This window comes from Candidatus Pantoea bituminis, assembly GCF_018842675.1.
GTDB lineage: Bacteria > Pseudomonadota > Gammaproteobacteria > Enterobacterales > Enterobacteriaceae > Pantoea > Pantoea phytostimulans.
This window is the reverse complement of sequence record NZ_JAGTWO010000004.1, coordinates 2,880,195-2,937,865: the sequence shown is the minus strand read 5'-3', so window position 1 is coordinate 2,937,865 and position 57,671 is coordinate 2,880,195. Positions and strand designations below refer to the sequence as shown.

Here is a 57,671-nt window from a genome sequence, read left to right as displayed (position 1 = left end):
CAGACGATTGACGTCAATCGCCACATCGAGCTGAGCGAGCAGGGCGCGAGCCCGTCGACGAATCTCACCCCAGCGATAAGCGTGTCCCGGCTCCGCCAGCTGATCTAACAGAATGTTCTCCGCCACGCTTAACTGCGGCACTAGCGCGACATCAACTTCCTGTTGCACCAAGTGAATACCGAGCTGTTTGGCATCACGCGGACTGCGAATCGACACCGGCTGACCATCCAGCAAAATTTCACCACTGTAATGGCTATGTGCGCCAGACAACACCGCCATTAACGTCGATTTTCCTGCGCCGTTGGCACCCGTCAGCGCATGAACGGAATGGCCTTCACTGACAAAATCCACCTGCGTCAACGCGGCGAATCCGCCGAAGGCGATGGAGATGTTACGCATCTCAAGGCGGTTTAACGCGCGCATTGAAGGAGGACTCCATAAGAAATAACTGGCCGCATTTTTTCCTGAAGTATCAGGCGCAGCAACAGTCGAAAGCGCATAAGCTAGCACAAAATCTTATTAGCCATCCAGACATCTGGACATAATGGCGGCTATAACTGGTTGGGCGTTGTAAGCTGGTGATTTAAGGTGGGGAGTCGCATTAACGCAGCGTTTTATGCTGCTTCTGACGCGCAGGCATAAAAAACCAGGTCGTAGCCTGGTTGATTATTTTGTAACGAAATTACTTTTCTGGAATCACATTCAACAAGGTTGTCAGCAATTTCCAGTACAGGCCCACGCTTTCGATATGAACCTGTTCGTCTGGCGAGTGCGGCCCGGTGATGGTTGGCCCAATAGAAACCATATCCATGTTTGGATAGGGCTTCTTGAACAAACCACATTCCAGACCTGCATGAATCACCTGAATATTTGGCGTCTTGTCGAACAGCGCAATGTAGGTTTGACGGGTCAGCGCCATGATCGGCGAATCTGCGTCTGGCTGCCAGCCCGGATAGCCGCCTTTTGGCATCGTCTGCGCACCAGCCAATTTGCCAAGCGAGGTCAGCATCTGCACCACGTAATCGCGACCGGTATCGATCAATGAACGGATCAGGCAGTTGATTTCAGCTTTATCAGCGTCCATCGTCACTACACCAATGTTCAGTGAGGTTTCAACCACGCCAATGGCCACGTCAGAGTTGCGAATCACACCGTTTGGTGTGCTGTTCAACAAGTTCAGGAAGCGATCACGGCTGTCAGCGGTCAGCGCCTGTCCTTGATGCGCCAGCGGCTCGGTAACCAATGCAATGTTCTTCTCTTTTACGCCATGTTCGTTCTGCAGTGCAGAAAGAAAATGCGCAGCGGCCGCTTTCAAGGCATCAACCTTGTGGCTTTCAATGGCCAGCGTGGCGAAAGCTTCACGTGGGATGGCGTTACGCAAGGTGCCGCCGGTGAATTCCACCAGACGCACATCCAGCTCTGACGCATGCGAAGCCAGAAAACGCGCCAGCAGTTTGTTGGCATTGCCCAGACCTAAGTGAATGTCGGCACCGGAGTGACCGCCTTTCAGGCCCTTAAGCGTCATTTTCAGGGTTTCGAAATCTGCGGGAACTGCTTCACGCGTCAGCGGCAGCGTAGTAATGAAATCAATACCCCCGCGCAGCCCATGTAGATCTCACCCTCTTCTTCAGAGTCGGTGTTGATCAGGATGTCCGCTTGCAACCAGTTCGGTTGCAGGCCAAATGCGCCATCCATGCCGGTTTCTTCGGTCATGGTCAGCAGCACTTCCAGCGGGCCGTGAGTCAGCGTGTTATCTGCCAATACCGCCAGCGCTGATGCCATACCAATGCCATTATCCGCACCCAGCGTGGTACCGCGCGCTTTCACCCATTCGCCATCAACATAGGGTTGAATCGGATCTTTGGTGAAGTCGTGAACGGTGTCGTTGTTTTTCTGCGGCACCATATCAAGGTGCGCCTGCAGCGCGACCGGCTTGCGATTTTCCAGCCCAGCGGTGGCGGGTTTGCGAATCAGGATGTTGCCGACTGCGTCGCGTTCACACCAGAAACCTTGTTCTTTAGCCCAGCCAACGATGTAGGAGGCGAGTGCTTCCTCATGGAAAGAAGGGTGCGGAATCGAGCAGATCTTAGCGAAAATATCCCACAGCGGCTGTGGCGAAAGTTGAGACAATTCAGACACGACAAGTCTCCTGTGTCAGTGCGCCGGATGTACCAGAGGGCGCGAGTTTCCAGTGAAAGATCGCCGTCAGAGAATCTGACGAGATGGACCCGAGAATATCACTGTTTATAGTTGGGTGTGCAATCAGACGCACTAAAAACCGGCAACCAGTGCGCGGGTGCTGGTTTTTAGCGCGTCATATCCTTATAATCTCGCGCAACCTTTTCCCCGTTGCATATTTTTTAAGCCAATCCTGTTGGCTGGGAACCTATTTATTATGAGCGAAAAATACGTCGTTACCTGGGACATGCTGCAGATTCATGCCCGTAAACTGGCTCAGCGCCTGCTTCCTGTTGAACAGTGGACAGGCATTATCGCGGTCAGCCGTGGTGGTCTGGTACCGGCTTCGCTGCTGGCGCGTGAATTGGGTATTCGCTACGTCGATACCGTCTGTATTTCAAGCTACGACCACGATCATCAGCGCGAAATGAAAGTTCTGAAGCGTGCTGAAGGTGATGGTGAAGGCTTTATCATCATTGACGATTTGGTTGATACCGGCGGCACCGCTCAGGCGATTCGCGACATGTATCCCAAAGCGCGTTTCTGCACCATCTTTGCTAAACCTGCCGGTCGTGAACTGGTGGACGACTATATTGTCGACATCCCACAAAATACCTGGATTGAGCAGCCGTGGGACATGGGCGTGGTTTATGTGCCGCCGATTGTCAAAGGCTGATTGATTTACCACAAACAACGCCCGGTTTTCCGGGCGTTGTGCTTTCTGCGCCTCGCACCTTGTTATGCCGTGCAGTACACTTAGCCATCGCCGCGTTTACCGCAGGAGAAAGTTGTATGCCGAGCAAAAATCTAAGCGAAGAGCTGTTCAAGCCACGCTTCAAACACCCCGAAACCTCTTCACTGGTTCGCCGTCAACATCACGCCACGCGTGCTGTGCATTCCACCCTTGATGGTAACAGTCAGCGCGGCTGGTATCGCATGCTCAATAAACTGATGTGGACATGGCGCGGCCTGACGCCGCAAGAGATCAGCGAAGTGCTGGCGCGTATCGCCATCAGCAACGTCGAGCACACGAATGAGAGCTTGCTGGATACGGTGATTGGCTATCGCAGTGGCAACTGGAATTACGAGTGGTGTAAACAGGCTGCACAGTGGCAGCAAAAAGCGCAGGAAACTGAGGATGACGATCAGCTGGCGGGTAAACACTGGCTGCACGCTGCACATCTCTATAGCCTTGCCGCCTATCCTTATATAAAGGGTGATGAATTAGCCGATCAGGCCCAAGTCCTGGCCAATCGCGCTTACGAAGAAGCGACGCAACGGCTGCCCGGTGAACTGAAGGCGCTGACATTTCCAATAAGTGGTGGCAGCCCGGTGAACGGCTTTCTGCACATGCCGCCTGGTGTTCAGGCACCGTATCCGACTGTGCTGTTTTGTGGTGCGCTGGATTCACTGCAAAGCGATCACTACCGCCTGTTTCATGATTATCTCGCCCCACGTGGCATTGCGATGTTGACCATTGATGTGCCATCGGTGGGGTATTCGGTGAAATGGACGCTGAATCAGGACACCAGCTTTTTGCACCAGCAAGTGCTGCGCGAGCTGCAAAACGTGCCTTGGGTTGATCATACCCGCGTAGCGGCTTTTGGATATCGCTTTGGTGCCAATGTGGCGGTGCGGCTGGCGTATCTCGAAGCATCGCGGTTGCGTGCGGTAGCGTGTCTTGGGCCCATAGTGCACAGTTTATTTACGCAGCCGGCGCTGCAAAATGAAGTACCAGACATGTACATGGATATGCTCGCCAGTCGCCTGGGGATGTCATCCACATCTGATAGCGCGCTGCGCACTGAACTGAACCGCTATTCGCTGAAAACCCAAGGCTTACTGGGCCGACGCACACCGACGCCAATGCTGGCAGGTTACTGGTCAAAAGATCTCTTCAGCCCAGAAGAGGAGGCAAAATTGATCGCGAATTCATCTTCTGATGGAAAAGCGATGTTGATTCCCGTCACGCCGATGATGGCCAGCTTTGATCGCGCGCTTAATGAAATTTGCGACTGGCTGGAGAAGCGGTTAAAAAGGTAACTGGCAAAATTTACAGTATTTGCTACAACTACTAGCGGTCAAAACTAATGGAGATTTAGCATGACGTTACCGAGTGGTCATCCCCGCAGTCGCCTGCTTAAGCGTTTTACCGAGCTGGGACCGTACATCCGCGAAGGAAAATGCGAAGAAACGCGTTTCTTTTTCGACTGCCTGGCTGCCTGCGTCAATGTGAAACCGGCACCGGAACTGCGTGAATTTTGGGGCTGGTGGATGGAATTAGAAGCCCATGCCGATCACTTTACCTATGTCTATCATATCGGCCTGTTCGATAAAGAAGGTGACTGGTCTGTGACGACGATTAAAGGCAAAGAAAACACACAACGAGTGGAAGAAACCTTGCGTAATTTCCACACTCGCCTGAAAGCGATGTTGAAAGACCACGAGTTGGGTCTGGAACCGGCCAGCGGTTTTGATGAGAAACCCGTGAAATTAAGTGCCTGATGCGGGATGAATGCGAGAAGGGCGAGCTGAACAGCTCGCCCTTTTTTTATGCCATTTTCACACTACGCGGGGTGCATAACAGCCCAAGGCATCGGCTTCGACAAAAGCTTAGAATTGGTAAGTCACACCCACGGCAACGATGTCGTCATTGTTGATGGAGAGCGCGTTGTCGTCATCCAGTTGGTTGATTTTATAATCAACAAAAGCTGACATGTTTTTATTGAAATAGTAGGTTGCGCCCACATCGATATATTTCACTAAATCGACATCACCGATGCCGTTTTCAATCTCTTTGCCTTTGGTTTGCACGTAACCAATGGAAGGACGCAGGCCGAAATCAAACTGATACTGCGCCACCAATTCAATGTTTTGCGCTTTGTTTGCGGCACCCGCAACCGATAAACCGGTATTACGGTTCGTTCCGCTAATGGGCGTCATGTTACGGGTTTCGGTGTAAATAGCGGCGAGGTAAACGCTGTTGGCATCATATTTAACGCCAGCGCCCCATGAATCTGCTTTATCACCACTGCCGTAAGCGCGGGCTTGCTGTTGGTTAGTGCGGTCGGATGAGGTGATGGCACTCATTAAGCTCACGCCACTGTCGCCCAGCGAATAACCCAACGAAGCCCCATAGCCGTCGCCATTCTGGCGAGCCGTATCTGTTGCACTACCGCGCGCGTTCGCGCTACCAGCATCATTTTTACCCTGATATTGCAGGGCGAAGCGCAGACCATCAACCAGACCAAAGAAGTTGTTGTTACGGTAAGTCGCTACGCCAGTGGCGCGTTGAGTCAGGAAGTTATCGGAACGCGCGGTTCCGTCACCCCCAAATTCGGGGAACACATCGGTCCAGGCTTCAACGTCATAGAGCACGCCATAGTTGCGGCCATAATCAACCGAGCCGTAATCAGCGAATTTCAGACCAGCAAAACCCAGTCGTGTTTTGTTGCCGCTGTTGGCATCGCTGCCTTCTGAGTTATTAACGTTGTATTGGTATTCCCACTGGCCATAACCGGTCATCAGATCGTTGATCTGCGTTTGTCCTTTAAAACCGATACGCACATAGGACTTATCGCCGTTTGAGCTGTCGTTATCGCTCATATAGTGTTCGGCTTTAACCTTGCCGTAGAAATCCAGTTTGTTACCTGACTTATTAAAAACCTCAGCGGCCTGTGCGGTAAAAGAGAGAGCCAGAGCAGAGACGATCAGTGCCAGTGTACTTTTCTTCATTTTGCTATCAATCCCGGTTATTAAAATTTTCTTGCTGTGAAAGGTTTTGTAAAACAGGGACTTTTTACCGATAAGTGATGAAAGTTTTATGACACTTTTCCGGTTTTCTTGTTAATCACGAACAAGTGGTCTACGCCATTGCCCGGGGATATTTGTGCTTTTCCCCCACTGGCTGTTGGCTTCCTCAACGACTCCTGTTAAAACGTCCTTTCGCATAAATTTTTCACTACGGCAGGAAATATGAGTGGTAGTCAGACCCTCGTGGTCAAATTGGGAACCAGCGTTCTTACCGGCGGATCGCGCCGGTTGAATCGAGCGCACATGGTGGAATTGGTTCGTCAGTGTGCGCAGCAGCATGCAGCGGGCCACCGCATTGTGATTGTCACTTCTGGCGCGATGGCTGCCGGACGTGAACATCTTGGTTATCCCGACCTGCCGCCTACCATCGCCTCAAAGCAGCTGCTGGCTGCGGTGGGGCAGAGCCGTTTGATTCAACTGTGGGAACAGCTGTTCTCTATTTATGGCATCCATATTGGTCAGATGTTGCTGACTCGCGCGGACATGGAAGATCGTGAGCGTTTTCTTAATGCTCGCGATATGTTGCGCGCACTGCTGGATAACCATATCGTGCCGGTCATCAATGAAAACGACGCGGTCGCCACCACAGAAATCAAAGTGGGCGATAACGATAATTTGTCTGCGCTGGCGGCGATGCTGGGCGGCGCAGATAAACTGCTGCTGTTGACCGATCAAGAAGGATTGTTCACGGCCGATCCGCGCAATAATCCGCAGGCTGAATTGATCAGCGATGTGCATGTTATTGATGATGCGCTGCGTTCGCTGGCCGGTGGCAGCGTGTCGGGGTTAGGAACGGGCGGAATGTCGACCAAGCTTCAGGCTGCTGACGTTGCCTGTCGCGCGGGGATTGATGTAATCATCGCCGCTGGCAGCCGCAGCGGTGTCATCGCTGACGTGATAGATGGCAAGCCGGTCGGTACCCTGTTCCATGCCCAACAATCCCCGCTGGAAAACCGTAAGCGCTGGATCTTTGGTGCGCCGCCTGCTGGTGAAATCACCGTGGATGATGGTGCTCTCTCCGCTATTCTTGAGCGCGGCAGTTCGCTATTGCCTAAGGGCATTCGTGACATTCAGGGTAACTTTTCACGTGGCGAAGTGATCCGCATTCGCAGCCTGCAGGGGCGCGATATCGCACATGGCGTTTCGCGCTACAACAGCGATGCGATACGTATGATTGCCGGACATCACAGCCAGCAGATCAGTGAAATTCTGGGTTATGAATATGGCCCGGTGGCGGTTCACCGCGACGATATGATTGTCAGTTAAGGAGCGGACAATGCTAGAAGAAATGGGAAAAGCGGCGCGTGCCGCAGCTTATAAGCTGGCCGATCTGTCGACCGCTGAAAAAATCAGGTGCTGATGACCATCGCGGATCGTCTGGAAGCGGAAAGCGCTGACATTCTGACAGCCAATGAATCTGATCTGGCCGATGCTCGCCAGAATGGCATGAGCGCCGCGCTGCTTGATCGCCTGACGCTTAATCCTCAGCGTCTGAACAGCATTGCAAATGATGTACGCCAGGTGTGCCAGCTAGCCGATCCGGTAGGGCAGCTGATGGATGGCGGTCAACTTGACAGCGGCTTGCGCATTGAACGTCGCCGCGTGCCGTTAGGCGTGGTGGGCGTGATATATGAAGCGCGTCCGAACGTGACGGTAGATGTGGCCAGCCTCTGTTTAAAAACCGGCAATGCAGCGATTCTGCGCGGCGGGAAAGAAACCTGGCGTACTAATGCTGCCACGGTTCGCGTAATCCAAAACGCGTTGCAGCAGCACGGTTTACCGGCTGCAGCAGTCCAGGCGATCGAAAATCCTGATCGTGAGTTGGTTAATCAGCTGCTGAAGCTGGATCGCTATGTAGACATGCTGATTCCACGCGGCGGAGCAGGCTTGCATAAACTGTGTCGTGAAAACTCCACTATCCCGGTGATTACGGGCGGCATTGGCGTTTGCCATATTTATATTGATGAAACCATGGAGATTGAGCCAGCGCTTGACGTGATTGTTAATGCCAAAAAGCAGCGGCCAAGCGCCTGTAATTCACTGGAAACGCTGTTGGTGGATCGCGCGATTGCCGATCGCTTCTTGCCTGCTTTCACTGCCCGCATGGCGCAAGAAGATATCCCACTGCACGCTGATGAAAACGTGTTTGCGCAATTACAGCAAGGTCCCGCGCGCGTCACAATGATTCAGCCAGGCAATTATGATGATGAATGGTTGTCGCTGGATTTAAACGTCAAGCTGGTGGCTGATATGGATGAAGCGATTGATCACATCCGCACTCACGGCACGCAGCACTCCGACGCCATTCTGACGCGCAGTACTAAAAACGCGACACGCTTTGTGAAGCAGGTGGATTCCTCAGCGGTGTACGTTAACGCCAGCACCCGATTCACCGATGGCGGACAGTTTGGACTTGGCGCAGAAGTTGCGGTTAGCACACAGAAACTGCACGCTCGCGGACCGATGGGTTTAGAAGCATTAACCACCTATAAATGGATTGCCTGGGGCGACGACACGCTGCGTGCCTAACATCCATTTTTCTTAACAAAACGGGAGTCTTTTCAGGCTCCCGTTTTTTTTATGCCTTCATTTTCGATCCAGCTATTTGTAGAGCTTTAGTGACTAAAAATTATTTTATCGATTAAGCGCGTCCAGTGAGGGATGAACAGCGGATGAATTTTACGCAATTCCTTACGGAACATTCTTGAAAGCCCCGGTGATAGCGGCTGTTAAGTGATATTTTTTGGCGCGCTCAAAGGTGAAGGAGATAATGATAATTAGAAATGCTTGAGAAACCGGTTAGGTAGTAAACGGACGGTAATATAAAATGAACTGGTAGCAATAATGAAAATAACATCCAGTACCTCTTCAATGGCTGATTATTAACTGATGGTTAAAAAAGAAAGTACGAGACAAGCTTTCACCGCCAGGCTCATCGCCGCTTGCGAAAGCGCTGGCATTGTCGGACACGGACGAAACAAACAGGTTGCTAAGGCGTTAAAAGAGCAGGGCTGTCAAATATCAACGCCGGGGGTGTGGAAGTGGTTTAACGCGCAGTCAGTGCCGGATAACGGCAATTTGCTGGCACTCAGCCGTCTGCTTGGGGTCAGGGTTGAGTGGTTACAGTTTGGCATGGAACAGGCGCCTGAACCGCCGTCGTTAAGCGCGTGGGCTAGCCATAAAAATGTTTTCCGAGTAGACAGCCTCGATATTGGTCAAAAAACGGCGGCAGGTATTCAGGCCCGGGATGAATTTGTCGAGACAATTCACGCGATCGAATACGGTCAGGATGAGGCGCGGGTGTTATTCAATGGACGCCCAGCTGAGAATATTCGGCTGATCGCTGTTAATAACGACTCAATGGCGGATACCTTTGCCCCGCGCGATCAGCTGTTTGTTGATATCAGCGTGCGCAGGTTCGACGGTGATGGAATCTACATTTTTACGTTGGATGACCAGCTGTACCTGAAAAGGCTTCAGCTACAGCATCGCAAAATTGCTGTTATTTCAGACAATAAGCGCTACGAGACTTGGTATCTCAACCGTGACGAAGTCGAAAGCCTAAAAGTGTTGGCAAAAGTCATCATGAGTCAGGCAAGGCAATATCAAATTTTGGGCTAGCCAGACTCTCAAACCCGCTTTTCCAATAAGACGTCGAAAAAAATAATCGACATAAATTCAAAAATTTAACCAATAGTAAATAAAAAATTAACTGTCAGTGTTTGATAAAGCATAAGAACCTGTTAATAATTTGAGCATGGACGAACGAAGTTGTTTTCTCAGGGATGAGCCGCTCTTAAACAATTGAGGCGCTGCACAAGCGCGAATCATACCACCCAAAAGTCAGTGAACTTTGGGATGGGGTGGATGCGCAAAATGCAGCGTCGTCAGATGCCGTCTGTTTCCCTTATCTTGCCTTCCACCTGACTGTTTATTCAGTCAGGTGGTAAGCGTGTGAGCGTTAACAGCGGTATTCGGGCCCGTTCGGTACGCCGAAAGCTCGCGCCTGCCACCCCATCGCCAAAGACTCATTCACAGGAGGAGTTATGGCGATTATCCACTATGGCAAAAGCGTTTTTACGGGCAATGCACGCACTCGTCGCCATCGGCGACGCCAACCTCTCAGCCGTCTGAAGCAGAGTATCGACCAGGCGCTGAATTACGAACCTGAAACCCTTTCCCTTCGACGCGCAGAACAGATATGTCAGCGTCAGGTTACACCTCGCGTGGACCGCGCAATCACTGCGCCGCGTTCGCAAAATCAAGAAACACCTTCTTTTGATAATTGCTGCCTGCCGCACGTTCATCTCTACGCCGTCCGCTGAGCAGTAAAAATCTCATCCTTTGAACACCCGGCTCCTGCCATTTTCCAGTTTTCGCTGGACGCAATTTTTTCCCCACTCTTCAGTTCCTCTGCAGCTTCAGCACTATCTGCTGCTGCGCTTACTTTGGTACTGATCAGTGGTTGTTATGTGTTTAGTTTCGCAGGGCCTGAGTTGCCTGTGCCGTCATTGAGGAGTTTTTATGAGTCAGATTATTGCAGTGCTGAATTTTGAGGAAGGCTACGTGGATACCCCTTATTTCGACACGCTCGGTTTTCCGACTGTTGCCGGGGAATTCGCATCGGGCCAAAAGGTGCGTCACTCAGTAACTATGCGTTTCGTGTGCCGCGCCGCGTAGGTGATGTGTGGAAGCAGTGCATCCTGGAAAACAAAATTCAGGAAATGCAGGCACGTGAGCCGATCAAGCGCGCTTTAGCAAATTGCAACGAGGCGCGAACAGATGTGTTGCTAAGCATGGCGTATCAATTGGGGGTAGATGGCGTCAGTCAGTTCAAAAATATGCTTAACGCCATTGCTGAAGAGAACTTTGCTGAGGCGGCTAACGCCATGCTTACCAGCTTGTGGGCACGTCAAACTCCAGGACGCGCACGTCGTCATGCTGAAGTGATGCGTACCGGCACTTATGACGTCTACAGGGGGCTGCTATGAAATGGTTACTTTTTCTTATCGCCGTGCTCTCAGTCATCATCATCGTCTTGCTTTTACAACGTTTTACCACCCTTCAGTTTGTTTCACATGCACGGCTGTTATTTAAAACCTGGTCGGTTTGGCTGGCTTCGCTTGGCTCAATGCTCAGTGCCTGGGTGCAATCTTTTCCGTCATCGGCGCTGGATGCATGGAACACCTTGCCGGAAGACGTTAAGTCGATTCTTCCCCATAACTATCTCGGTCTTATCGGCGCTTTCATGGTGGCGATGGGGTTATTGCGCAATTTGTTCGTCAAAAAACATTGCTGAATGAGAAGCGTCAGGTGGAGGGGATCAAATCATGACTTTTCTTTCCACATTGCTGGGCGGCGGTTGGCACTGGTTAGCTGCGCTGGGCGCGATTATCGCTGCGCTAGGTGCCAGCTATTTTGGCGGTAAGAAAATCGGCAAGGTGCAGCAAAAAGCAAAATCCGATGTCGACAGCGCGCATAAAGAAGCCGAGCGCGTGGCAGATATTGCCCATCAACAACAACAGAACCGTGAGGAGGCGAACCGTGTGGAAACTGAAAACAGTAACCTTGATGACGCTGCTGCTCGCGACAAGTTGCAGCAGTCGAAATACAACCAACCCTGAGCCGGTGGCCATCACCGACTCTGCCTGCGTGCTTTTTTCCCCATTCATACCCACGGTGACGATGCTCAGAAAATAGACATCCGAACCGTACGCGCCATCAACACCCACAACGACATGTGGGACACCTTATGCGGCCAAGCGGCCAAATCGAAGTAACTCGCTGATAAACAGCGTTTAATCTAAAACATCCTGAGGAGGATACCATGATCGAAGTTAACTCTTTTGCAGAACTGCGTACCACGGCTCCGACCAAATCTGGTGATGTAGCGATTTTAAAACGTTACTACGACAAAGACTCCACTTTCCGTGGCGGCGGCGATTTCGTCGGCTTTACCGGCACCACCACATTGAAAGATGATGGCGGCACGGTGGCGGTGGGAAGCGGTTTCTACTGGAAGCGTGCAATCAACGATCCTACGGAAGTGAACATTCTACACTTTGGTGCCAAAGGCGATGGGACAACGGATGATACCGACGCCTTTAACCGTATGTTGACCTGGACGCAGACATACAACACCAACATAAAGGATCTCCCGGTTCGTTTTCCTGGTGGTAAATTTTTAATTTCGCCCATTGATCTCAGTGCCGCAGAAATTGCCTTTTTTGGCTTGTTGGGTGATGACCTGGAGTTGGGATCACTTCCGCGCACGACCATTGTTTCAAATAAAAGTGCCAGTCCAGTGTTCAAGGTAAAGGCGCGCCGCACAGCCATCAAAGGCATTACCTGGAATGGTCAGGCCAGCGCAGATATTACTACCAACAAAAGCACCATCACCGCCGAGATGTGCAGCAACGTGCAACCGTTCTTCGAAAATACCTGTATAGAAGGAGAGACGGTCAATATCAGCTGTTTCCGCGCGCAGGGTACCGGCGGCACCGTCATCAAAATTCTCGATACGCTCGACAGCAAGTTTGACCAGATCTATTCGCTGAATACCTATTCGCGCGTTTTTGATGTGGGCTGGTCAAACTCGCCGAACGGTGTTTGGGATCACTCAACCGCGATTGAATTAAGCAACGCCAATTTCCAGACCGGTTATGGTGACGCCACGCTGTATATGCCGCGCGTCACGCAGGGGATTATGCGCAATGTGTGGATTGAACATACGCGTAACCCGGGCGATCTCTCTGATGGTGGCTGGACGATCGATACGTTAAACATTGAGGACTGTAGCTCTGCTTTCAACCTCAACAATGCGCGTGTTGTGATGCGTCAGATTAACCTGCAATCCGGTGCAAAAATCAGTAATGACCTGGTCGCCGGTAAATGGTTATCCACCTTTGAATATGGTTTCCGCCGCGACGAAAGCTTCGGCAGCTATATGACGGGTTCGCTGCGTGCAGGGTATTTCAGTGGCTATAAAGTCACGAATAACACCGCGACGGATAACTGGTATCGACTCGGCCAGTTCTTTTTCCCCAACGCAAATCAGCAATGGGTGATAGAGCTGATTGGTAAAGCGGATGCCACTACGCCTTCAGGCACTGCAGGATCGCCGGTGAATCTCTCCGGTACCGGTAAAACCTGGATTAATTTGCAACGACTGGAAACCGTGTGGGCTGATGCTTGCCACATGGGGCAGCCAGCAGTGCAGGATATCCGCTATGGCCGGGTTGGAACAACGTATGCAGTGGTATGGGTGAAGCTGAAAGCCAACAGCGGTGACACCATGTTTAACCTCAAAAATACGGGGCCGACGCGCTTTGATACGGGCTCCTGCTCGCTGTTCCAGTCTGATCTTTCTGTAGTGACCGATACCACTACAATGGGCACGTTGAAACCGGCGGCACGCTTCGGTTTGCATAATGGATTGGCCGGTATTGGTGCCAATGAGAAAGGTGTACTTACGCTCGCGACGACCGCGGGTACACCGACGAATAAAACGACGCCAACGGGCTTTGTGTTGGTCAATATCAACGGCGTTGACCGCAAGGTCGCTTACTACGATTGATGATCGGCACGTTTTTGGCGAGGCTGCGGCCTCGCCTTTTTGCTTTGTGCGCTTGATGTGGCCTGAGAGGGAAATCCCAAACACTAACGAAAGGACTTTCGTCGTGTAGAACAAGGCTTTCCAGGCAAAATCCCTTGCAAATGGCGATAAAAACGGCACTCGCGCTGTTTCGGTCTTGACTCAATTTGTGATTTTTTCTAACGTAACGCCCCGCAGTATCCCACCACAATGCCGGTATAGCTCAGTTGGTAGAGCAGCGCACTCGTAACGCGAAGGTCGCAGGTTCGATTCCTGTTTCCGGCACCACGTTTTATCCTTCCGTATTGATCATGCAATATTGGATTGTCGATACATATCCCTTCGTTATTTATTTTTTTCGCTTTCATAAGTTATTATTTAGTGGGTTGACGGAATCATTAGACGTTATTCATTACACATTCAATTTTTCATGGGTTTAATTATTTTCTTATTTTGGTGGGGATATTTATTTTAATGTCGACATCATAATCGCCTATTTATTGTAATTTAATTTTCGTATTGGTGATTTTTGCAACATGCTATTTAATAAGGAGTTTTTCCTTTAAATGAATCCGGTCTTGTTAATGTGAGAGTGAGGAAGAAATATCCTGCCGATCCGCCTCTGGTGCAGTCATTTATTAGGGGCTTTCGCTTTCTTTAATAATGTAAATGACAAGGATGTTGGGTTTGAAATATCACTAGCTAAAGGTTGATGGTGTGCTACAGGTAAGGCGGATTGGGAGTTAAATAGCACTGCGTATAGAGAATGACATGAGCTATTCATTATTTTTTAAAGTGCAGGATAATAATTTGTTGCCTGTTTACGCTTATGGAAATCAAAAAAGAGCAGATCACATCTCTTTTAGTCAAACTAGCTAAGGTGGGTTTTTATCTGACAGCGCCAAGCACCACAGTAAAGAGGGTGAGCAGTAGATTAAGCCCATCATAAATGCGCCAGATCGCTAAGCCACATCACCAATCCCTCCAAAAGATCAGGCGAAGCGTAATGCATTACCTTTCTTCTATACCGTCACTGAAACCTGTATGACAAAAACGCTGAACTGTGCTCGGCAGCCTGAGTTTTATTGCCTTTTTTATCGAGTCGTTTGAGAGAAACCTCTTTTTTTGCCGCCGAATTGACTCTTTTTATGAGGTTGCGATTCACGCCTCGGTTTTTCAGACAATAGATTTAAGTTAAGAAAGCGCTTGCATCACTTCGCTCAATATGAGCTAATGCATCCGTCGGTTTGATTGACAGACACTATCAAAGTAAGTACCCAAAGCAGTTCTCATCTCTAAGTTTGTCGTGAGACATCCCTTCTTTTTGAGTCTTCTCTTACGTTCTGATTAAAATCTGTTCTCAGGCCATTTACGCCGGAAGGCTCAAATATTAAGGAATTAAACATGTCTAACAAAATCCGCGGCACCGTAAAATGGTTCAACGCAGAGAAAGGTTTCGGTTTCATCTCTCCAGCAGACGGCAGCAAGGACGTATTCGTCCATTTCTCTGCTATCCAGGGTACTGATTTCCGTTCACTGGATGAAGGTCAACAAGTTGAGTTTACAGTAGAAAATGGCGCTAAAGGCCCATCTGCTGCGAACGTTGTTGGTCTCTAAGGACTTAAAATTACTCGTTTTAAATGTCTACACTGTAATGGCTCACAGTACCGCACATCACACTTTGATGTGACGAGAGCCAACCCGCATGGAGCGAAATGCATTTTCTGCAAATCTGTCGTTGTTCAAATTAACACGGCAAGGATTGCATATCAGAGCAGGCCTTACGCCCTCTGAGAAAGGCTAAGTGAGCTTTATAGCGTTGTTGCATAAACGATAATTTGAAAGGCTGCCGATTGGCGGCCTTTTTAGTTTTTGGATTTTATAACACGCGATTCGCTAGAGCTGCTTTAACCAGCCCATCCAACCAATCCTGATGTCCATTGATCATCGGATTCGGCTTTGCCTTCGCTAACGCTACTGCTGGTTTACCCTTTTGGGTTTCCTGCGTCAGGATACGTACGCGATTGCCAGGTAAATCCTCAATTAGCCAGGCGTGCAACACATCTAAACGTTCATCACTGCCTTCTTCTCCCGCCCAACCATGCCAGGAAATACGAGCAGCTTCGCCCTGTGCAGGCGCGACATATTCTGTGACGCGAGCCTCAACTGGAAAACCAAAGGTTTCAAAATAGAAGCGGACATCTTGTTCCAGTTCGGGGCCTTTATCGTCATAAAAACGCGCATTTGCTGAGTTTTGATAATAAGTCGACCATACAGCAGGCTTGCTCAACAGCGGCCAAATATCCTGAGTTGTCAGATTTGCTACGATCATTTCATTAGAGCAAAAATTGTCGGTAAAACCGGGTAAAAAGCCATCTGGCCAGTTAATCGCATGCATTTTCATTAAATAATTCTCTGCTGTAGTGGGTAATCTGTTCATAAGAAAGCAGTTAAATCGTAGGAACGATAATGGCTGTTGCAGAGTTATAAGACTAATCGCCATTTATTATTTTAGTTATCACGTGAGGTGATATTAATAATGCGATGTTGACTGACAAAACAGAGCAAAGTCGTGCCAGAAAGCACGATGTGGATGAGTGAAGTGGAATAGAACGTCAGGCCTAGAAGGTAGTTTGTAAGTGATACGCGTTAGAAGTAAAAAATATCCCGGCAAGTTCGACCTGCCGGGAAAAAGAAAGCGTAGTGGAATTAATTTAACGACATCTTTCCTACTTTAAATACGCTCATCGCTTGTGCCATCCGCTCAGCCTGATCTTGCAGCGCCTGCGATGCGGCAGAAGCTTCCTGCACCAGCGCGGCATTCTGCTGCGTTACTGCTTCCATCTGGGTAATCGCCAGATTGATTTCGCTGATACCGCTGCTTTGCTCGCTGCTGGCAATCGTAATTTCACTCATGATATTCGCCACGCTCTTCACGCTGTTGACCACTTCGCCGATGGTTGATCCGGCATGCGTCACCAACTTGCTGCCCTCATTAACTTTCGCCACTGAGTCTTCGATCAGAACTTTAATTTCTTTAGCGGCAGAAGCAGAACGCTGCGCCAGATTACGTACTTCTGTAGCAACTACGGCAAAACCGCGTCCCTGTTCACCAGCGCGAGCCGCTTCCACGGCGGCATTCAGCGACAGAATATTGGTCTGGAAGGCGATGGAATCAATCACGCTGATGATGTCGACAATCTTTTTGGACGACAGCGCAATCGCTTCCATTTTTTCGATAACTTGCCCCATCACTTCGCCGCCTTCGCGCGCCACGCTTGAAGTGGACGCAACCAGCTGATTGGCTTCACGCGCGTTTTCGGCATTGTGTTTGACGGTGGAGGTTATTTGCTCCATCGCTGAAGCGGTTTCTTCCAGCGAACTGGCCTGTTGCTCGGTACGCGTCGAAAGATCAAGGTTCCCGCTGGAAATTTGATTTGAAGCGACGGCAATGGTGTCAGAGCCGGTACGAACTTCGGTAACGATGGAAAGCAGATTGTCATTCATACGCTGCAGCGCCTGCATCAGCACGCCAGTTTCATCACGCGTAGTCACCTGAATTTTCGAGCTAAGATCGCCTGCTGCAACACTTTCCGCTACGCTAACGGCCGCAACCAAAGGACGTACGATTGAGCGAGTAAGGAAAAAGCCGAGCAGAATCGAGGCCACAATGGCCAGCGCTGAGAAGATCAAGGTGATGGTAATTGCCGAAGAGCCATTTTCGACAATACTTTGTCCTTCAGCACGCAGCTGTCCATCTTGTGAATTGGCAAATTTTATCGCGTCGTCGAGAAACTTATTCTGCGTCGGCGTCATGGATTTGAGTGCATATGTGCTGGCAGCTTCAAAATCACCGGCTTTTATCAAGGCGATCAAATCACCTTTCACTTTTTCAAAGGCTTCGGCAGAGGCGAGCAGGCCAGCAATTTTCTTTTTACCAATCTCAGTAACTTGAATATCAGCAATTTTCTTCATGGCGACATTGGTACGCTGGGTCGCTTCATCCAGTTGACCATAGCGCTTAACGTTATAATCAGGATGGGTCGTATCGATCACCATGCCGCGCAGGTATTTGATCTGATCGTTGACGCCATCGCGCACATCAAATGCCAGGCGCACTTTCACATAACGATCGTCGACGATCGAGGCGATACCACTTTTAATGCTGTTAATTTTTGTGATAGATGTCACGCAAATCACAATCAATAGCGCGACGACAATGCCAAAGGCGGCGGCGAGCCGGATGCCAACCTTCATATTCTTAATACTGAACATGTCTTCTTTCCCCGTTTTTCTTATTAAAATACAGTTATTCCAACAGTTAATATTTACTGCTTCTCCGCTCACAGCCCGACATTGCGCGTAGCTTTACAGGTGCAAGGTGAAATGGTGATCCAGCGCACACAGTTATCGGAGTTAAAAACATTAACTTTAATATTTTTGATGGAATTCAAGCGGAAGCAGGCAGGGAAAAAGGATTAATGCACAGTGCTAATGATTTTTTAAAAGGTTAACCCGTAGACGTGACAAAGCGGGTCGTCAAACGTTTTTGGCGACCTCGCAAGCAGCTAGATAACAAACAAATTAGAAAATGAAAACCAGCAGGCTGCCCCAAAAGAGCGCGCTAAAGGCAATGATCGCCAGCCAGCTAAGCTGACGTAAACGACCACGAAGGAAACCACTTGATTGCTGAACAGGTAACGTTTCGCTGCGCATAATTTTTTCCAAGGTTGGTAAAAAGAAGCCGCCAAACAGCGGCAAAAAAGTGCTGAGTCTGAATCAAGCGACACTGGCTATTCGATACTTAAATCGCCTTCCGCTGCTTTGATTTACCTTAACGAGCCGCTTCCAGCACGTTGAAGATCACGTCTGATAATTCATTCAGCTCGAACTTGGCCACATAACCGTCTGCGCCAACTTTGCGCACGTGATCTTCATTGGCGCTGCCGGAAAGTGAAGAGTGAATCACTACCGGAAGATGCTTGAGGATTGGGTCACGTTTGATGTTACGCGTCAGGGTGAAGCCATCCATTTCAGGCATTTCAAGGTCGGTCAGCACCAGCGCGATTTTATCGTGGATCGATTCCCCTGCCGCTTGCGCCTCTTGACTCATCTGCTTGATTTTTTCCCATGCATCCAGACCGGTGTTGTACATCAGCGCCGGAATGCCCATGCTTTTCAGCCCTTGTTCCAGCAGCTGGCGCGCCACTTTAGAATCTTCAGCAACAATCGCCACTGCACCTGGCTGATATTTGAATGCACGCGGTCTGGCGGCTTCCGGCTCTACGCCGCGCACTGACGGAATGATGTCATACAAAATTTGCTCAACATCCAGCACCATCGCCAGATTATTGCTTTGCTTGTCATTATCCAGCGAGGCGATACTGGTGATATTGCGTCCGCCGATACCCGCTTCGGCGGTATGCACTTGACTCCAGTCGAGACGCACGATGTTATCGACTGACTCCACGGCAAACGCTTGCGTATTACGCGCATATTCCGTCACCAGCAGCAGATTCAGTCCCGTTTCCGGTACGCAACCCGCTACCGCAGGTAAATCGATAACCGGAATAAACTGACCGCGAATACTGGCCATGCCAAGCAGCGGCGATTTCATGCCTGCTGCTTTGGTAATTGTCGGCATCGGTACGATTTCGCGCAGCTTAAAAACGTTAATCCCGAACAGCTCGGATTTTCCTTTTAGCTGATCTGAGCCTAAGCGAAACAGCAGCAGCTCAAATTTATTCGATAACGCGAGGTTCGCTCTCTCATCTATCTCTTTTTGAAAATTATCCATTGTTGCCTCTGCATCAGCGCAGGTAAGGAAAGGGGTGTGATGAAGTTATCGGCAGCGACGTAAAAAAGGTGAGGGCAAGAGAGGCGAAATAAAACGCGGTCTGATAATTGTGCCAGGATTAACAGTGAATTGAAAAAATGGATAACCTTTCTGAATAAGGAGCGCGTAATGAAAAAGTCATTTTAACGACACTGTTAGTTATGTTGAGTTCGGGTGTTTACGCTGAAAAGGGCGGCTTTGAGGGCGGCGAAGCGCCACAACCTCAATCGAAGCAGGATGCAGGTTATAAAGGTTCTGAGGATACCGGGCAGACGCACATCAATCAGATTCGTGATTTTCGGCAGGACGGTTACGTCACGCTTGAGGGTTATATTCTGAAGAAAGAGCAGGGCGATAACTATCAGTTCCGCGACAGCACCGGAACCATCACTATTGTGGCACCGGAAAAAGCGTTCAAAGGTAAGAAGTTTGCTGCGGACGATCAGGTTCGCATCAGCGGTAGAGTGCACGGTAAAGGTGAAAACACCACATTGCACGCCACAGAAATTGAAGAACCTTAACAGTGATTGGGCGAGGTTTCGCCTCGCCCAGCATGCCTGGATGCGTTAGTAAATCAATCTTTCAACAGGATCGCGCGGCAGGCTTTGCCTTTGATTTTGCCTTGCTTGAGTTTGACCAATGCCGATTTCGCCTGAGCCGCTTCAATAGCGACATAAGCGTGCGTTGGGGTCAGATCGATCTTACCAATTTGGTCAGCGCGGTAGCCCGCTTCACCCGTTAATGCCCCCAGTATATCTCCCGGACGAATTTTGGCTTTGCGGCCGCCATCAATGCACAACGTCATCATTGCGGCGGGTAACGCTTTGCTGCTGCCTTTTTCAGCGTGCTGGCAGAGACCCACGGCAGCGACTTCTGTAAAAAATCTTCCAGCGCGTGCGCGCGAGCCATTTCATCGGCGGCGACAAAACTCACAGCAGCACCTTCTTCACCCGCACGTGCGGTACGGCCAATGCGGTGTAAATGCACTTCGGGATCCCACGCCAGTTGGTAATTCACTACCAGCGCCAGCGACTTAATATCCAGGCCACGCGCTGCTACGTCAGTAGCAACCAACACGCGTCCGCTGCCGTTGGAGAAGCGGATGAGTACGCGTTCACGGTCACGCTGTTCCAGATCGCCATGCAGCGGCAAGGCGCTGATGTCACGATCGTTAAGGGCTGCCGCAACATCATCGCATTCGCGTTTGGTGTTACAAAAGACCACACAGGATGAGGGCTGGCGTTCGCTGAGTAGCGCAATCAGCAGTGATAGCTTTTCGTTGTGGCTGGCTTCAATAAGTTGTTGATCAATGGTGGGCAGTTCACTGACTTCTTCCGTTACCACGCTCAGAGCATCGCGCTGAAACCGGGTGCTGATAGCAGCGATACCTTCAGGCCAGGTCGCAGAGAACAGCAGCGTTTGACGCGATGCTGGTGTAGCTTTAATGATGGTTTCCATATCATCACGGAAACCCATTTCCAGCATACGATCCGCTTCATCCAACACCAGCGTGCGCAGATTCTCAAGCTTTAACGTTTCACGTTTGAGGTGATCAAGAATACGGCCCGGCGTGCCGACCACAATATGCGGAGCGTGAATCAATGAATCGCGCTGAGCGCTCATCGGCTGACCACCGCACAGCGTCAAAATTTTGATATTACGCGTGAAGCGCGCCAGTTGACGCAACACATTGCTAACCTGATCCGCTAATTCACGCGTTGGGCACAGAATCAGCGCCTGCGTCTGGAACTGTGCGCTGTCGATATGTTGTAGCAAACCAATGCCAAAGGCTGCGGTTTTACCGCTGCCGGTTTTCGCCTGCGCACGCACGTCGCGACCCTGCAAAATGGCGGGCAGCGTGGCGGCCTGAACCGGCGTCATGCTGGTGTAGCCCATCTCGCGCAGGTTATCGAGTTGGCTTTCGGGAAGCGAATTGAGGGTTGAAAAAGCAGTCACGGCGCGGCCTCTGAGGCTAAAAAAGTAGGGCATTATTGCGCGCGCAAGTCTGGCAGAAAGCGCGTCCAACAGCAACGGCAACCTCGTAGGTTAAGGCTGTGAATCTTTTGACGTGCGGGGCATTAGGAATAACCTGAAGTTTTTCGAAAATGGTTGGTAAATTTTAATCAGTTAAGCGTTAAATTTCGATAATGGTCTGGAGCGAAGAAAAAATAAGGCCATAAATAACTTTATAAGACGCCGATTTAAAAAGTTTATTCCTATGTTAATCAGATAAATCCTTTTTATTTACTCCAGTAATACAATTAATCATTAAAAAATTACCCTTAAGTTGCCGATAAAAATCTTAAGACAATTGCTTTATATTTAGCGCGCCATACATCTATTACAACGACCGTTAGAGGGTTTTTCATTGAGTAATAGTCTCCAGGGATCACATGAAGATGTACTTAAAATAGTGGGCCGCGCCGTGTTGACGCTGCACGTTCATGGGGAAAGCTTATCAGCTGATAAGATTGCCTCAATGATCGGCTGTTATGCGGAAGATGAGCCCTGTGATCAGGAAGATCGTCGTTTATATGCGTTGGCAATGGAATTAATGTCAAAAGGTTGCAAAGCAAAAAGCGTGTAACGCAGCTGCTTTGTCTGTCTGATTAAAGCCTCCTGCGGGAGGCTTTGTCATTTTTACCCGTCATACCCGTCATACTTCGCGCTGCAGCTGCGTTGGCTGCACGTGTTCACCCCGGTCACTTACCGGCGTAAGCTCCCGGGGACTCACACGCTTGCCGCCTTGCTGCAACACGAATTATTTTGGGTAACGGAGCGTCATGCTTCGCGCTGCAGCTGCGTTGGCTGCACGTGCTCACCCCGGTCACTTACCGGCGTAAGCTCCCGGGGACTCACACGCTTGCCGCCTTGCTGCAACACGAATTATTTAGGGTAACGGAGCGTCATACTTCGCGCTGCAGCTGCGTTGGCTGCACGTGCTCACCCCGGTCACTTACCGGTGTAAGCTCCCGGGGACTCACATGCTTGCCGCAACACGAATTATTTAGGGTATCTGCTCGTCATACCCGTCATCTTTCGCGTTGTAACTGCGTTGAGCATTGGAACAGTTAAACGTGTTGCAGTGCGAATACCGCTTTGCCGCGTGATAAGGTGGCAACCACTGGCGAGATGCGCGCAACGGCTTCAGCTGAGCAGCTCGCGGCAACTATCATCATATTGGCGTCATCACCTTGCTGTGGCCATTGACGTTGACCTTCTGCTGACAACGGCAGCAAATCATTGGTCGCAATCGCCAGCGCACGCGTCAGTGAAAACTCATCCGAACCACGATAGAGCTGCGCATAGAGATTGGCTTTTTCCAACATACTGCCGGTGCCAAACGGCGACCAGTGATCGACCACGCTGTCGGTGCCGGTCATCACCTTAACACCCGCTGTCTGCAACTGCGGAATCGGCATGGTCAGCTTGCCAATCGGCAGCGTCGACGCCACGCTAAATTGCTGCTCAACCAACCCTTGAATCATTTTATCCAGCTCAGCGCCTTCCAGCGTCGCCAGCGCAAAGCCGTGACTGATGGTTACTTTGCCTTTCAGCGCCGGGTTCTTTGCCACGGTATCGATCATATAGCGAATCGCCGCAACGCCGGCTGGCGAGGTTTCATGCAGGTGGATATCCACGCCGCGTTGGAAATCGAGCGCGATCTGGAACATCGCATCCAGCGACTTTTCCATCGCGCCATCGACATTCGTCGGATCCAGTCCGCCGACATACTGCACGCCGTGCTGCATCGCTTCACGCATCAATCCATCGACCTGCGAATGCAATAAACCGTGCTGCGGAAATGCCACGATTTCGCAGGGAAATTCAGGGTGCTTCGCCAGCGCGGTTTGGAGATGTTCCAGGCTTTTCAGACCGCTGACCGGGTCGATATTGCAATGACTGCGTGCCTGAGTCGAACCCTTGGATTGCAACAAGGCAATCAGACTTTCTGCTCGCGCGACTGAAGTGGGCAGTAACTGCGGGATCAACACCTGCTCACGGGCAATCATATCCATGATGGTTTTGCCCTGACGTGGACGCGGTGCCTGCCACGGGCCGCCATAAAATGTTTTATCGAGATGGATATGCATATCGTGAGTGGAGGGCAGCAACAGCGCACCTTGCGCATCCCAGGCCGTCAGTGAAGCGTCACCCTGACCGGCTGGGTGTAACTGATCAAATTTACCATCACGGATGCTGATGTCATACAGCCCAGTTTTAGTCGCAACGATCTCTTCGCCTTCACGCTCAAAGCCTTCTTCAAGGCGAACATTCCGCAGTAAATAGTGATCGGTACTGGGCAAAGGAGCTGGCGAGTGAGATGTCGTATTGGCGGCAAAACTGGTCTGGCTCATGCCAGCAGCCAGCAAACTCCTGCGGCTGCCCAGCGTGCGCCGTTACCAAGAAATTCACGACGGCTTGAAGAAGGGGAAATAGTCATCAGAGGCTCCTGCAAAAAGAGAGTCTTAATCTGACAAAAGCTGGCGGTGGCCGCTGCGCTATTTTCCACTGCTGGCTATTTGAAAAATCACTGCCAGCTCAGCTGGCCGAAATCGACCAAAGCCTGCGCCAGTTGATACTGCAAATTCTCTTCGGGATGACGGCAAAACAGCGCCAGCTCAAAAATATCGATCTCCGGCAAACCCTGTTCGCGCCCTAGCACCCGATGTTCGGGTAAGCGACAGCTGGCGGGCAACAGGGTTAACCCCAAGCCTTGTGCGCTCGCTGCCGCCAAAGCAACCAGACTCGCGCTGCTATAACCAATACGCCAACTGCGGTCCATCGCATCCAGCGTCTGGCACATCTCTTCACGGTACAAACCCTGCTGAGGAAACAGCACCAGCGGTACTGGCGTTTGTTCAAAACAGGGATAGGCGGCGCTGTCGAGCCAGAGCAAGGGTTCCGGGCGCGCCGCCAGTGGACGTTCGCCGTAAGGCTGTTTGATCAGCATGATGTCCAGCTCCTCACGCTGCCATGCACGGCGCAATTCAACGTGCATGCCGCTCATCACATCGAGCCGTAAATGCGGATGTTGACGACTGAAAGCGGCTAGCAATCCTGCGGTAGGTGCGGCAAAATCTTCCGGCACACCAAGACGTAGCACGCCGTCACGCCATTTGTCGCTTAATACGTCATGCGCTTCGCCGTTCAGCGCAATGATGCGCCGGGCATAGCCCAGCAGCTTTTCACCTTCTTCGGTAATCTGCACCTGATGCGAAGAGCGTTCTAGCAACGCTTTACCTACCATTTCTTCCAGCCGCCGCACTTGCTGACTCACAGTGGATTGCGACAAATGCACACGATCGGCAGCGCGGGTAAAGCTGGTGGTTTCGCAAACGGCAACAAAACTTAACAACTGTTGAGGCGTAAACATCGGCTGTCGATTCATTTTCCCACTATCAATTAGAGCAATATTTAATTTCCAAATAGTAACCAGCGCTGTCAGGCTGGCAATCTTTAATTATTTGAGTTGTGGATGAAACGACAGACAGAAATGATGATGCTTATCGCGTTGGTATTGGCGGGCCTGAATATGCGCCCTTTAATGACCTCGGTGAGTCCGTTGCTCGGCCAGTTACGTCAGACCATTGGGCTGACGCCATTAGCCGCGTCTTTGCTGCCCGCTATACCCATGATGATGATGGGAGCGATTGCGCTGTTAAGCGCGCCCTTAATGCAGCGCATCGCTGTCCGTAAATTGCTGACAGGCGGATTGATGTTACTGAGTTTGGCGACTTTCAGCCGCCTGTTTATCACTCAGGGCAGTCTATTAGTCTTTAGCACCATTCCGGGTGGATTAGGCATTGGTGTGGTGCAAATGGCGATGCCGGGATTGATTCGCCAGCGCTTTGGTGAGCGCAGCGCAGCGATTACGGGTTTATGGGCTGGAGCGTTGATGGGCGGTGGCGGCCTGGCTGCCGCCTTAACGCCGTGGCTGAGCGCACAGATGGGGTGGCAAGGTGCGTTAAGCAGTTGGGCGCTACCGACGCTGTGCGCGGTGCTGTTGTGGCTGTTTATTCCCACTGCCGCGCCGGAGAAATCTACGCAGCGGGCAATACCTGCACTGTGGCGCAAAACGCGGGCGTGGACGCTGGCGCTGAGCTTTGGGTTGGTCAATGGCGGGTATGCCATCTGCGTCGCGTGGCTGCCCGATTTCTATCATCAACAGGGCTGGAGCGCGCAGGCGGGCGGCAGCTTGCTTGCTATGATGATCAGTTGTCAGGTGGTCGGGGCATTGTTGCTACCGCTGCTGGCTCGCGGAGCCGATCGTCGGCCATTATTGCTGCTGGCATTGGGCATGCAGTTCTGCGGCATGATGGGATTTCTGTTTGCCCCGCAGGCCGCACCGTGGATCTGGGCAGGCGTAGCGGGATTCGGTCTGGGCGGCGCCTTTCCGTTAGCCTTGGTACTGGCGCTGGATCATCTGTCTCATCCACAGGCGGGGGCACGTCTGGTGGCATTCATGCAAGGCGTGGGATTCATTATCGCAGGTTGTATGCCGTTTATCGCCGGACAGTTGCATACATTAACCCACAGCTTTGCCAGCGTTTGGTTGATGCAAGGTGCGGTGACGCTGCTGTTGATTGTGTTAAACCTCTGTTTCCATCCACGCAGTTATCCGCACGCTTTCCCAGAAAAATAATTTTTTGGTCCTACCAATTAAGCCGAAAAATTTTCCTGCTTCACAGAACAGGAAAATTCACGGCTTTTTTATTGCCTGAAGTTAACAAAACATTAACCATCTGTTGCCAATAAGCCTCAGCATCTTAAATGTGGTCTGACCAAAAAAGATGTTAAAGAGGCTAGCGTGTGCACCCTGCAACCTATGCGCACGATTTTCTGGCTTTCCTCTGGAGATACCCGCATGCAGATGTGGCAACAAAATTATGATCCGCTCGGCAATATTTGGCTATCTAGCCTGGTTGCGCTGATCCCGATTCTGTTTTTCTTTTTCGCGCTGATAAAACTGAAGCTGAAAGGCTATGTCGCCGCGACCATCACCGTGGGTCTGGCGCTGCTGGTGGCGCTGTTTCTTTATCGTATGCCAATCGGGCAAGCGTTGGCGTCGGTGGGATATGGCTTTTTATATGGTCTGTGGCCGATTGCGTGGATCATTGTTGCAGCAGTATTCGTCTACAAAATTTCGGTTAAAACCGGGCAGTTTGACATTATTCGCGCCTCGATCTTATCGATCACGCCAGATCAACGGCTGCAAATGCTGATTGTCGGTTTCTCGTTTGGCGCGTTTTTAGAAGGCGCTGCAGGTTTTGGCGCGCCGGTTGCGATCACCGCTGCGCTACTGGTCGGCCTGGGATTTAATCCGCTGTATGCCGCCGGTTTATGCCTGATCGTTAACACCGCGCCGGTGGCATTTGGCGCGATGGGCATTCCAATTATTGTTGCCGGGCAGGTTACCGGACTGGACAGTTTCGCCATCGGGCAAATGGCCGGCCGCCAATTGCCGTTACTGACCATCATCGTTCTGTTCTGGATCATGGCGATCATGGATGGTTGGCGTGGCGTCAAAGAAACCTGGCCAGCGGTGCTGGTGGCGGGGGATCCTTTGCGATTGCTCAGTTTCTAAGCTCTAATTTCCTTGGCCCGGAACTGCCAGACATCATCTCTTCGCTGGCGTCGCTGGTCTGTTTAACCTTGTTCCTGCGTCGCTGGAAGCCGGTTCGCATCTTTCGTTTTAACGATGTTGGCGCATCGATGGTTGATCAGGATCTGACCCGCAAAAAATACAGCGCTGGGCAGGTGATCCGCGCCTGGATGCCTTTCCTGTTTCTCACCGCGACCGTAACGTTATGGAGCATTCCGCCCTTCAAAGCGCTGTTTGCCAAAGGCGGGGCGCTAGCGGATTGGGTCTTCAGCGTGCCGGTGCCGCTGCTGAATGCGCTGGTGGAACGCATGCCACCGGTAGTGAACAGTGCCACGCCCTATCCGGCAATCTTTAAATTCGACATCATTTCTGCCACCGGCACCGCCATTTTGCTGGCAGCGATTGTGGCGATTGCTTACCTGCGCATGAAGCCGAAAGCGGCTATTCAGACGTTCGGCGAGACCTTAAAAGAGTTGGCGTTACCGATTTACTCGATTGGCATGGTGCTGGCGTTTGCTTTTATCTCCAACTATTCCGGCCTGTCGGCCACGCTGGCCTTAGCGCTGGCGCATACGGGGCAAGCCTTTACCTTTTTCTCACCGTTTTTGGGTTGGTTGGGCGTCTTCCTTACCGGATCGGATACCTCCTCAAATGCGCTATTCGCCGCATTACAAGCCACTACCGCGCAACAGATTGGCGTTTCAGATGTGTTGCTGGTTGCCGCCAACACCACCGGTGGCGTCACCGGGAAGATGATTTCTCCTCAATCGATCGCCATCGCCTGCGCCGCAGTGGGCCTGGTCGGTAAAGAGTCCGATCTGTTCCGCTTTACGGTTAAACACAGCCTCATCTTTACCTGCATGGTAGGCGTCATTACCACGCTGCAGGCTTACATCTTCCCGTGGATGATTCCATGACTGCGAACACGCCGCCGCTGGCGGCCCATCTGGTGGTACGGCTAAAGGCGTATATCAGCGAACATCAGCTGGAACCCGGCATGCGTCTGCCTGCCGAGCGGCAGTTATCTGCCGAACTGGGCGTTTCGCGATCGTCTCTGCGTGAGGCGATCCAGCAGCTGATCAGCAGCGGTATGTTGATCAGCCGACGCGGCGGGGAACCTGGCTGCGTCAGCAGCTTGCGCCGTGGTCGGAACAGCGCATCGTTGCGCCTATTCGCCAGTTACTGGCGGACGATCCCGATTACCGTTATGACATTCTCGAAGCGCGTCACGCGATTGAAGCCAGCACGGCCTGGCATGCGGCATTACGCGCGACCGAATCCGATAAAGAGAAGCTGCAATATGCGTTTGACGCCACGCTCAAAATGACCGAAAGCGACGATCCCGATCTCGCAGCACAAGCTGACGTACGCTTTCACCTGGCGATTGCGGAGGCTTCGCATAACGTGGTGCTGCTACAAACCATGCGCGGCTTTTTTGACTTGTTGCAATCATCGGTGATGCAAAGCCGCCAGCGGATGTATATCCAGCCGGTGATTTTCGCCCGTCTGACTGAACAACATCAGGCCATTCTCAACGCCATTCTCGCCGGTGACGCTGAAGCGGCGCGGCAAGCGGCGATGCAGCATCTCGGCTTTGTTCATACCACGATGAAGGGCCTGCACGAAGATGAAGCGCGGCAGGCTCGCATAACCCGCTTGCCGGGCAACGAATTCAGCAACCGTAAGGAAAACGACTCATGATCATCTCTGCTGCCAGTGACTATCGCGCCGCCGCGCAACGTATTCTGCCGCCGTTCCTGTTTCACTATCTTGATGGCGGCGCTTATGCCGAACACACGCTGCGCCGCAATGTGGACGATCTGGCTGACGTTGCGCTAAGACAGCGCATTTTAAAAAACATGTCTGATCTCAGCCTTGAAACCAAATTGTTTAATGAAACGTTGTCGATGCCGGTCGCGCTGGCACCGGTGGGTTTATGCGGCATGTATGCACGGCGTGGCGAAGTGCAGGCTGCCCGCGCTGCGGCGCTGAAAGGCATTCCCTTTACCTTATCGACCGTTTCCGTCTGCCCCATTGAAGAGGTGGCACCGGCAATTAATCGTCCGATGTGGTTCCAGCTCTATGTGCTGCGCGATCGCGGCTTTATGCGTAACGCGTTGGAGCGAGCCAAAGCTGCAGGTTGTTCCACGCTGGTGTTCACCGTGGATATGCCAACACCGGGCGCACGCTATCGTGATGCGCATTCGGGCATGAGCGGCAACCATGCGGCGCTGCGTCGCTACTGGCAAGCCGTGACGCACCCACAATGGGCGTGGGATGTCGGCATGCAGGGGCGTCCGCACGATCTCGGGAATATTTCTACCTATCTCGGCAAACCCACCGGACTGGAAGATTATATCGGCTGGCTGGCGAACAACTTTGATCCCTCTATTTCATGGAAGGATCTGGAGTGGATTCGTGAATTCTGGGATGGCCCGATGGTGATTAAAGGGATACTTGACCCCGAAGATGCGCGTGATGCGGTGCGCTTTGGCGCGGATGGCATTGTGGTGTCTAACCACGGCGGACGCCAGCTGGATGGCGTGCTCTCCTCGGCGCGTGCGCTGCCTGCTATCGCCGATGCGGTAAAAGGTGACATCGCGATTCTGGCCGATAGCGGCATCCGCAGTGGTCTTGATGTGGTGCGCATGATTGCGTTAGGCGCAGATACCGTACTGCTGGGCCGCGCCTTTATCTATGCGCTGGCAACACACGGACAGCGCGGCGTGGAGAATCTGCTCAACCTGATTGAGAAAGAGATGCGGGTAGCGATGACGCTGACCGGCGCAAAATCGATCGGTGAAATTACCCGCGATTCACTGGTGCAGGCCAATGCGCTGCTCAATGAGCAAGTCATACCTGCTCGCCCGCGTGCGGTGAGCTGATCCGGCGAAATCGAATGTATTGTCTATACTTACCCTCTTTACCAACAGGAGGAATGACATGACCATTCATAAGAAAGGTTCGGCGCATTGGGAAGGCGATATCAAGGGAAAAGGGACAGTAAGCACTGAGAGCGGCGTGCTGAGCCAGCAACCTTATGGTTTCAAAACCCGTTTTGAAGGTGAAAAAGGCACGAATCCAGAAGAGCTAATCGGTGCTGCACACGCAGCGTGTTTCTCTATGGCTTTATCGCTGATGTTAGGCGAAGCAGGTTTTCCGCCGAAAAGCATTGATACCACGGCGGATGTTTCTCTTGATAAGAAAGGTGAAGGTTTTGCGATCACCAAGGTGGCGCTGACCAGCACCATCGAACTGCCAGGCATTGATAACGCAACATTTGATGAAATCATCAATAAAGCTAAAGCGGGCTGCCCAGTTTCACAGGTTCTGAATGCTGAGATTACTCTCGACTACACCCTGAATAACTAAGCCTGTAACGCGGGTCGCCTTTTAACGGCGTGAGCGTTATGCTAAATCAGCGCGGTCCTGATACTGACCGTAACAGATGCGCCTTTGGGCGCATCTTTTGCTTTCTGGCTGAGAGGAAAATAAAGGTGGCGCGATATTTAGCTGCGAAGAAGTATTGGAAAATGGTACTGGTTCTGCTCTGTATCTGCGGTGCGTTAATGCTGATTCGTTGGGCAGCGATGATATGGGCCTAAAATCATGGGCTTGTAACCATAAACTGGGCGTATTAGTGATGGTTGTCTTGCTGCTCGAACTCATTCATTACTTACTGACAGCATCCTGGCTGCCGTGGGAATGGCAGTAATCCTCTCTACACATATTCCGTTTCGCGACGCTTAGTACGGACGTCACTGCGTGCAATGCGATACGCCTTATTGGGATCGCCCGCCACAAATTCAAATGTCGGTGAGTAATAAAAAGGCAGCCAACCGCCGTAGCCGCTTTCCCACTCCCAGCGAACGGGGCACGGCCACAATATGCCGTCATACAAAATGTAATAGACCCAGCGTCCGTTTGGACGACGGGGGCGTGATGTTTTCATGGGATTCACAACGATAATAGTGAACAATAGCTTATATTTTGTACGCTAAAGCGCCACCTTGCAACTTAACGGCTGCGCTTTGTTATTTTTGGCCCTGCATTAACGATGCACTTCACCACAAAGCAGGACCACATTAGGCCGTACTTTATGGATGCGATTTGCCATCTGTTCGCAATCGATTTTTGTTGGATAAATCCGTTCCGATACCGGTAAAGCATCACAGGCATCATGGCCGCAAGCACTGACTAACAATACAAATCCTATCAACATGGCTCGACTCCTTTACACGGTCTGGTGGTCCGGACTGTGGTGCTTAATATCCCTTTTACTGTTCCAGTATAGACAAACGTGTCGACGAGGCATTATCACCCTGAGCGGTGAAAGCGTTAACCTGAGAAATACCAGGCAGGAAGCAGCGCGATAAGATTGTTTAGCGTGTGCAGGAAAATGGGCAGCGCCAGGCTGTTGCTGCGCAGGCGGGCGTAACATAATAACAGCGAAAACAGTGTCAGCGCGATAATGGTTTCCCAGTGAACATACTGAGTGTGCATCATGGCGAACAGCAGTGAAGTCAGCAACATGCAGGCAAAGCGACTGCGTGGTGCCCACAGCAAAAATGCCTGTAACAGAAAACCACGAAACAGGACTTCCTCAAACACCGGTGCTAACAGCACCGCCGTTAGCAACAAAATCAGCAGCGAATTACGTCCTTGCTGCGCCTGCTCAACCAGCCAACCTTCCGGCTGCAAAAATTGGGTTTGCGCCGCCATTAAAATAAACAGTACGCCAATAAACAGCAGCGTTTGCAGCGGACGTAATTCGCCCAGCGGCAGGTCGCTACGACGCTGGCAATAGAAGCGATAAAGCGGATAGATCACGGCAAATTCAAACAGGCAGAGCACCGGCACCAATAAGCCGTCATTACGCAGCACGCCATAGTTAGGAAACAGCGTGATAAGCATAGTCACGAGGTAATAGACCACAAAGCTGCCGACGTAAAACAGCGTCAGCGCCACTCTGTCGGAATTGGTGTTCATAAGCGACCCAGCCAGCGAAGGTTAGCGCATAGTAACAACGCGCCTGATCGCTGTCGAGTCACCCAACAAGACAATATTTGTACGCAAATTTACCTTATTAGGCTAAACCGCAAGCACACCGAGCCGATAACTGAGGAAATGAATTCGGGTAAGTCAGCATAGTTTGCTGTCAGGCAGAATCCCGAACCGAACTTTTCGCTTTGTTGTGAGCTTTCTTAATGACTTTTGTACCTCAGCAACCGCAGCTGCGTCCTTTTATAAACGGAGCAGAAGATCGCACTGTTCGCTTTACGCGGCGGAGTCTACGCACGCTTACACTGCTGTTGTTCGGCGTATTGTTTCTTTCCATGCTGATGGTGCTGACCATTGCCCAGCATCAAAACAAGTTATCTGTTGAACACGATCAGATATTGATGCAGCAAGCGTGGGTAGGGCGTAAAGAGGCGATGATAACTGACATCCGCGATTACGCTTTCTGGGGCGAAGCCTGGCGTAATCTGCACATCACGATGAATAGAGTCTGGGCCTTCGATGAAGAGAACTTCGGTCCGGGTTTGTATGAGGAATACCATTATGAAGGCGTTTTTGTTGTCGATGGCAACGATCACACCACCTATTCAGTCATCGACGGTAAGCTGAGTTCTGTTTCGCTGGAAGCCTGGCTGGGAAAAAGCAGCCGGATGCTGATTGCCAACGCACGCTTATTGAATAATGCGGCGGTAGCACGCAATGCACTGGTGAATGGACAGCCGGCTATTATCGTCGCCGCGCCAATCACTACCGGTAAAGTGCCCGGCTTGCCGCAAAAAGCGGGGCCACCATCAGTGATGGTTTTCGTCAATGTGTTCACGCCTGCCAAGCTAAAAGCGTTAGGCGACACGCTTGGCGTAAGTAGTCCGCGTTTTGCCAAAAACGAAGTCGATGCCAAAATTGAGCCGCGAATGGTGGAAGAGGTGCCGGGTGGCGAGCCGCTAGTCTTACGCTGGACGCCAAAAATGCCCGGCATGGGGTTAATCTGGTTTCTGCTACCGTTGCTGTTAATCATGGGCATCATTATCGCGTGGATTACTCGCCGGGTAAGCCGCCACGCGCTTCACAACGCGATATTATCCGATCGCCGATTCGCCATGTTAGCGGTCAGCCAGCAGGAGTTGGCAAGCAGCGAGGCGCGTTTTCGTGACCTGGCAGAAGCGGCTTCAGACTGGATTTGGGAAACCGATGAAGAAGGGCGGCTGATCTATTTGTCGTCTCGCTTCAACACCGTAACCGGCCATGAAATTAGCGTTTGGCTAGGAAGACACCTCGACCATTTGCTGACCCATCCCAGCCACTCTTTGGTGACCTGGCTGATGCGTCAGGAAGCGGAACCCCAGCAAATGCCGCTGCGTTGCCAGTTTATGTCGGCACAGGGCGATCGTCGTATTGGTCAGTTGGTGGCTAAAACGGTCTGGCACAATGGCAGATGCATCGGCTTTCGCGGCACGGTCTCTGACATTACTCAGGGCATGGAAGCGGAAGCGCGCATTCAGTTCTTGTCACGTCATGATGTGTTAACCGGGTTGCCAAACCGGCTTCAGTTGCAAGAGTATCTCACCAGCCATCTTGAACAATTCAACATGGATATTCCGCTCACCATCATCAGTATCGATCTGGATCAGTTCAAACCGATCAATGAAACCTGGGGCCACGCTGCGGGTGATCTGGTATTGAATCAGATGGCGCAGCGCATTAAAAATTGTATAGGACCCCATGAGCTGACTGCGCGACTCGGCGGTGATGAGTTTGTCGTGATTTTACGCGAAGGGGATCGTGACAAAGTTGATGAACGCTGTGCGCAGCTGCTGCATGAAGTTCAGCAGCCGATTACGACCGGCCAGCACGTTCACTATTTAACTGCCAGCATGGGTATTGCCTGTGCACCGCAGGATGCTGCCCATCCTGAAGCGTTGCTGCGGATGTCTGACATCGCGCTAAATGAAGCCCGCGAATCGGGGCGCAATCAATGGGTTTGGTACGCCAATGAAATGGCTAACTTGCGCGAAAGTAAGCGCGATATGGCGCGCCGCATTGAGCGAGCGCTGAAAAATGATGAGTTTCGTTTACATTATCAACCACGTTATCAACTCTCTGGCGGACAACTGGCAGGCGCAGAAGCGCTTATTCGCTGGCAAACTGCGCCTGATCAATGGATCACGCCGGATCGATTTATTCCGCTGGCAGAAGAGAATGGTTTAATCGCCACGATCAGCGATTGGGTATTGAAGCGAGCCTGTGAAGATGCGTTGGCGTGGGGTGGCGACCGTTATGTTTCCGTTAACATTTCGCCCGTTGAATTTCGTACCACCGATTTAGTGCAGCGGGTAGCCAATGTGTTAAAAGAGAGTGGGTTGCCCGCAACGCGGCTGGAACTGGAAATAACTGAAAACGTCACTTTCGAACATCCGCAGCAAGCGCTAGAAGTGATGCAGGGATTGCGTTCGTTAGGCGTACGTTTAACTGTAGATGATTTTGGTACGGGCTATGCCGCGCTGGGTTATTTAAAAACCTTTCCGTTTAACGGCTTGAAAATTGACCGCTCGTGGATGAAAGATTTTCCGGAATCGCAGCAGGCGCAATCGGTGGTCGCTGGCATTATCGCGCTGGCGCGCGCTTTTGCACTCACCATCACCGCCGAAGGCATTGAAACAGAAGCGCAACTGAATCAGCTTAAAATACTGTCATGTGAAGAAGGGCAAGGCTATTTTCTTGGCCGCCCGATGCCACTCGCAGCCTTCAGCACGCTTCTGGAGAGAACAACCCAGAACAACCGGGAGCAGGCTTAACGAACTTTAATGGCGACAAACGTCATCAAGGCAGCGAAGCCAATAAAGATTGCAAGTTCCATAATGATTACCTCAGAAAAGTCTTAAGTAATTTTAGCGGCTGGGTGATCTGTTTTTAGACTGCAAGTGCGATTTTTCTGAAAATATGTGATCCCGGCCGCTTAAATTTTTACGACTCATCTTTCCTTGCCGCTTTCAATTTTTAAAGAACGCGACAAGTCTGCTGGTCAAGATTTTCGCTTGCGGGCACGCTTTGCTACTCTTTGGTTCAGGGTTAACACGTCCAAGAGGAGATCAAACGTGAATCATTATGGAAAAGCGCTGGTTGTGATGGGCTTCTTTGCCTTAACGGCATGCCAGTCAGCCAGTAAACCCGAAACCGCTGCGGTGGCTCAAGATCCAGAAAGCGATCTTTGCGGTGCTTCACAGTATCAAGACTATGTCGGCAAGCCGTTATCTTCGGTGAATAGCCAACGATTCGATCATCAGGTTCGCGCCATTCCCTACAACTCGGCGGTAACCATGGATTTCAAACTCAATCGCCTGAATTTTATGGCAGACAAGAGTGGCAACATTAGTCGGGTTTACTGCGGCTAAAGCGTGAAAAATATCGGGTATTGTCATAAAGCTGTCATGGCTGCAGGCGAGGATAGCTCCGCACGATAGAGATTTCCTCGTCACTCTCGTTATGCAATGCTCGTCTTGTTTATTCCCGCTCCGGCGGGAATTTTTTTATCCGATTTCATGTCGGTAGAAGAGGCGAATGTGAAAAAATCATCCTGCCATTAATGCTGTTAGCAAGTCCGCTGGCGATGGCCGCCAGCGACGCTGCGTGGCAGCAAAGTAAAGTGGATATGCAGCAAGCCTGTCTCAAGGCCAGCACCCTCAAGCAGGTGAGCGTAGTCGGAAAGGCAATTGAGTATGACGACAGCGTCGGCTACAGCGTCTTGCTGCTTCAGGGACGTTATCCGCAACCGCACATGAATAATCAGCGTGGGCGCGAGTTGTGTCTCTATCAACGCAGCAGCGGTAAAGCCAGCGTCAGCGAAGCGGATACCCTTCGCGTCGTGAAATAATCTGCCAGCGGCGACTTACTCTTGTGGCCGCGTTTCAATTAACTGCGCCAGTAAAGTACGATAATTTTGCAGGCGCTTTTCGTCCCCTTCAAACTCCAGCTTATCGATAACGCGCGCAATAATTGCTTTATTAGTGGCAGGTTGTCCGGCTTCCATTAATTCACGCAGGATGGCAGCCAGCAGATCGGATTCTGGCGGCGCGTTCCAGTCAGGGCTGTTGAAATAGTCGGTGATAGCACGGCTGGCGCTGTTTGGTTGCACTCTCATCATCCACCTCCGCTAAGACAACGCCATGCACATCACGATAGGGCGCGATGCGCATAAACGCGGTTTTACGTCTTGGGTTCTCAGGATCGCAGGGACATTGGCGTCACCCGGTATGAGAACGTCGCGCTGGCAAGAATAGCCGACGCACCGCACGAGACTGGCGGTTTTTTAAACATAGAACTGTCATGCGTAATTGTCAGTAACAGCCTGAAATATTTTTTCATAGTGATGACTGCGGCATTAATAGTCAGAAGAGTGAATGATTGTTTTTGCACATAATCTCTCTAAGAAAACAGACAGGAAGAAAATATGCACGAGGCAGATTCGCAAATCTTAGGGGAAAACCGCGTTTTGCATTACGTGCCATGTTTTGCCGCTCAGCACGGTTAAGCCGTTGTTAAACTGGCTCCTCATATCTCCTGCAAGTCACCTGATCATGCCCCGCTCATTAGAACCCTGGAAAATAAACCTGATTTCGGTCTGGTTTGGTTGTTTTTTCACTGGACTGGCGATCAGCCAGATCATTCCTTTTCTGCCACTCTATATCGAACAGCTCGGTATCAAAGATGCGGATTCACTGAGTTTGTGGTCAGGTTTGACATTCAGCATCACGTTTGTGGTATCCGCCGCCGTTGCGCCACTGTGGGGGAGTTTGGCGGATCGTAAAGGACGCAAACTGATGCTGCTGCGCGCCGCGTTTGGCATGGGTTTGGTGATTCTGCTACAGGCATTTGTGACACAGGCGTGGCAGCTTTTGCTGTTGCGTGCCTTGATGGGGCTGACTTCAGGCTACATTCCTAATGCAATGGCGCTGGTGGCGGCACAGGTGCCGCGCGAGCGCAGCGGCTGGGCGTTGAGTTGTGTCTCAACCGGTCAAATTGGCGGTGTGATCCTTGGGCCGCTGATTGGCGGATTGCTGGCGGATTGGGTGGGTCTACGCCTGGTTTTTATCATCACCGCCGTGCTGTTGATGATCAGCTTTTTTGTCACGTTATTTCTCATTAAAGAAACCGGCTACATACCCATCAGTAAAAAGGACAAGCTCAACGCCCGGCAGGTTTTTGCCACGCTGGATAATCCTAAACTAATGATCTGCTTGTTCTTCACCACCATGGTTATTCAAATGTGTAACGGATCGGTGAACCCGATCTTAACGTTGTTTGTTCGCGAACTGGCCCCTGGCGCAGAAAACATCGCTTTTCTCAGCGGCTTTATCGCCGCGCTGCCTGGCATTTCCGCTTTGCTCTCTGCTCCGCGTTTAGGACGACTCGGCGATCGCATCGGCACGCAGCGTATCCTGCTCGCGACAATGGTAATTTCGCTGCTGCTGTTTATCGGCATGTCGTTTGTCACCAATGCGACGCAGTTGGGCATATTGCGCTTTCTGCTTGGTTTTGCCGATGGCGCAATGATGCCTGCGGTGCAGACGCTGTTGGTACGTCATTCCCGCGACAACATCACCGGCCGCATCTTCGGTTATAACCAATCTTTTATGTATTTGGGCAATGTGGCCGGGCCGATGCTCGGCGCAGCGGTGTCCGCGCTGGCCGGTTATCGTTGGGTTTTCTTTGCCACCGCCATGGTGGTATTGATTAATGTGATTTTCCTGCGTCGTTTTTACCGTCGGCCAAAAACCCATTTACCGCAGCCTGTTGACGAAACGTCAGAACATAGTGCCAGCGTTGCTGAGTCAGCAAAAACTCGGGGCTAACGCTGGGGCTCCAGGAATCGTCACCGCCCAAGCCCATATGCGCAGCATCCAAATGCAGCCAACAGCCGGTTTCAGGTTGTAGCAGATGGCGATGTGAAGCCTCACGCAATTGCTCAAGGCTAAAGCGGCTCAGCGAGAAAGCAAAATCGCCGTTCACTTGCCAACTGCCGGCATTGAGCTGCCGCGTGCCACCGCGCAAGCCATTTTCGCTGGGAAACACATAGGGCGTATAAAGAGAGTCTACAGGCAGTTGCCAGCGCGAGAACTGTGCGGCGAGCTGGCGATCGGGATAATTCTCATGCGGTCCCAAACCCAGCCATTCCACTTTTTCAGCCATCTGACTCAATTGACAACGCAAACCGATGCGGGCAGGCGAGGGCAAACCTGGGGCCTGCTGCACAGAAACGCTGACCTGCATCTCACCATGGGCATTAATGTGATAACGCTTGTGGCTGATAAAAGCGATCTGCCCATTGGCGCGCCAGCTGTGTAGCGTGTCGATTTGCACCGCATCTTTTAGCGCGTCGATCTGCATAGATTCGATGCTGCTTTCCATTTGGTCATAGCCCGCCGATTTCCACCGCTCAACCCACGCATTCGGGTCAACGCGATCGGCTTCGCTGGTGCCAATATCATTATCCAGCGGCGCGCGAATAAAGCAGTCACGCAGCGGCGACAGACAGCGTTTCTTCCTCATTCACAAACCATTGCACCAGCTCGCCACTACGGCGTGAAAAATGCCAGCGCTGCTGCTGGTGGCTGACAGAAACCAGATCGTGATTAAATTCCAGCTCTGGCGGATAACCGATATCATCTGACGTTGGCAAATTCAGCGCCGCTGGCAATGGCCATTGATCCCATGCCACGCGCCAGCCCGCATCGGCCCAGCTTGTTGCGTTGATCTGATGCACCGCGACATTCAGCCAACATTCATCGCGCAAATCGTCAGGTGGGGTGATTTCAATGCGTTGTTGACCTTGCGGCGGGATCGCTAAGGCAATATCGCCCTCAGCCACAACTTTGCCGGCCTGTTCAATGCGCCACAGAAGCTGTTCGTTATCGCTGGGGCGAAACAGATATTCACTGCTTACGGTGAAGGCGAAGGGATTGTTCGCCTCCGCGGCGAACTGGAAAAACTGCTGAGCACGCTGCGCTTCGAACAGCGCGGGATGCGGGGTACGGTCGGCAAAAACCAAACCGTTCATGCAGAACTGGCGATCATTCGGTTTGTCGCCAAAATCACCGCCGTAGGCTTGCCAAGACTGGCCTTGATCATCGTAGCGCGTCAAACTTTGATCAACCCAATCCCAAACGAAGCCGCCTTGTAGCCGAGGAAACTCGCGGAAGGCTTGCCAGTATTTAGCGAATCCGCCCAAGCTGTTGCCCATGGCGTGCGCGTATTCGCACAAGATCAGCGGTCGCGTTTCGCCCGGCAGGCTAATCCACTTTTTCAGTGACCATTTCGGCACCGCCGGGAAAGGTTGATCCTGATCGACGCGGGCATACATGGGGCAAATAATGTCTGTTGCCGCCGTGTCGGCACCGCCGCCTTCGTACTGCACCGGACGCGTTGAGTCCGCGCTTTTTACCCAGCGATAGAGCGCATCATGTGTACTACCGTGACCCGCTTCATTGCCCAGTGACCAAATAATGATGCTGCAATGGTTACGATCGCGCTGCACCATGCGCGTAACACGTTCGCTATAGGCAGCGAACCAACGCGGATCGTCAGACAAGCGATTCATCGGCTGCATGCCGTGGGTTTCAATATTGGCTTCATCAACCACATACAAACCGTAGCGATCGCACAATCGATACCACAATGGATGATTAGGATAGTGAGAGCAGCGTACAGCGTTGAAGTTGTGCTGCTTCATCAGTTCGATATCGCGGCGCATGGACGCTTCGTCAATGACTTGGCCAGTAACCGGATGATGTTCATGACGGTTAGTGCCGCGAATCAACAGCGGCTTGCCGTTCAGACACAGCAGGCCATTATCAAGGGTGACAGAGCGAAAGCCGACATCATACGCTTCCACATCCAGCACCTGATCGTTCTCATCCAGTAACGCTAACGTGGCGCGATAAAGGTGCGGCGTTTCGGCGCTCCATAAGCGCGGCTGCTCAACCCGCAAGCGCAGCAGGGCGCGTTCGGGATAATGTCCACGCTCATCAATGATCGCGCTACCCAGCGCTTGCACACATTGAGCGATTTGCTGTTCGCCCTGCCACAGCGTCAGACGCAGGTGATAATCTTCATGCGACGCCAACGACAGGGCGACTTTTACCTGCGCGCAAAGGGTGGCGCTAAAGAACTCCGGGCTGAGTTGCGTTTCAAGCTGCACATCTGCCAGATGCACTTCAGACTTATGTAGCAAAGTGACATCGCGGAAAATACCGCTCATGCGCCACATATCCTGATCTTCCAGATAGCTGCCGTCACTCCAGCGCAGCACCATCACCGCAAGGCGATTTTTACCAGGTTGTAGCGCAGAGCTGAGATCAAATTCAGCAGGCAACCGACTGTCCTGCGAATAACCTATCCATTTTCCGTTGCACCAGAGGTGAAAAGCAGAATTTACGCCATCGAAGATGATGCGCGTTTGTCCCACGCCATGCCACTCGTCGTTAAGATTGAATGTGAGCGAGTAGCATCCCGTTGGATTCTCTTTAGGAACATAAGGAGGATTGACGGGGATGGGATACTGCACATTGGTATAGATGGGCGCATCGTAGCCATGCATTTGCCAGTTAGCAGGAACCGGTAACGTTTTTGCATCCGCCAGATCCTGTAGCAACCAGCTCTGCGGAACTGCTTCTGGCTGGCTGAAATAGCTGAATGTCCATTGCCCATTGAGGTTTTGCATGGCGAGAGAGGGAAGGTCATCGCGTGCAGCCAGTTCATGACGCCAGCCAGAAAAGGGGGTGAGCATCCAGTCGATGCAGCGAGGTCACCACCGGATTCTCCCAATCACGGCGGGCAATGATTTCACCAAAAGCAGCTTGAGCAATCGACATGATAATATCCTGTAAATGTATTGCGCTCACAATGCGTAAAATTGCGCTCACTGTAAAGCGCTTCTCATAACGATTTAAGCAAAGTTCTGCCGTTTTGGATGCGTATTCCCTTTGTGGGATGTTGGCTTTTTGTCGTTTTACTGCCAGTAATTCGTTAAGCCTGGTCAGCAAAGATTAATAGTGGCGGGAGTCAGAGTATTCTCTCTTGTCGGCATTTCAGCGCGCTCATACACTCAGCCCGTTTTCTCCACCTTGAGGTTGATATGGTACGAATTGTTAAGCTGGCTGCTGTTGTGGCATTGGTTACCGCGTTGAGCGGATGTATTTTCCCACCACCAGGCGGCGGGGGCGGTTGGGGCGGCGGACATGGTGGTGGTCACGGCGGCGGCCCGGGTCGCGGTTTTGTCGATCCACGCTAATGTGTAAATAGAGCACCTTTAACCGCGAGCGAAACGTTTAACTTGCTGCCTTATTATTAAGCAAACGTTTCGCTCCTTATCTATTAAGAAAATAAATTTTTGTTTTGATATTTTTTTATTTTAACGCGCTAAGAAAACAGTGAAAAAAGCGCTTTTTTTTAATCTGACGGGTGATAAGTTCAGCGTTTCCTTATCATTGAGGCAACAGCATGAAATACCTTATTGCTGAATTACTGGATAAGCTCGCGGAAAAAGAAGAAGCGTCTAAAGAGCTGGTTGCGCAAATTGAAGCGTTGGAAATTGTGGTGACGGCGATGCTGCGTAAGATGGAGCTTGATCAGCAAAAGTCGATTGCCGCCGGTATTGAAAGCGCAATGTTCAGTGCCGGTGTTGATGCTTCTGATGAAAACGCCGTTTTGTTGCGTAATTACGTCGACAAGTTGCTTAAACATCCGCGTATATAATGCCAAACAGCATACCCTGTTGCCTATTTTGCGATCTTCTCATCATTATTATTTAAAAACCCTCCGCTTTGCTTATCTCCTGCCAGACTTATCAAGTCTACTCACAATGGAGCAACGATAATGAAAGGCTGTTTGATGGCGATGGTAACGGCAGGCTTATTGATGAGCGCGGCTGCCAGCGCGGCAGAAAAAACGCCGCAGCAGGAAAAAATGACAATGTGTAATCAACACGCCAGTTCGCAAGATCTCAAAGGCGATGCCCGTAAAACCTTTATGAGCGATTGTCTGAAAAAAGAGAGTAAGTTATCCAGCATGACGCCACAGCAAATGAAAATGAAATCCTGTAATAGTGACGCTGGAGATAAAAAACTGGCGGGTGAAGCACGCAAAACGTATATGAGTCAGTGTTTGAAAAAGAGTTAATCGGTACGATCTTTTTCAAGTGTGACGCCTTGCTGCGACGCGAATTGATTGAGTCATAAAAACAGCGGCTGCCTGGGTAGCCGTTTTTTTATTTTGAAAAAGCGTATTCCTCTGCTACGTCATTCGCCACGTCTTAATTGCATGCTTCGTTAAAAACCCATTATAAACAAATAATTAGCCGATGATTTTTATATTCAGACAATGGTTCGCTGAATTTTTTGCCACACTTACTGTTTGTAGGGTATTACGCAGCGGTTCGCTTACGACTGCGTAATTAATAATGAAAACAGCGAAAGGAGCCATGTCGTGAATTATCAATTTATTGTCGCCTTGAAAGATCTGCCGCAACGTCAGCCGACTAAAAAGAAATTAGGTGAAACCGAAGTGCTGCTGATTCGTGACGGAGAGAATGTTCACGCTTATCAAGCCAAATGTCCTCATGCTGGCGCACCTTTAGAGCAAGGTGCCCTCTGCGGCGACAAGCTGGTTTGCCCATGGCATAAAGCGGTGTTTAACATTGCGGACGGCAAAATGTGTGATCCCCTGGCGCTCGCCGATCTCAAGCAATATCCGCTGCGCATTGAGAATGGCCAAGTCTTAGTCAATCCCAAAGCGATGTCGCCAGCCGCTCCGATTGGCAGCGGCGCAGCGTCGCCGGTCTATGTGGTGTTGGGGGAGGCGCTGCCGGCAGCGCAGCGCTCTGGACGTTGCGTCATGAAGGTTTCAAAGGGCGCGTGGTGTTAGTGGAGCGCGAAGAGGACGCGCCTTACGATCGGACTGCGCTGACCAAATTTGTGCCCTCGGGAAAAATGGATATCAACGAGGTACCTCAACTGCTCAAGGGCGATGTACTGGAGCATATCGAGCGCATTCACGCCAACGTTGCGCGTATCGACAGCAAACAGCAGCGTCTGATTTTTAGTGAGGGCGGCGAACTCAGCTTCGATAAGCTGCTGATTGCCAGCGGTGGCGTTCCGGTTAAACCCGATTTGCCCGGCAATGATTTAGCCGGTGTGCATCTGCTCCGTAGTCGGCGCCAGACAGACACGCTGCTGAAAGAGGTGGATGAAAGCCAGCAAATTGTGATTATCGGCAATAATTTTATCGGTATGGAGTTGGCTTCGGCGTTACGCAACCGCGACATCGATGTAACGGTGTTGGCTCGTCATTCTGTTCCTTTTGCCAAAACGTTTGGTGAAGAGATCGGTAACTATTTCTATAACCTGCATAAATCCAACGGCGTGAAATTTATTGAAGGCGAAATAGCGTCGCTGGAAGGTGAGCATCACGTCACCGGTCTGCGTTTAAAAGACGGTAAAATTATTGCCGCTGATGTGGTGTTATTTGCCACCGGTATCAAACCTGCCACCTCATTTATTCATGATTTACCGCTACAGGAAGATGGCAGCCTGCAAACCGATGACCAATTACGGGTGGCAGAAAATATTTGGGTGGCGGGTGACATCGCAACCTATCCTTCGGCACAAGGCCCGCTGCGTATTGAGCACTATCGCGTAGCGCATCAGCAAGGCCGTATTGCGGCCAAAAATATGCTGGATTACGCCATCGTATACGACCGTGTTCCGTTCTTTTGGACCACGCAATTTGCCACCCGCTATGATTACGTGGGTCATGCTGAAGAGTGGGACGAATATAAATTGGTTGGCTCGCTTGAAGACAAAAACTTCATGGCCTTTTACGGGAAGCAGGGGCAATTAGCGGCGGTGAGTTCATGTGGCATGTATACGTTATCGGCGAAATTCGTTGCGCTTATGCAGCAACCGATGACGATGCAGGAAGGGTTGGCGTTGCTGGAAGAGAGTCACTCGTAGCGTGAAATGGGTTAACGTCCAAAACGTGCGTTTCAGAGGGTGATGACACGCGATTGCGTAAAGACGGCATAAATTCGTCTATGGAGCCTTGGCTTTCGCATCCAGGCGGATGCTTTTTCTCACAGTGCGCCGTCTCCATTTTTATATGGAGAAGGCGCGACTGGGGAATGCAACTTCACTGGGCTGCGCACCCTGCTGAAACCACATATCAAAAGGTTTATGGCGGTTTAAAACGCTATCCTCGACTTAACTTTTCAGACTTCGCCATGCATTGCTGCATCGCTTCAATAACGGCAGCGCGGAAACCTTTCTCTTCCAGCACTTTTACCGCTTCTATGGTGGTACCGCCGGGTGAGCAGACCATATCTTTTAGCTCGCCTGGATGTTTACCGGTTTCTAATACCATCTGTGCAGAACCTTTCACAGCTTGTGCCGCAAACTGATACGCCTGCGCGCGCGGCATTCCGCCGAGCACGGCAGCATCTGCCATCGCTTCAATAAACATGAAAACATAAGCAGGCGCCGATCCGCTCACGCCCACCACAGAATGGATCAAATATTCGTTAACGACCTCGGCTTTGCCGAAGCTTTCAAAGATCGCGACCACTTCATCTGTCTCTGATTGTTCAACCAGCACATTTGGCGTTACAGACGTCATGCCTTCACTGACCAAAGAGGGCGTATTAGGCATGGCGCGAATGATTTTACGGTCATAACCGAGCACAGATGCCAGCGAATCCAGCGTCACACCCGCGGCAATGGAAACCACCAGCGCATCCTTTTTCAATTGTCCTGCCAGGTCTTTTAGCACTTTAAGAATCACGTTGGGCTTCACGGCACCAAACAAAATGTCGACTTCGCGTGCCAGCGCTTCAGCGCTCTCAGCCGCGTTAATGCCCTGTTGTTCGGCCAGCGCCTGGTTGGTTTCCGGTTTACGGTCAAATATCCAGATATTAGACGGCGCAATTTTCCCGCTGTTCACCAGCCCGCCAATAATAGCTTTCGCCATGTTGCCACCGCCGATAAACCCGATTTTCTTCTCTAACATCGCCGTCTCCTTAGGAAATATTCGATTTTCTTAGCGTGTTAGCTTACTTCAGCCAGGATTAATAACAAGTCAGCCGCCGAGAGAAGAGACGATGTCGAACGATGAACAGCGCAGTAGAGACTATCCCGTAAAAGAGGACATGCTGTGGCAACGCCTTGAATGGCACATCCAGCGCTTCGGGTATGCCGTGTTGGTGTTGATTGTTATTGCAGGAGCCTGCGGCGCTTTTTCAAAGGGATTCCTCAGTGAGCAGCAGGTAAGCAGCAGTGATAAACGTTTGCAGGTCGAATATGAGCGATTTGGTCGCCGCGACAGCAACATGGATATTTCCTTTCACCTGCATCAACTGGAGGGCGATCACTATCAAATCACCCTGAGCGGTGAGCAACTCGGCGATCTGCCGATTCAGACGCTTCAACCTCAACCTGATGAAGCATGGAGCAGCGCCAATACATTGATTTTGCGCTGGCAAAGACGTGCCGGTCAGCAAGACGCTACGGTTTGGTTAACTGTTCAGCCACAAAGTTATGGGCGACTGCCGCTCACAGTGCAATTCGACGATCACAGCCAGGTAAAAGTGACTTCACTGGTTTATCCCTAGGAGAACGACATGGAAACAGTATTGCGCGCGGCGAGTATGTATTTGCTGCTGATGGTAGTGCTAAAAGTGGCCGGACGACGCACTTTGATGGAAATGACCTCCTTCGATCTGATTTTGCTGTTGATCATCAGTGAAGCTACCCAGCAGGCGTTATTGGGGGATGATTTCTCGATCACCGGTGCATCAATTACCATCATCACGCTGATTGTGATTGATATTATGTTTGGGATGTTGAAAACATGGTTTCCCCGCGTCGAAATGTTGATCGACGGAACGTCATTGATTCTGGTTGAGGAGGGAAATTACTTTCCCAGCGTGCCCGAAAAGCGGGAATCAGTGAAGACGACATTCTGCAAAGCGCACGCAGTTCGCAAGGACTGGAGCGGCTGGATCAAATAAAATTTGCCATTCTGGAGAAGAACGGCAAGATCTCCATCATTCCCCGAGAATAAGGAACTGCGATGTCTATTTGGGTCGATGCCGACGCTTGTCCGAATGTCATAAAAGAAGTGCTGTACCGCGCGGCGGACAGAACCCAAACCACCGTGACGTTTGTTGCAAATCAGTTTTTGCGCGTACCACCGTCGCCTTATTTGCGCACACTTCAAGTGCCCGCCGGTTTTGACGTGGCGGATAATGAAATCGTGAGACGCGCAGAGCCAGGCGATTTGGTGATCACGGCTGATATTCCGCTGGCCGCAGAGATTATTGAAAAAGGTGCTGCGGCGCTGAATCCACGCGGTGAGCGTTATTCAGAGGCAACGATTCGTGAACGGCTGACTATGCGTGATTTCATGGATACGATGCGCGCCAGCGGTGTGCAAACCGGCGGCCCAGCGGCGATGAGTCCGCGTGACCGCCAACAGTTTGCGAATGAGCTGGATAGCTGGCTCAGGCAGCAAAAACGCTGAGATTAGACGAAGCTGTCGTCGTCGAAATCATCGCCGCCAACGTCATTAAAATCATTGTTGTCGGCGAAGTTGTTATCCCAGCCACTGTTTTGATCAAGGAATGATTGCTGATCGCCTCCGTTAAAGGTATCGAGATTGTTGTTCACGTCCGGCAATGGCGGCTCGTTGATGATGTTCACAATCTCCTCTGGCTGAGAATGGTGGAACATGCTGGTTAACATGTCTGCCATTACCACACCCCCGCCACGCCCACAGCGGTTTGTAACGCGCCGCCGAGAAAACCGGTGCCGCGTGCTGCCGGTGCATTGGCATATTGCGGTGGCTGCTGTTGTGGCGCGTTGTTCCAGACTGGCGGCTGCTGTGGTGCAGGGGATTCCTGGCGTGAATGCCCGCCAAATAATCCTGAAAGGAATCCACCGCTGCTCTGCTGGGGCTGCTGTTGCTGTTGAGCAACACGATTTTCCAATTCAGTGACGCGCTCATTCAGCTTTTTCAGCGCCGCCTCCTGAATCAAAATCGCCTGCGCCATGTAATAAGGTGCGCCTGGCTGTTCCTGTAGATGTTGCTTAATCAGTTGTTCAGCGGCGGCATCGCGCGCTGTGGTTTGACTTTCAGCCTGTTTTAAACGGCTAAACAGCCCATCAATAAGTTGTTGCTCTTCGCGTTGCATGATGACTCTCCTGTTGCGACTCATATAAGTATATGAGGGCCAGCATGGTTAAAGTAAAATGACGGTCAGTAAGTAAATGTTGCGAAGGTAAGGGTTGAGTGCTCATGCACAAAACGTGCATCAACTATTCTAACGATTTCAAAAGATTATTCTCAATCTCCTGCATCTACCACGCAATTGATGCTTGATAGGTGGAGGTGATAATAAAATCCGGTTATTATGCGTCGCATTATTGAGCTGAACGCACAGCCGCTCTGGGCTGCCACGGCGGAGGAACTGCCCTGATGTCACTACCCATCTTTCTGATTGGCGCACGCGGTTGCGGCAAGACCACCGTTGGCGAAGCACTGTCGCAGGCGCTGGGCTACGCTTTCTGCGACACCGATCATCACTTGCAGCTTGTTACACAGCGCAGCGTAACGGAAATGGTGGCGGAAGAGGGTTGGGAAGGTTTCCGTGCACGCGAAAGTGAATCACTTAAAGCGGTTACCGCACCCGGCACGATTATCGCCACTGGCGGCGGCATGGTGTTAGCGGAAGCGAATCGCCGCTTTATGCGCGAAAATGGCCGGGTTATCTGGTTAAGCGCACCGCCCGAAGTGTTGGCTGAACGCCTGGAAAACCAGCCAGAAGCGGGGCAGCGTCCAACGCTAACGGGCCGCCCAATTGCGGAAGAGATGAGCGATGTATTACGTGAACGCGCGCATCTTTATCGCGCCGCCGCACATCATGAAGTGAACGCCATGCAACTGCCCGAATCTGTTGTTGAGGAGATTTTGCAATCACTTTCACTGGCACGCGCGAGCTGATCTAACCCTCAGATTTTTCCCTGTTTTAGTTACCTTTGCTCTCGTTTGACTATACTTGCTTTCTGACAGGCAATTGCCTGTCTTGTGGAATGCTATTTAGCCAAGAGGGACTGATTATGCCAACAAGACCACCGTATCCACGCGAAGCGCGTATTGTGCCCGTCGATAAAGGCGCAGAAGACAGCAAGGTAACCTGGTATGAATTGCGTGCCGACCATCCCACACCCAATACGCTCATTAGCGAACATAAATCGGAAGCTGAAGCGCAAGACGCTAAAGACCGTTATGAAGATGTGGAAAAAGAGTAAGGCAATTCCACTGGCAAGGATGCCAGTCAACTGTTTCCTCTCGTCATTGCCCTCTGTGTATTTACTTTAATTTCTCGTATTTCTCATTTATTACTGCATCCTGTCCTGCTTTTTATCTTCAATACCCTATAAAACGCCTGTGATTAAACGTCAGACACGTTATTAAACTGCCTAAAATTTGCCCTGAGGTTAATTTAAGCTTGACCGATTAAGCGTCACGTTTTACTTTCGCTGCATCGAAACAGGAACTCTGTTCCATATAGTGAAACTGCTAAATGACCACACTCGAAAACGCATCCGCCGTACTTAAATTGTTTCAGCGTAAAGGCATTACGCAGGGACATGCCGGGCTGACGTTTACAGACGTGGTCGATGCGCTAACGCTGCCGAAAAGCACCGTATCGCGTTTGCTGGCAACCATGGAAAGTCAGGGTTTGCTGGAACGCGATCCCGAAACGCGCAGTTTTCACATTGGACGCGTATTGCTGGCGGCAGCAGGACATTATCTCTCTGCACCGCTGGTTGATAGCGTTTCGCCAGCGATGGTACGCCTTGCCGCCAATACGGGCTGCATGGGATATGTCTCTAAACTGGACAGACAAGAAGTGCTGGTAATGCGCATGTTCCACGGCCGCCACTTTACGCAATTAGTCACTCCGCCGGGCAGCCGCATGCCTGCCGTCGCCACGTCGACTGGTCGGGCGTTGTTATCACTATTAAGCGATGAAGATGTGAAGACGTATTATCAGGATAACTGGCAAAACGTTTCGCCCAATTCTCCGCAGAATGTTGAGGCGCTGTGCGAAACCCTGGCTGAGATCCGCCAGCAGGGCTGGTCGCTGGCACGCAATGAAACGTTGTCTGGAATCAGCTCGTTATCAGTCATTGTTAACAATAAACATCATGGCGAATCGGTGGCGCTCTGCCTGTCGTTTCTGTCGCAGGATGCTGAGCCGGGATACCCGCCAGCACTATTAGACGCGTTACGCGCAACGGCTGCAGAGATGGCCGATAAATATGGCGCATAACCTCTAAACGATTTTATCGGCGTAATATTTCGCCACACCGGGAAAACTCAGGCCCTCGGGCCTGTTTACTTCACTTTACCCAGCGTATTTTGCGCTGCAGGTAAATCAAGGATGAAATTTAAAAAATGACGTAAGCGAGCCTTTTGGCTCGTGAAGCGTTATTTCATTTCGTCTGGGTATTCATTGGCGGGGACAATATGGAAAGGGTAAATCCTGTAAAACAGGTTGGCGTTGCTCTGGTTTTAATTTTACTTTCAATAGCGGGGGCGATAATTGGCATTCAGCTAATTACCACCATCGGCGTAACACCTAACACTTCTATTATTGGCGCGCTCTTTGCGATGTTATTAGCGCGTATTCCTCTGCAAGCTTTCCGACGTTATCGTTCGATTGAAATACAAAACCTGGCGCAAACGGCTATTTCCTCTGCCACCTTTGGTGCGGCAAACAGTTTATTAATGCCCATTGCTGTTCCGTGGGCATTAGGTGAACCTCAATTAGTGTTTCCGTTATTTTGTGGCGTCAGCGCTGCGATGTTACTGGATGCCTATTTACTCTATCGCTTATTCGATACGCGCGTATTTCCAGCCAGTAATGCATGGCCACCGGGTGTTGCCGCCGCTGAAGCGATCAAAGCGGGCGATCGTGGTGGACGTCAAGCGTGGTTATTGGTGGTCGGCATTGTAGGTGGCATCGTCGGCTCCATGTTGAAGATTCCTATGTCTGCTTTTGGCACCGCGTTTATCGGCAATATATGGGCGCTGAGCATGTTAGGAATAGGTTTCCTGATTCGGGCCTATGCGCAACCGATTGCCGGCATTGATATCAATGCGCTTTATATTCCCCACGGCGTCATGGTGGGGGCCGGTTTAGTGGCGTTGATTCAGGTAGCGATGGTGATTCGCAGCCGTAAACAGGATTCGCTGGTGGTCAGTCGTAACGGCAGCGAAGTGAAACGCGCACTGGGTCTCGGCGGCGTCGGCTATCTTTTAATTTCAGCCCTGCTGGCGCTGGCAGGCGGATTGTGGAGCGAAATGAGCATCGGCATGCTGCTGCTGTTTATTCTCTACGCCGCGTTTGCCGCTTTTGTACATGAATTGATTGTCGGCATTGCCGCGATGCATTCAGGTTGGTTCCCGGCCTTTGCCGTGGCGTTGATTACCCTGATTGTCGGTATTTTGCTTGGCTTCCCGCCGCTGGCGCTCTGCCTGCTGTGCGGCTTTACGGCGGCTACCGGCCCGGCTTTTGCAGACATGGGTTACGACCTGAAAGCGGGCTTTATCCTGCGCGGTAACGGCGCGGATATGCAACAAGAGTTGTGGGGACGTCGCATTCAGTTGATCGCCGCAATGATCGCCTTTGTCGTCTCGATTCCACTGGTGTGGTATGCGCACACAATTTTCTTTGCTGAGAACCTGCTACCGCCGGTCGCGCGCGTTTACGCTAAAACTATTCAGGCCGGAGCCGAACCTGGCATTGCCGGTAATTTGCTGATGTGGGCCATTCCCGGCGCGATTATTCAATTCATTGGTGGACCGAAGCGCCAGCTCGGCGTTCTGCTTGCCACTGGTTTATTAATTAATAACGCGATGGCGGGTTGGGCGGTAGTGGTGGGTATTGCTTTGCGTATTGTCATTATTCGCGTCTGGGGCGAGCGCGGTCGTTCGCCGATGGAAGTCATGGCGGCGGGCTTTATTGCCGGTGACGCTCTGTACAGCTTCTTTCATTCGCTGTTTGCCAGTAGCAGTAAAAAATAACTAAGGGATCGACGATGAGTTTGCAGCAGACTTTGCAGGTATTTGAATTATTCGACAGCGCATTTGTGGATGGGCAGCAGGTCGTGGATCTGTTTGCTGATTATCCGGGAGTTCACGCTACATTCAAACGCGTTAGCGGTCCGAAAGGGCGCACCGACTTCGTAAGAGTCGATATTCCTGGTAGCAACGGCAAAGCCACCGGCGGCAATGCGCCGACGCTGGGCATCATTGGACGTCTGGGAGGGATCGGTGCGCGTCCAACGCGTATCGGCTTGGTGTCTGATGCAGATGGCGCTATAGCGGCCATCACCAGCGCCCTGAAGCTGGCACAAATGCAAACCAAAGGCGACGTGCTGGCGGGCGATGTGATCATCACTACGCATATTTGCCCGGATGCGCCAACGCGTCCGCATGAGCCCGTCGATTTCATGGATTCACCGATTGACGACGTCACCATGAATGACAATGAAGTGGTTGAGGGCGTGGATGCGATTCTGTCGATCGATACTACCAAAGGTAACCGCATCATCAATCACAAAGGTTATGCATTATCGCCAACGGTGAAAGAGGGCTACATTTTGCGCGTTTCCGACGATCTGCTGCGCATTATGGAAATGACCAGTGGCCGTCCTGCAGTGACGTTTCCGATCACCACGCAGGACATCACGCCTTACGGCAACGGCATTTACCATTTGAACAGCATTTTGCAGCCCTCCACCGCGACCGATGTTCCGGTAGTCGGTGTAGCGATTACCGCTGAATCGGTGGTGCCGGGTTGCGGAACGGGCGCGAGCCATGAAGTGGATATCGCGGCGGCGGCGAAATTTGCCGTTGAAGTAGCGAAAGAGTTCGGGCGCGAAACCTGTCACTTCTATGACGCAGACGAGTACGCCCGTTTGCTCGCGTTATACGGCAGCCTAAGCCATCTACGTAACCGGAATCCATAATATGAATAAATCCCTGGTCACGCTGACCATTGGTCAGTCACCGCGCAGTGATATTCTGCCGCTGCTGCTGGAGCATCTGCCTGCCGATCACATTGATCATGTAGGCTTACTGGATGGTATGAGCGTTGCGGAGATTGAAGCGCAGTTCGCGGCTGAACCTGGCGACAGCATTTTGGTGTCGCGCTTGCGGAATGGTCAACAGGTGCGACTCGCTGCGCCGAAGGTTGAGCAGGGATTACAGCAAAAGATAGACGCGCTGGAAGAAGCGGGTTACGACACTATTCTGCTGTTGTGCACCGGTGAATTCGGCACGCTAAAGGCGCAACGCGCATTACTGCTGGAGCCAGATCGCATCATTCCGCCGCTGATAAAATCGATTGTTCATCAGCATCAGGTAGGCATTGTGGTGCCGGTTAAAGAGCAAATTCGTGAGCAGGCCAACAAGTGGCGTCATCTTAATAAGCCACCTTGTTTCGCTGTCGCCAGCCCCTATTTAGCCGATGAATCTACACTGCAAGCCGCAGCGGAGGCGTTGCTGGCGCAGGGAGCAGAAGTGGTGGTACTGGATTGTATTGGTTATCACCAGCACCATCGCGACTTCTTGCAGAAGAAATTGAGTATTCCGGTGTTGCTTTCAAACGTGCTGGTGGCGAAGTTGGCGGCAGAGCTGATCGTCTGAGGTTTAGTGAGATCACACTCTGCTACATCGCTGGTTTTTTCACGTGACAGATCAGCGAGTTCCCTTCTACACTGCCAGACACCTAAATGTGCTGTGAGGAAGTATTATGCTCAACGTAAGTGAGTATTTTGACGGAAAAGTTAAATCCATCGGTTTTGACAGTGCGAGCACAGGTCGTGCCAGCGTTGGTGTAATGGCCGAAGGCGAATATACATTTGGCACCGGCCAACCCGAAGAGATGACTGTGGTCAGCGGATCATTGAAAGTGTTGCTGCCTGGCGAGACTGAGTGGAAATGGTTTGAAGCGGGTTCGGTGTTTAACGTACCGGGCCACAGCGAGTTTCATCTACAGGTGGGCGAGCCGAGTTCTTATCTCTGTCGCTATCTGAAAGACTAAATAAATGGCCGCACGATGCGGCCATTTTTTTAGCGCTGCGATTCTCCGCCCAGCGCTTCCACCAGATTACTGGTAAGCGCGGCGAGTTCGCTGGTCATCAGGATAAAGTCAGCGTCGAAGCGCTGAGCAAAATCTTCACGATCGATATCGTCATTTTGATCGCGTAGCGTGTCGCTGAACTTCAGGCGTTTTACCGAACCATCATCCGACAGCACAAACTGGATGCGTTCCTGCCAATCCAGCGCCAGTTTAGTCACCAGTTTTCCGGCTTCAATGTGGTTAGCGATTTCATCACACACCAGATCTTGTTTCTTGCAGCGGATTACGCCGCCATCTTCCAGAATCGCTTTTAACTCCGCTTCATCCATTAGCGCAAAACCGGCGGGCAGATCGCCTGAGCGTACCCATTCAGTCAGTGTCAGCTCAATCGGACTTTCTAACGTCAGCGGCACTACCGGCAATGAACCGAGGCTTTTGCGCAGCAAAGCGAGCATATCTTCCGCTTTTTTGGCGCTGGCGCAGTCAACCATGATCAGGTTGTTTACTGTGTCGATCCACATATAGGTCTGGCTGAAACGGCTGAAAGCACGAGGAGCAAACTGTGCAGCACTTCATCTTTCAGCGAATCTTTTTCGGTCTTTTTCAGCTTGCGGCTCTGTTCTGCTTCCAGCTTGTCGATTTTGGCTTCCAGCGCCTGTTTAACGACGGGCGAAGGCAGCATTTTCTCTTCTTTACGGGCGCAGATCATAATCTGCCCGTTATTCTCATGAGTCAGTGCGTCACTGCGATTTCCCATCGGCGGCACCCAGCCGGTTTTGCTCATATCCTGGCTGCCACACGGCGAAAAAGTAAAGGCGTCGAGCTGTTTTTCCATCTCGTCTGCGGACAACGGAATGTCACGATTCAGACGATAAACCATCATATTTTTAAACCACAACATCAGGATTCCTTACCGTGGCGCGATCGGGCGCACAAGTCTAACAGAGTCAGCGCGCATGATAGCGAAACATAGGATTGGTTTCATTGCCTTTCCGGTAAGCGCCCTCTACTGTATCTCTCATCTGAACGAATAATGAGGAATAAACCGTGCGTATAGGCATTGATTTGGGTGGAACAAAAATTGAAGTTATCGCCTTGTCTAATGAAGGCCAGGAGTTGTTTCGCCATCGCATTAATACCCCGCGTGACGACTACCAAGCCACGGTACAGGCAATTGTTGACTTAGTGCTATTGGCAGAAGAGAAAACCGGTCAAACCGGCACCGTAGGATTAGGTATTCCCGGCACGATTTCGCCGTATAGCCAGCGCGTAAAAAATGCCAATTCCACCTGGCTTAATGGGCAACCGCTGGATAAAGATTTAGCCGAGGCGCTGAATCGTGAAGTGCGCATCGCTAACGACGCGAATTGTCTGGCCGTTTCTGAAGCCGTGGATGGCGCGGGCGCAGGCAAATCGCTGGTGTTTGCAGTGATCATTGGTACCGGTTCGGGTGCCGGTGTCGCCATCAAGGGTGAATCACGCATTGGCGGCAATGGGAATGCGGGCGAGTGGGGACATAATCCGCTGCCGTGGATGGATGCCGATGAATTACGTTATCGCGAAGAAGTACCGTGCTATTGCGGGTTGCAAGGGTGTATTGAAACCTTTGTGTCAGGCACCGGTTTTGCCATTGATTATCAGCGCCTGAGTGGTGTGTCGCGTAAAGGGGCTGAAATTATTCAGTTACTGGAGCAGCAGGATCCGGTTGCTGAGCTGGCGATGAGTCGCTACGAAATGCGCCTGGCGAAGTCGCTGGCGCAGGTGGTGAATTTGCTTGATCCCGATGTCATTGTGTTAGGCGGCGGCATGAGCAATGTTGATCGCCTATATCACACGTTGCCCGCGTTGATGAAGAAGTGGGTATTTGGCGGAGAGTGTGAAACACCGGTGCTGAAAGCCATGCATGGTGATTCGAGTGGTGTACGGGGAGCCGCTTGGTTATGGCCGCTGAAGAGCTGATATTGGCGTTAAGTGCCAAGGGTGTTTCAGGCGGCACGGGCGGTTGTTACCTAAAGACGGCGTAACCCGTTCCCTGCAGCCTCGTCCGCCATTTCCTTGTGGCGGACGCTTTACGGCCACAACTCGCCAGCACCCATTTATTCATTGTGCCGTTGTCAAAACAGCAACATCAACGCTCGGATCAGCCCTGGCTTCCATGCAATCTTAAAGCAACGAACGCCCTACACATCTTACTGTGACTTTTGCGAAGCGATGTGTAATGACTCGCTCTTTCCGACTAACAAGAGGGTTAATGAGTAGGAAAGTACCAGCGCTATTCCCACGCCAGATAAAGCGAACATGAAGTAGGGGCCAATATAAGCGGGCAAACTGAAAATGCTCGACAGGATATAACCATATAAACGCACACCGAAAAAACCGACGAAGGCAGAGGCAACGGAGCTGGCTATGGTGGCGGCAATAAACGCTTTTTGTAGCGCGTAAGCACGCCAAACAGCGCGGGTTCAGTTATGCCCAGCAAGGCGGAAATAGCCGCTGAAAGCGTGACGGTTTTATCCTGGCGATCTTTATTGAGAGTCCAAATGGCGAAGGTAGCACCTGCAATCGACATATTGGCCATAAACATCATGGGCATCAGCATGTCATAGCCGCGATCGCTGAAATTTTGCAGGGCAATGGGCGTCATAGCGTGATGCATACCGGTTAACACCGCCAGCGGGCGAATAGCCCCAACAATAATTCCGGCAAAACTGGATGAAACACCAAATAATCCCTCAATAAACCATGCCAGACCTTTGCCCAGCCAAATGCCGATCGGGCCGATAATCACTAACGCGGCGAGTGCGGCAAGAAATAGCGTAAGCGTTGGCGTGAATACCGTTTTCAACACATCCGGCATGATTCTGTCCACGCCGCGATGAATATAACTCAACGCCAGAATGGAAAAGATAACGGGAATGACGCTTGATGCGTAATTAAATATTGAAACCGGCACAGCATTCAAAAACCAAAATGCGGTGACGGCACCTTCCTGATGAGTTGCCAGCGCTTTTGCCGCGTCGGTTAAAGAGGGATACATCAAACAGGCCGCTACCGCAGCTGCAAGGTATTCATTGGTTTTAAATATTTTTGCCGCAGAAACCGCCAGGAAAAAGGGCAGGAAATAAAAGACGCCGCTGGCGATGAGATCGATCACGATAACCGTATCGCTTTTCGCCGAAACCACGTTAAGCGCAACCAGTCCGGCTAATAAGCCTTTGATCATGCCTGCGCCCGCAATGGCCGGAACTATCGGGCCAAACACACCCGAAACGGTATCCATGAACAGAGAGACGAGACTTTTGCGTGCTTTATCCTGCGGTTTTTTATTAACCGCTTCTGGTTTCAGTACGGCAATTAATTGCTCATGCCAGCTATTCACCTTTGGGCCAACAATAATTTGAAATTGATCGCTTTGCATCTGCGCGCCTAATACGCCCGGCAATTTTTTAATCGCTGCATGATCGACTTTATTCTCATCAAGCAGATCGAAGCGTAAACGCGTCATGCAATGCCAAACCTTATTAATATTATCCTGCCCACCGACTAGCTGAATAATAGTATTCACAATTTCTTGCGTACCCATAAAAACTCCTGCGGACAGAGGTTATTGTTTTAATTAGCGAGGGAATGGTAATGAATGGGTGATAACAAAACAAACCAATAAAACATGAGTAAGCTCACATTTTGCAGCAATGAAAGGGCTTAATAAGGCTGTTTGACTAAATTGGTTCGTTTTTTTAACAGAAAAATAAAAGAAAACTGACCAAAATAAAGTTAAAAAAACGTTTTGCTTCAGAGCAATTTCGAGGTGAAGATATTTGCCTGAATATTTTATTTCCTTTGATAAAAAAGCAGGAGCTCATGCTGTGACCCCAACGATTATTGAAAATATCGAGTGTTTCATTACTCGTCCGGATCGCCATAATCTGGTGACTGTGCGCGTTACAACCAATAAAGGCGTAACAGGTCATGGCTGTGCTACGTTTCAACAGCGTCCGTTGGCCGTAAAAACGTTAGTTGATGAGTATTTACATCCGCTGCTAATCGGGCGTGACGCTAATAATATTGAAGACCTCTGGCAAATGATGAACGTTAATGCCTACTGGCGTAACGGTCCGATCATGAATAATGCGATTTCCGGTGTCGATATGGCGTTGTGGGACATCAAAGGTCAGCTGGCAGATATGCCGCTTTATCAGTTACTGGGCGGAAAATCACGCGATGCGATTGCCGCCTATTCCCACGCCAGCGGGGAAACGATGGAAGCCTTGTTTCACTCAGTAGATGAATTACTGGCGCAAGGTTTTCGCCATATTCGTTGTCAGTTAGGCTTCTATGGCGGCACGCCAGAAGCGTTGCATTCGCCACAAGATGCGACACAGGGCGCTTACTATTCTCAGCAAGAGTACATGACCAACACCGTTGAGAT

At 51.1% G+C, this 57,671-nt stretch carries 46 protein-coding genes, 1 tRNA gene and 14 pseudogenes (2 of these 61 cut by a window edge); 42 read left to right on the top strand and 19 right to left on the bottom strand.

The features are described from left to right. Together KQP84_RS17705 and pepD are read right to left on the bottom strand one after the other, a co-directional pair. Positions 1-423, bottom strand: the 5' portion of a protein-coding gene (locus tag KQP84_RS17705; RefSeq protein WP_215847516.1) for a sugar ABC transporter ATP-binding protein. It extends 1,083 nt beyond the left edge of the window; 423 of the gene's 1,506 nt are visible here — the first part of the coding sequence; it begins with the start codon at positions 421-423; its stop codon lies off the left edge, out of view. A gap of 259 nt (positions 424-682) precedes the next feature. Beyond that, positions 683-2,139: pseudogene (pepD, locus tag KQP84_RS17700) on the bottom strand (beta-Ala-His dipeptidase). Positions 2,140-2,395: 256 nt separating this feature from the next. Between pepD and gpt the strand changes: the two are divergent. From gpt to crl, 3 genes are all read left to right on the top strand, one after another. After that, a complete protein-coding gene (gene gpt, locus KQP84_RS17695; protein WP_215847515.1) occupies positions 2,396-2,854 on the top strand; it encodes a xanthine phosphoribosyltransferase in 459 nt (152 codons plus the stop codon). A gap of 116 nt (positions 2,855-2,970) precedes the next feature. Then, positions 2,971-4,221 carry an esterase FrsA gene (gene frsA / locus KQP84_RS17690; RefSeq protein WP_215847514.1) on the top strand — a complete coding sequence of 417 codons (1,251 nt, stop codon included), beginning with the start codon at positions 2,971-2,973 and terminating at the stop codon, positions 4,219-4,221. A gap of 60 nt (positions 4,222-4,281) precedes the next feature. After that, complete coding sequence (gene crl / locus KQP84_RS17685; RefSeq protein ID WP_215847513.1) at positions 4,282-4,683, top strand: sigma factor-binding protein Crl; 402 nt, start codon at positions 4,282-4,284, stop codon at positions 4,681-4,683. A gap of 108 nt (positions 4,684-4,791) precedes the next feature. On the opposite strand, the gene ompC is transcribed toward crl, so the two are convergent. Further along, complete coding sequence (gene ompC / locus KQP84_RS17680; protein ID WP_215847512.1) at positions 4,792-5,913, bottom strand: porin OmpC; 1,122 nt, start codon at positions 5,911-5,913, stop codon at positions 4,792-4,794. A 240-nt stretch (positions 5,914-6,153) separates the two neighbouring features. Here ompC and proB point away from each other — a divergent pair, with 240 nt between their 5' ends. From proB to ymcF, 11 genes and pseudogenes are all read left to right on the top strand, one after another. Beyond that, a complete protein-coding gene (gene proB, locus KQP84_RS17675; protein ID WP_215847511.1) occupies positions 6,154-7,257 on the top strand; it encodes a glutamate 5-kinase in 1,104 nt (367 codons plus the stop codon). Between the two features lie 10 nt (positions 7,258-7,267). Then, a pseudogene (gene proA / locus KQP84_RS17670) lies at positions 7,268-8,520 on the top strand (glutamate-5-semialdehyde dehydrogenase). A 360-nt stretch (positions 8,521-8,880) separates the two neighbouring features. Further along, entirely contained in the window at positions 8,881-9,612 is a 732-nt protein-coding gene (locus KQP84_RS17665; RefSeq protein ID WP_215847510.1) for a S24 family peptidase, read from the top strand. Between the two features lie 425 nt (positions 9,613-10,037). Continuing rightward, complete coding sequence (locus tag KQP84_RS17660; protein ID WP_215847509.1) at positions 10,038-10,316, top strand: transcriptional antitermination N peptide; 279 nt, start codon at positions 10,038-10,040, stop codon at positions 10,314-10,316. Between the two features lie 199 nt (positions 10,317-10,515). Continuing rightward, positions 10,516-10,982 (top strand): annotated as a pseudogene (locus KQP84_RS17655) (glycoside hydrolase family protein). After that, a pseudogene (locus tag KQP84_RS17650) lies at positions 10,979-11,325 on the top strand (DUF7940 domain-containing protein). Before KQP84_RS17655 ends, KQP84_RS17650 begins: the two co-directional pseudogenes overlap by 4 nt. Next, complete coding sequence (locus KQP84_RS17645) at positions 11,322-11,615, top strand: hypothetical protein (RefSeq protein WP_215847508.1); 294 nt, start codon at positions 11,322-11,324, stop codon at positions 11,613-11,615. The pseudogene KQP84_RS17650 and the gene KQP84_RS17645 overlap by 4 nt, the downstream one beginning before the upstream one ends. Positions 11,616-11,818: 203 nt before the next feature. Continuing rightward, positions 11,819-13,567, top strand: coding sequence for a putative phage tail protein (locus KQP84_RS17640; RefSeq protein ID WP_215847507.1), 1,749 nt, complete (start codon positions 11,819-11,821; stop codon positions 13,565-13,567). 230 nt (positions 13,568-13,797) lie between these two features. Beyond that, positions 13,798-13,873, top strand: a tRNA-Thr gene (locus KQP84_RS17635). 1,116 nt (positions 13,874-14,989) lie between these two features. After that, positions 14,990-15,202 carry a transcription antiterminator/RNA stability regulator CspE gene (gene cspE, locus KQP84_RS17630; protein WP_215847506.1) on the top strand — a complete coding sequence of 71 codons (213 nt, stop codon included), beginning with the start codon at positions 14,990-14,992 and terminating at the stop codon, positions 15,200-15,202. A gap of 9 nt (positions 15,203-15,211) precedes the next feature. Further along, a complete protein-coding gene (ymcF, locus tag KQP84_RS25490; protein WP_243078532.1) occupies positions 15,212-15,379 on the top strand; it encodes a cold shock small protein YmcF in 168 nt (55 codons plus the stop codon). Positions 15,380-15,464: 85 nt separating this feature from the next. Here ymcF and KQP84_RS17625 read toward each other — a convergent pair whose 3' ends face one another. The 4 genes from KQP84_RS17625 to KQP84_RS17615 form a co-directional block, all read right to left on the bottom strand. Continuing rightward, positions 15,465-15,989: an SRPBCC family protein gene (locus KQP84_RS17625; RefSeq protein ID WP_444505534.1), complete on the bottom strand. Its 525-nt coding sequence runs from the start codon at positions 15,987-15,989 to the stop codon at positions 15,465-15,467. Positions 15,990-16,294: 305 nt separating this feature from the next. Next, entirely contained in the window at positions 16,295-17,860 is a 1,566-nt protein-coding gene (locus tag KQP84_RS17620) for a methyl-accepting chemotaxis protein (protein ID WP_215847505.1), read from the bottom strand. A gap of 309 nt (positions 17,861-18,169) precedes the next feature. After that, positions 18,170-18,301: a hypothetical protein gene (locus tag KQP84_RS25815; protein WP_256449279.1), complete on the bottom strand. Its 132-nt coding sequence runs from the start codon at positions 18,299-18,301 to the stop codon at positions 18,170-18,172. 118 nt (positions 18,302-18,419) lie between these two features. Further along, positions 18,420-19,382: a chemotaxis protein gene (locus KQP84_RS17615; RefSeq protein ID WP_215847504.1), complete on the bottom strand. Its 963-nt coding sequence runs from the start codon at positions 19,380-19,382 to the stop codon at positions 18,420-18,422. A gap of 179 nt (positions 19,383-19,561) precedes the next feature. Here KQP84_RS17615 and KQP84_RS17610 point away from each other — a divergent pair, with 179 nt between their 5' ends. Then, positions 19,562-19,942 (top strand): YgiW/YdeI family stress tolerance OB fold protein, encoded by a 381-nt coding sequence (locus KQP84_RS17610; protein WP_309140183.1) that lies wholly within the window; start codon positions 19,562-19,564, stop codon positions 19,940-19,942. 53 nt (positions 19,943-19,995) lie between these two features. On the opposite strand, the pseudogene dbpA reads toward KQP84_RS17610, so the two are convergent. After that, positions 19,996-21,410: pseudogene (gene dbpA, locus KQP84_RS17605) on the bottom strand (ATP-dependent RNA helicase DbpA). A 379-nt stretch (positions 21,411-21,789) separates the two neighbouring features. On the opposite strand from dbpA, the gene KQP84_RS17600 reads away from it, so the two are divergent. Further along, positions 21,790-22,008 carry a hypothetical protein gene (locus KQP84_RS17600; protein WP_215847502.1) on the top strand — a complete coding sequence of 73 codons (219 nt, stop codon included), beginning with the start codon at positions 21,790-21,792 and terminating at the stop codon, positions 22,006-22,008. A gap of 484 nt (positions 22,009-22,492) precedes the next feature. On the opposite strand, the pseudogene KQP84_RS17595 reads toward KQP84_RS17600, so the two are convergent. Together KQP84_RS17595 and KQP84_RS17590 are read right to left on the bottom strand one after the other, a co-directional pair. Further along, positions 22,493-23,865 (bottom strand): annotated as a pseudogene (locus tag KQP84_RS17595) (amidohydrolase). A gap of 87 nt (positions 23,866-23,952) precedes the next feature. Further along, positions 23,953-24,813, bottom strand: coding sequence for a LysR family transcriptional regulator (locus KQP84_RS17590; protein WP_215847501.1), 861 nt, complete (start codon positions 24,811-24,813; stop codon positions 23,953-23,955). Positions 24,814-24,900: 87 nt separating this feature from the next. Between KQP84_RS17590 and KQP84_RS17585 the strand changes: the two genes are divergently transcribed. The 6 genes and pseudogenes from KQP84_RS17585 (at position 24,901) to yniD (ending at position 30,632) form a co-directional block, all read left to right on the top strand. After that, the gene (locus tag KQP84_RS17585; RefSeq protein ID WP_215847500.1) at positions 24,901-26,067 is read left to right on the top strand and encodes a cyanate transporter; all 1,167 of its coding nucleotides are present in this window, start codon (positions 24,901-24,903) and stop codon (positions 26,065-26,067) included. Between the two features lie 222 nt (positions 26,068-26,289). Further along, positions 26,290-27,944, top strand: a pseudogene (gene lldP / locus KQP84_RS17580) (L-lactate permease). Continuing rightward, positions 27,941-28,728: pseudogene (gene lldR, locus KQP84_RS17575) on the top strand (transcriptional regulator LldR). Before lldP ends, lldR begins: the two co-directional pseudogenes overlap by 4 nt. After that, a complete protein-coding gene (gene lldD / locus KQP84_RS17570; protein WP_215847499.1) occupies positions 28,725-29,912 on the top strand; it encodes an FMN-dependent L-lactate dehydrogenase LldD in 1,188 nt (395 codons plus the stop codon). Before lldR ends, lldD begins: the two are co-directional and overlap by 4 nt. A gap of 58 nt (positions 29,913-29,970) precedes the next feature. After that, on the top strand, positions 29,971-30,399 hold the full coding sequence (locus KQP84_RS17565) for an OsmC family protein (RefSeq protein ID WP_215847498.1): 429 nt from the start codon (positions 29,971-29,973) through the stop codon (positions 30,397-30,399). 125 nt (positions 30,400-30,524) lie between these two features. Beyond that, positions 30,525-30,632 (top strand): small membrane protein YniD, encoded by a 108-nt coding sequence (gene yniD, locus KQP84_RS25485; protein WP_243078445.1) that lies wholly within the window; start codon positions 30,525-30,527, stop codon positions 30,630-30,632. Positions 30,633-30,748: 116 nt separating this feature from the next. Here yniD and KQP84_RS17560 read toward each other — a convergent pair whose 3' ends face one another. From KQP84_RS17560 to KQP84_RS17550, 3 genes are all read right to left on the bottom strand, one after another. Next, entirely contained in the window at positions 30,749-30,979 is a 231-nt protein-coding gene (locus KQP84_RS17560) for a hypothetical protein (RefSeq protein WP_215847497.1), read from the bottom strand. A 99-nt stretch (positions 30,980-31,078) separates the two neighbouring features. Further along, on the bottom strand, positions 31,079-31,249 hold the full coding sequence (locus tag KQP84_RS17555; RefSeq protein ID WP_215847496.1) for a hypothetical protein: 171 nt from the start codon (positions 31,247-31,249) through the stop codon (positions 31,079-31,081). A gap of 116 nt (positions 31,250-31,365) precedes the next feature. Beyond that, positions 31,366-32,016 carry a CPBP family intramembrane glutamic endopeptidase gene (locus KQP84_RS17550; RefSeq protein ID WP_215847495.1) on the bottom strand — a complete coding sequence of 217 codons (651 nt, stop codon included), beginning with the start codon at positions 32,014-32,016 and terminating at the stop codon, positions 31,366-31,368. A 218-nt stretch (positions 32,017-32,234) separates the two neighbouring features. Here KQP84_RS17550 and KQP84_RS17545 point away from each other — a divergent pair, with 218 nt between their 5' ends. The 3 genes from KQP84_RS17545 to KQP84_RS17535 all read left to right on the top strand — a co-directional run bounded on the left by KQP84_RS17545 (position 32,235) and on the right by KQP84_RS17535 (position 35,914). Continuing rightward, entirely contained in the window at positions 32,235-34,838 is a 2,604-nt protein-coding gene (locus KQP84_RS17545; protein WP_215847494.1) for a bifunctional diguanylate cyclase/phosphodiesterase, read from the top strand. Between the two features lie 300 nt (positions 34,839-35,138). Then, the gene (locus KQP84_RS17540; protein WP_215847493.1) at positions 35,139-35,435 is read left to right on the top strand and encodes an I78 family peptidase inhibitor; all 297 of its coding nucleotides are present in this window, start codon (positions 35,139-35,141) and stop codon (positions 35,433-35,435) included. A 191-nt stretch (positions 35,436-35,626) separates the two neighbouring features. Beyond that, positions 35,627-35,914 carry a hypothetical protein gene (locus KQP84_RS17535; RefSeq protein WP_215847492.1) on the top strand — a complete coding sequence of 96 codons (288 nt, stop codon included), beginning with the start codon at positions 35,627-35,629 and terminating at the stop codon, positions 35,912-35,914. Between the two features lie 15 nt (positions 35,915-35,929). Here the strand turns inward: KQP84_RS17535 and KQP84_RS17530 are convergent, their stop codons facing one another. Continuing rightward, on the bottom strand, positions 35,930-36,181 hold the full coding sequence (locus tag KQP84_RS17530) for a biofilm development regulator YmgB/AriR family protein (RefSeq protein WP_215848328.1): 252 nt from the start codon (positions 36,179-36,181) through the stop codon (positions 35,930-35,932). 436 nt (positions 36,182-36,617) lie between these two features. Between KQP84_RS17530 and KQP84_RS17525 the strand changes: the two genes are divergently transcribed. Next, positions 36,618-37,892: a multidrug efflux MFS transporter gene (locus KQP84_RS17525; RefSeq protein ID WP_215847491.1), complete on the top strand. Its 1,275-nt coding sequence runs from the start codon at positions 36,618-36,620 to the stop codon at positions 37,890-37,892. Here KQP84_RS17525 and KQP84_RS17520 read toward each other — a convergent pair. Further along, positions 37,774-40,910, bottom strand: a pseudogene (locus KQP84_RS17520) (beta-galactosidase). The gene KQP84_RS17525 and the pseudogene KQP84_RS17520 sit on opposite strands and share 119 nt — an antisense overlap. A 263-nt stretch (positions 40,911-41,173) precedes the next feature. Between KQP84_RS17520 and KQP84_RS17515 the strand changes: the two are divergent. The 4 genes and pseudogenes from KQP84_RS17515 (at position 41,174) to KQP84_RS17500 (ending at position 44,048) form a co-directional block, all read left to right on the top strand. Next, entirely contained in the window at positions 41,174-41,329 is a 156-nt protein-coding gene (locus tag KQP84_RS17515; protein ID WP_215847490.1) for a hypothetical protein, read from the top strand. Positions 41,330-41,538: 209 nt separating this feature from the next. Continuing rightward, entirely contained in the window at positions 41,539-41,793 is a 255-nt protein-coding gene (iraP, locus tag KQP84_RS17510) for an anti-adapter protein IraP (protein WP_215847489.1), read from the top strand. 120 nt (positions 41,794-41,913) lie between these two features. Next, positions 41,914-42,216: a PsiF family protein gene (locus KQP84_RS17505; protein ID WP_215847488.1), complete on the top strand. Its 303-nt coding sequence runs from the start codon at positions 41,914-41,916 to the stop codon at positions 42,214-42,216. A gap of 306 nt (positions 42,217-42,522) precedes the next feature. Then, a pseudogene (locus tag KQP84_RS17500) lies at positions 42,523-44,048 on the top strand (FAD-dependent oxidoreductase). A 235-nt stretch (positions 44,049-44,283) separates the two neighbouring features. Here KQP84_RS17500 and proC read toward each other — a convergent pair. Continuing rightward, a complete protein-coding gene (gene proC, locus KQP84_RS17495; protein ID WP_215847487.1) occupies positions 44,284-45,096 on the bottom strand; it encodes a pyrroline-5-carboxylate reductase in 813 nt (270 codons plus the stop codon). A gap of 91 nt (positions 45,097-45,187) precedes the next feature. Here proC and KQP84_RS17490 point away from each other — a divergent pair, with 91 nt between their 5' ends. From KQP84_RS17490 to KQP84_RS17480, 3 genes and pseudogenes are all read left to right on the top strand, one after another. Beyond that, positions 45,188-45,697 carry a hypothetical protein gene (locus KQP84_RS17490; RefSeq protein ID WP_215847486.1) on the top strand — a complete coding sequence of 170 codons (510 nt, stop codon included), beginning with the start codon at positions 45,188-45,190 and terminating at the stop codon, positions 45,695-45,697. 9 nt (positions 45,698-45,706) lie between these two features. Continuing rightward, positions 45,707-46,149: pseudogene (locus KQP84_RS17485) on the top strand (DUF421 domain-containing protein). 9 nt (positions 46,150-46,158) lie between these two features. Next, the gene (locus KQP84_RS17480; protein WP_215847485.1) at positions 46,159-46,608 is read left to right on the top strand and encodes a YaiI/YqxD family protein; all 450 of its coding nucleotides are present in this window, start codon (positions 46,159-46,161) and stop codon (positions 46,606-46,608) included. A 2-nt stretch (positions 46,609-46,610) separates the two neighbouring features. On the opposite strand, the pseudogene KQP84_RS17475 reads toward KQP84_RS17480, so the two are convergent. Further along, positions 46,611-47,278 (bottom strand): annotated as a pseudogene (locus tag KQP84_RS17475) (DUF2076 domain-containing protein). Positions 47,279-47,562: 284 nt separating this feature from the next. Between KQP84_RS17475 and aroL the strand changes: the two are divergent. The 7 genes from aroL (at position 47,563) to ppnP (ending at position 53,203) form a co-directional block, all read left to right on the top strand. After that, positions 47,563-48,087, top strand: coding sequence for a shikimate kinase AroL (gene aroL, locus KQP84_RS17470; RefSeq protein WP_215847484.1), 525 nt, complete (start codon positions 47,563-47,565; stop codon positions 48,085-48,087). Between the two features lie 116 nt (positions 48,088-48,203). After that, on the top strand, positions 48,204-48,395 hold the full coding sequence (locus KQP84_RS17465; protein ID WP_215847483.1) for a YaiA family protein: 192 nt from the start codon (positions 48,204-48,206) through the stop codon (positions 48,393-48,395). Between the two features lie 275 nt (positions 48,396-48,670). Further along, positions 48,671-49,423, top strand: a complete 753-nt coding sequence (locus KQP84_RS17460; protein WP_215847482.1) for an IclR family transcriptional regulator — start codon at positions 48,671-48,673, stop codon at positions 49,421-49,423. Between the two features lie 197 nt (positions 49,424-49,620). Next, complete coding sequence (locus tag KQP84_RS17455) at positions 49,621-51,180, top strand: OPT/YSL family transporter (RefSeq protein ID WP_215847481.1); 1,560 nt, start codon at positions 49,621-49,623, stop codon at positions 51,178-51,180. A 14-nt stretch (positions 51,181-51,194) separates the two neighbouring features. Next, entirely contained in the window at positions 51,195-52,127 is a 933-nt protein-coding gene (locus tag KQP84_RS17450; RefSeq protein ID WP_215847480.1) for a DUF1177 domain-containing protein, read from the top strand. A 1-nt stretch (position 52,128) separates the two neighbouring features. After that, complete coding sequence (locus KQP84_RS17445) at positions 52,129-52,806, top strand: AroM family protein (protein WP_215847479.1); 678 nt, start codon at positions 52,129-52,131, stop codon at positions 52,804-52,806. Between the two features lie 106 nt (positions 52,807-52,912). Then, a complete protein-coding gene (gene ppnP, locus KQP84_RS17440) occupies positions 52,913-53,203 on the top strand; it encodes a pyrimidine/purine nucleoside phosphorylase (RefSeq protein WP_009091800.1) in 291 nt (96 codons plus the stop codon). A gap of 29 nt (positions 53,204-53,232) precedes the next feature. Here ppnP and rdgC read toward each other — a convergent pair. Next, a pseudogene (rdgC, locus tag KQP84_RS17435) lies at positions 53,233-54,143 on the bottom strand (recombination-associated protein RdgC). Between the two features lie 146 nt (positions 54,144-54,289). Here rdgC and mak point away from each other — a divergent pair. Further along, on the top strand, positions 54,290-55,201 hold the full coding sequence (gene mak, locus KQP84_RS17430; protein WP_215847478.1) for a fructokinase: 912 nt from the start codon (positions 54,290-54,292) through the stop codon (positions 55,199-55,201). Between the two features lie 230 nt (positions 55,202-55,431). Here the strand turns inward: mak and KQP84_RS17425 are convergent. Further along, a pseudogene (locus tag KQP84_RS17425) lies at positions 55,432-56,825 on the bottom strand (PTS transporter subunit EIIC). 283 nt (positions 56,826-57,108) lie between these two features. On the opposite strand from KQP84_RS17425, the gene KQP84_RS17420 reads away from it, so the two are divergent. Beyond that, positions 57,109-57,671 carry the beginning of an enolase C-terminal domain-like protein gene (locus KQP84_RS17420; protein ID WP_215847477.1) on the top strand. Its footprint extends 637 nt past the window's final position, so only the first 563 of its 1,200 coding nucleotides appear in the window; it begins with the start codon at positions 57,109-57,111; its stop codon lies beyond the right edge, outside the window.

Excerpts from the sequence above, each read along its gene's own strand:
- KQP84_RS17505 (WP_215847488.1), top strand. The coding sequence starts at position 41,914 with ATGAAAGGCTGTTTGATGGCGATGGTAACGGCAGGCTTATTGATGAGC.
- KQP84_RS17565 (WP_215847498.1), top strand. The coding sequence starts at position 29,971 with ATGACCATTCATAAGAAAGGTTCGGCGCATTGGGAAGGCGATATCAAG.
- aroL (WP_215847484.1), top strand. The coding sequence starts at position 47,563 with ATGTCACTACCCATCTTTCTGATTGGCGCACGCGGTTGCGGCAAGACC.
- crl (WP_215847513.1), top strand. The coding sequence starts at position 4,282 with ATGACGTTACCGAGTGGTCATCCCCGCAGTCGCCTGCTTAAGCGTTTT.
- KQP84_RS17550 (WP_215847495.1), bottom strand. The coding sequence starts at position 32,016 with ATGAACACCAATTCCGACAGAGTGGCGCTGACGCTGTTTTACGTCGGC.
- proC (WP_215847487.1), bottom strand. The coding sequence starts at position 45,096 with ATGTTAGAGAAGAAAATCGGGTTTATCGGCGGTGGCAACATGGCGAAA.
- KQP84_RS17465 (WP_215847483.1), top strand. The coding sequence starts at position 48,204 with ATGCCAACAAGACCACCGTATCCACGCGAAGCGCGTATTGTGCCCGTC.
- KQP84_RS17640 (WP_215847507.1), top strand. The coding sequence starts at position 11,819 with ATGATCGAAGTTAACTCTTTTGCAGAACTGCGTACCACGGCTCCGACC.
- KQP84_RS17515 (WP_215847490.1), top strand. The coding sequence starts at position 41,174 with ATGGTACGAATTGTTAAGCTGGCTGCTGTTGTGGCATTGGTTACCGCG.
- ppnP (WP_009091800.1), top strand. The coding sequence starts at position 52,913 with ATGCTCAACGTAAGTGAGTATTTTGACGGAAAAGTTAAATCCATCGGT.
- KQP84_RS17545 (WP_215847494.1), top strand. The coding sequence starts at position 32,235 with ATGACTTTTGTACCTCAGCAACCGCAGCTGCGTCCTTTTATAAACGGA.
- KQP84_RS17525 (WP_215847491.1), top strand. The coding sequence starts at position 36,618 with ATGCCCCGCTCATTAGAACCCTGGAAAATAAACCTGATTTCGGTCTGG.
- lldD (WP_215847499.1), top strand. The coding sequence starts at position 28,725 with ATGATCATCTCTGCTGCCAGTGACTATCGCGCCGCCGCGCAACGTATT.
- KQP84_RS25815 (WP_256449279.1), bottom strand. The coding sequence starts at position 18,301 with ATGCGCAGCGAAACGTTACCTGTTCAGCAATCAAGTGGTTTCCTTCGT.
- KQP84_RS17530 (WP_215848328.1), bottom strand. The coding sequence starts at position 36,181 with ATGAGAGTGCAACCAAACAGCGCCAGCCGTGCTATCACCGACTATTTC.
- iraP (WP_215847489.1), top strand. The coding sequence starts at position 41,539 with ATGAAATACCTTATTGCTGAATTACTGGATAAGCTCGCGGAAAAAGAA.
- KQP84_RS17620 (WP_215847505.1), bottom strand. The coding sequence starts at position 17,860 with ATGTTCAGTATTAAGAATATGAAGGTTGGCATCCGGCTCGCCGCCGCC.
- KQP84_RS17480 (WP_215847485.1), top strand. The coding sequence starts at position 46,159 with ATGTCTATTTGGGTCGATGCCGACGCTTGTCCGAATGTCATAAAAGAA.
- frsA (WP_215847514.1), top strand. The coding sequence starts at position 2,971 with ATGCCGAGCAAAAATCTAAGCGAAGAGCTGTTCAAGCCACGCTTCAAA.
- KQP84_RS17455 (WP_215847481.1), top strand. The coding sequence starts at position 49,621 with ATGGAAAGGGTAAATCCTGTAAAACAGGTTGGCGTTGCTCTGGTTTTA.
- KQP84_RS17590 (WP_215847501.1), bottom strand. The coding sequence starts at position 24,813 with ATGAATCGACAGCCGATGTTTACGCCTCAACAGTTGTTAAGTTTTGTT.
- KQP84_RS17555 (WP_215847496.1), bottom strand. The coding sequence starts at position 31,249 with ATGTTGATAGGATTTGTATTGTTAGTCAGTGCTTGCGGCCATGATGCC.
- proB (WP_215847511.1), top strand. The coding sequence starts at position 6,154 with ATGAGTGGTAGTCAGACCCTCGTGGTCAAATTGGGAACCAGCGTTCTT.
- KQP84_RS17665 (WP_215847510.1), top strand. The coding sequence starts at position 8,881 with ATGGTTAAAAAAGAAAGTACGAGACAAGCTTTCACCGCCAGGCTCATC.
- KQP84_RS17660 (WP_215847509.1), top strand. The coding sequence starts at position 10,038 with ATGGCGATTATCCACTATGGCAAAAGCGTTTTTACGGGCAATGCACGC.
- KQP84_RS17585 (WP_215847500.1), top strand. The coding sequence starts at position 24,901 with ATGAAACGACAGACAGAAATGATGATGCTTATCGCGTTGGTATTGGCG.
- KQP84_RS17490 (WP_215847486.1), top strand. The coding sequence starts at position 45,188 with ATGTCGAACGATGAACAGCGCAGTAGAGACTATCCCGTAAAAGAGGAC.
- KQP84_RS17450 (WP_215847480.1), top strand. The coding sequence starts at position 51,195 with ATGAGTTTGCAGCAGACTTTGCAGGTATTTGAATTATTCGACAGCGCA.
- KQP84_RS17625 (WP_444505534.1), bottom strand. The coding sequence starts at position 15,989 with ATGAAAATGCATGCGATTAACTGGCCAGATGGCTTTTTACCCGGTTTT.
- KQP84_RS17535 (WP_215847492.1), top strand. The coding sequence starts at position 35,627 with ATGCTGTTAGCAAGTCCGCTGGCGATGGCCGCCAGCGACGCTGCGTGG.
- gpt (WP_215847515.1), top strand. The coding sequence starts at position 2,396 with ATGAGCGAAAAATACGTCGTTACCTGGGACATGCTGCAGATTCATGCC.
- KQP84_RS17560 (WP_215847497.1), bottom strand. The coding sequence starts at position 30,979 with ATGAAAACATCACGCCCCCGTCGTCCAAACGGACGCTGGGTCTATTAC.
- KQP84_RS17445 (WP_215847479.1), top strand. The coding sequence starts at position 52,129 with ATGAATAAATCCCTGGTCACGCTGACCATTGGTCAGTCACCGCGCAGT.
- ompC (WP_215847512.1), bottom strand. The coding sequence starts at position 5,913 with ATGAAGAAAAGTACACTGGCACTGATCGTCTCTGCTCTGGCTCTCTCT.
- KQP84_RS17615 (WP_215847504.1), bottom strand. The coding sequence starts at position 19,382 with ATGGATAATTTTCAAAAAGAGATAGATGAGAGAGCGAACCTCGCGTTA.
- KQP84_RS17645 (WP_215847508.1), top strand. The coding sequence starts at position 11,322 with ATGACTTTTCTTTCCACATTGCTGGGCGGCGGTTGGCACTGGTTAGCT.
- cspE (WP_215847506.1), top strand. The coding sequence starts at position 14,990 with ATGTCTAACAAAATCCGCGGCACCGTAAAATGGTTCAACGCAGAGAAA.
- KQP84_RS17460 (WP_215847482.1), top strand. The coding sequence starts at position 48,671 with ATGACCACACTCGAAAACGCATCCGCCGTACTTAAATTGTTTCAGCGT.